The organism is Aequorivita antarctica, from assembly GCF_007997155.1.
Lineage (GTDB): Bacteria > Bacteroidota > Bacteroidia > Flavobacteriales > Flavobacteriaceae > Aequorivita > Aequorivita antarctica.
This window is the reverse complement of the sequence record NZ_VORT01000009.1, coordinates 57,672-115,342: the sequence shown is the minus strand read 5'-3', so window position 1 is coordinate 115,342 and position 57,671 is coordinate 57,672. Positions and strand designations below refer to the sequence as shown.

Genomic DNA, 57,671 nt, shown 5'->3' with positions numbered 1-57,671 from the left:
AAGATTATTATGTGCAGTTAATAGACGACTTGAAAAGCGATATTAAATTTTCAAAAGACTACCTTGAAGAATCTAGCGCTTACTTAAAAGAATATGAGAGTTATACAGATGGGTATCATAAAGATGTATTAACACCAAATCAAGTTTATGAACAGATCTCTAAACTCGATTTGGAAACGACACCATTAACATTTAATACAAGTACTATAGAATCACTTCAGAGCACTGGTGATATTGGATTAATTCCTTCTAATATAAGAAATAGATTAGTCGATCTAAAACGTCTTCAAGCCCTTACTATAAAGCGTTTTGAAGATACAGACAATGGAAAGAGTGACATTACTCAAAATTTAAGCCTTTTGCTAGGGTCAACAACGCTACCTAAAAGGCTATTGAATCAACCTAAACTAAAGGATTTTTTAAATATTGACGAAAATTTAAAGAAGCTGATTTTGGTTTACGAAGGAATACATCGTTGGAAAAGTATATCTCTAAACGAAACCAAAGAGAGATTAGAAGAAATGCAAAAGGAAATAAATACTATTATGGAACTAATTAATACAGAATTAAAGACATAACGAAAGCACAATACTTTATAATATTAACTGCTAACCTAAATGATAAAACTCTTCAGAAACATTAGACAAAACATGCTCGCAGAAGGCAAAACCACAAAATATCTCAAATACGCCATTGGCGAAATAATCCTCGTGGTCATTGGCATTTTGATTGCTTTGGCAATAAACAATTGGAATCAAAACCGAATAAAAAATTTACAAGAAAGAGATGACTTACAAAATTTAAAAGAAGAACTCCAAAGCAACATTTCAGACTTTACAAAGCTAGATTCACTTTACGCAACCTTTGAGCGAAGTACTGCCGATGGTTTAAAATTATTCAATAATAATCCTAAAGTTGAAGATTTTAGACAAATTGATACGCTTATTGTTACCCGTTTGAAGGTATTTCCATTAACAAGAAGCACCTATGATGAAATGCTGAATACAGGTAAATTTTATAATCTTAAAAATAAAACACTCAAAACAAAAATAACCCAGTTTTATTCTCAAGCAGACAACTACTCGTTAGCATTTCTTGAAATCAATAAAGAAGTTTTAAAAATGATGAATCATCCCGATTTATATCAATATGAACTACTTATAGATAAGCTAAAAACGAAACTGATAAACATAAAAAATATTGACACAACGTGGGTGCACAACCTAAACACACCAACATATTTGGCATTTTATAAAAAAGCAAATTACATTCAAGAATATAGCAATACAGCAAGACGTGATTTAATGGCAACACAGATTTTTGTTTGTAAAGAACTCGTTGTTTCAATTGATACTGAATTAGAAAACAGAAAATAATGAATTAATTCTAAGTAACTTTCAATATAACATCACTAGCTAACCTTTCAAAATCAGCACACTAAATGAAAACAAAACTATTAATTTTATTAAGTATCGCAACCTTTCAATTAAATGCGCAGTCCATACTTCCACCCATACAAGAATGGCACGGAAAAAGTGAATTACTCATTGCAAATGCTTCAAATAAGTGGATAACAACTGCAGAAACATCAGCTTTCACCAAAACCCCAACCTATGACGAAACGATGAGTTGGTTTAAAAAACTAGCTGACGCTTCGCCATTCATTACTATGACTTCTATTGGCAAAAGCCCGGAAGGAAGAATTATTTATATGGTGATTGCTTCCACAGAAAAAACAGTGACTGCCGCATCATTAAAAAAATCAGGAAAACCAATATTATTGGCGCAAGCTGGAATCCATTCTGGGGAAATTGACGGAAAAGATGCGGGAATGATGCTTCTTCGTGATATTGCTTTTGGAAATAAGAAGTCATTGATAGAAAATGTGAATTTTTTATTTATTCCCATCCTAAATGTAGATGGACATGAGCGAAGTTCATCATTTAACAGACCCAATCAGCGAGGACCGCAAAATATGGGATGGCGTACCAATGCCCAAAATTTAAACCTGAATAGAGATTATGCCAAAATAGACACCAAAGAAGTGCAATCCGTAATAAATGTGATCAATGAATATGACCCGTTACTTTACATGGATCTTCACGTTACCGACGGTGCTGATTATCAATACGACATTACATTTGGTGGTTTGGATGGACAAGGGTATTCAAAATCTATTTCCAATTGGCTAGACAAAACCTACAAAACACAGGCGGATAAAGACCTAATTGCCAATGGACACATTCCCGGACAATTATTGTTTGCTTTAAACGATCGTGACTTTTCTGAAGGAAATATACTTGCATCAGGAGAACCTCGATTTTCAGATGCTTATGGAGATGCGCGGCATACTGCTAGCGTTCTTGTTGAAAATCATTCTTTAAAGCCATTCAAACAACGGGTTTTAGGAACATATGTATTATTAGAAAGCACTTTAAAAATACTAGCAACAGAGGGAAATTCACTAAAAGAAAGCACGATAACCGATAGGGCAAAAAGAGAATCCCCGCTTCCTATGAAGTTTAAAGTGCCACAAATGGATGATAAAGTAAATTTTGAAAATTTATCCATCGCGAAGTTGAAAGAGGATGTGGTTGCGGCTCCCGATAGTCTAAAACTTTTAGGAATTGAATCAAAAATTGTAAAATCCAAAGTAACCAATACGGATTATGTGGAATGGACAGGCAAACCGGTAACCATGACCATTGCCAATTTTAAAGCCACAGAACCTATGGATTTGGTGGTTCGCCCAAAAGGATATTATGTGCCAATATGGTGTTCTGAAGTCATTGAAAGGCTAAAGCTACATGGTATTCAAATGGAAATTTTAAAAGAACCAAAAGAAGTAGCTGTAGAAATGTACCGCATTCAAGACGCAAAATTTCAGGATGACTCAGGCAACGTTTTACCCTATGAAGGCCATATGCAAGTAAAAGGTATACCCGTTCCAGAAATCCGAAAAGAAGTCTTTCCAGCAGGTTCAGTATATATTTCAACCGACCAACCTTTAGGAGATTTAACGATGTTTTTATTGGAACCCAAATCACCCGATTCTTTTTTGAGTTGGGGATTTTTCAATGCGATTTTTCAACGTACTGAATATATTGAAGCCTATGTTATGGAACCAACCATCACAAAAATGCTTGCGGATTCCCCCGAATTACTAAAAGAATTTGAAGATAAAAAAGCATCGGATACTATTTTTGCGAACGACCCAAATACCATATACACTTGGTTTTATAGCAAAACAAAATTCTATGATGAGCGCTATTTATTATACCCAATTGGAAGAAATTTATAAAATATTATGAAATGAGCATAACCAATAATTGGTAGCAAAAACCAATAATGATATGAGACCCGAGAGCTTTGCACGAATTGGCGAAGCAATTACATATAACCGGTAAAAAACAATAAACATCAACATATGAAAACAAAACTATTTATTTTATTAGGAATTGCAACGCTTCAATTAAGCGCCCAGAATTATCAAAAAATTCACAGCAAAGCCATTCTTGTGGACACTCACAACGATTTTCTTACCCAAACAATGGAGAAGAATTTAGTATTCGACACCGATTTAAAAGGCAAAACCCACAGCGACCTCAACAGGATGAAGGAAGGTGGCTTAGATGTTCAATTCTTTTCTGTTTGGAGCGATGGCGAAAGGGTAAATCCGTATGCCTTTGCCAACCGCCAAATAGATAGTTTGGATGCTGTAATAAAACGGAATCCTGATAAAATCGTAAAAGTCGCCAATTCAAAAGAACTTTTAAAAGCGGTAAAAAATGGCAAAATTGCGGCTTTAGTAGGTTTGGAAGGCGGCCATCAGTTTGAGAATGATTTGGGCAAGCTTGAAGCGCTTTATAATCGCGGTACTCGCTACATCACGTTAACTTGGAATAACTCTACACCATGGGCAACCAGCGCTGCCGACGAAACCAATCCGGAAGGCGCAAAAAATTCCGAAGGAAAAAATGGGCTTACCGCTTTTGGCAAACAAGTAGTCCAAAAAATGAACCGCTTGGGAATGTTAATAGATATTTCGCACGTGGGTGAACAAACGTTTTATGATGTAATCGCCACAACTTCAAAACCTGTTATCGCTTCACATAGTTCAGTTTATACACTTTGTCCACATCCTCGAAATCTGAAAGATGATCAAATAAAAGCGATTGCAAAAAATGGTGGCGTAATTCAAATAAACTTTAATTCAGGATTTATTGATCCAACTGTTGATAAACGGGAAAGTGTCTTTCTTAAAAAATACAAAGCAGAAATAGATTCATTAACGCAGGCTGGGATGAATCCATTTATCGCTCAAGAAAGTATCTACATAAAATATGCAGATGAATCCCAACAATTTCGCGCACCTTTTGAACTGGTAATTAAACATATAGAATACGTCATCAATTTGGTAGGTGTGGATTATGTAGGTATCGGTTCCGATTTTGACGGAATTTTTCTGCCACCAAAACAATTGGATGATGTTACCGATTATATAAAAATTACAAAAGCCTTGGTTGAAAAAGGCTACAGCGAAAAAGATATTGATAAAATCCTTGGCGGAAATCTGCTTCGAGTTTTAAAAGCCAATGAAACCAATTAACATAAAACCAACACTTATGAAAAATACAATTTACTTTCTCATAATTTCCGCAGTGCTACTTTTAAGCTGTGCCGAAAAAAAAGAAACCGCAAAGTCTGAAACCGACTGTAAATCCAATTATTTCGACTATTCAAATAGCGATGATCAAATAACGGGCGGCATCAAAATGATTCCGATTACTACTCCAAAAGGCACTTTTAATGTGTGGACAAAACGCATGGGCAACAACCCAAAAATGAAGGTTTTACTACTTCACGGTGGTCCCGGTGGTACCCACGAATTTTTTGAAAATTTTGACGGCTATCTTCCCAATGAAGAAATAGAATACATCTATTACGATCAACTGGACAGTTATTACAGCGACAAGCCCAACGATTCCACACTTTGGACCACAGAACATTTTGTGGAAGAAGTGGAGCAAGTGCGCAAGGCTTTAAATTTAGATAAAGACAATTTCTATCTTCTTGGTCAATCGTGGGGCGGAATTTTGGCAATGGAATACGCACTGAAATATCAAAACAATTTAAAAGGTTTGATTATTTCAAATATGATGGCCAGCATTCCTGAGTATGAAAAATATGCTGAAGTATTGGGAGCTCAACTTCCTCCAGAAATTTATAAAGAAATCAAGGAATTGGAGGCAAAGGAAGATTTCTCAAATCCCAGATACGCCGAGTTGGTGATGAATAATTATTACACAGAACACATCCTTCGCAAACCTTTGGATGAATGGCCCGAGTTTATCAATCGCGGTTTTTCGCACCTCAACCCAAACATTTATATCTATATGCAGGGTTATAGTGAATTTGGTGTAACTGGAAATGCAACATTGAAAGGCTGGGATGTTTCCGATAGATTAAAGGAATTGACTGTTCCAACTTTAATGATTGGTGGAAAATACGACACTATGGACCCAAAATATATGGAATGGATGAGCACCCAAGTGCAACACGGAAGAAGTTTGACAGTCAATGCAGGACACGTTTCACAATATGATGACCCAGAAACTTATTTTCCAGGATTGATAAAATTTATTAAAGATGTAAATACAGGAGAATTCAAATAAGGTTGGTGTAAAATCAGCTAATTAACAACCAATGATACCAAAAACCAACCGAATTGAATCCATTGATGTCCTACGTGGCGTTGTGATGGTCATCATGGCCTTGGACCATGTGCGGGATTACTTCCATTATGGTGCTTTTTTTTCTGACCCCAGCAATCTGGAGACTACTACACCAATGCTGTTTTTTACACGCTTTATTACACACTATTGTGCCCCGGTATTTGTGTTTTTAGCAGGAACCTCAGCATTTCTGTATGGAAGCAGAAAAACAAAACCAGAACTTTTTAAATTTCTGTTTACCCGTGGTATTTGGCTCATTTTTTTGGAAATCGCTGTCAATAATCTTATCTGGACATTTGATTTAACATATAGCCTTAATATTTTTCAAGTTATCTGGGCCATCGGATGCAGTATGGTCTGCCTTTCCTTTCTTATCTATTTACCGAAAAAAATTATTCTTATAATAGGAATTGCTCTGATTGCCGGACATAATTTATTGGACGACTTTGTGATGCAAGGCAAAAGCTTTGAGGCCATCATTTGGTATATTTTACACCAGGAAAACGGTTTGGTTTTCGGGCCAAATTCTTTGGTTATATTACATTATCCGTTAATTCCATGGATAGGACTGATGGCTTTGGGCTATTTGTTCGGCACATTTTATCAAAAGGATTTTAATGCAATGATTCGTGGAAAATGGCTACTGTTATTAGGCTTTGGCGCGCTTTTTCTATTTTTTGTTTTAAGGGGAGTGAACGTTTATGGCGACCTAGTGCCGTGGACAATTCAAGATACCGCATCCAAAACTATTCTTTCAATATTTAACGTAACCAAATATCCGCCTTCTTTATTATATCTGTGCATTACAATGGGGCCAGCATTTATATTCCTATACATATTTGAAAACACAAAAAACAAGCTCACGGATTTCTTTTTGGTTTTTGGAAGGGTTCCACTGTTTTATTATTTCCTCCACGTTTTTGTAATCCACGTTTTTGCAATTGTTGGCATGATGATTTTTGGTGGAGATTGGCATTCTATGATTTTGACCGCGGAAAATTTCAGTAATGCAAGTCTTATAACCTATGGCTATTCCCTATTTGTTGTTTATCTGGTTTGGATTGGCGTAGTGCTTCTACTCTACCCTTTCTGCAAAAAATACATGATCTATAAAGCTAACAATAAGGATAAATGGTGGTTGAGTTATTTATAATTAGAAAATAATATTATGATTCAAAAAGACGAAGGATTAAAAAGAAGAGTTGGCGCACTGGGTTTATCGGCTAACATCATTAATATTATTATTGGCTCTGGTATTTTTGTACTACCTGCAATTGTAGCTAGTTATATGGGAGCATCCAGCATTGTTGCTTATTTGTTTTGCGGACTGTTAATGGCAATGATAATGCTTTGTTTTGCAGAAGCTGGAAGTAAAGTAACAAACACCGGCGGACCCTACACCTATATTGAAACAGCTTTTGGCGATTATCCTGGCTTTGTTGCTGGTGTTTTTGCTGTTGGAAGTAATTTGTTTGCAGATGCCGCTGTCTCTAATGCGCTAGTAAATGTTGTTGCCTCGGCATATCCCATATTTGAAAATGGATGGCCTCGATTTTTGTTTTTATTTATTCTTTTTTACGGTCTAGTTTACGTAAATGTAATTGGCTTAAAACAAGGGATGGGTTTAGTGAAGTTTAATACCATCGTTAAGCTAATACCTTTGCTTTTACTGATTTTCATCGGCATTAAGGATGTTTCCTTAAGCAATTTGTATTTTCAACATTTTCCGAGTGTTAAAACTTTAGGCGAAACATCCCTTATTTTATTTTTTGCTTTTCAAGGCTGCGAAACGGGTATTATTGTTGGCGGAGAGGTTATTAATCCAAAACGTACAATCCCTAGAGCTATTTTAATAAGTATTACAACAGTCGCGATTGTTTATATCTTAATTCAAACAGTTTCTCAAGGTGTTATGGGCGATGCTTTACCAAATTTTAAAGCAGCTCCACTTGCTGAAACCGCCCGTGTTGTTTTTGGCCCTTTTGGATATATGCTTTTAATTGTTGGCGCCGTTATTTCCATGTTTGGTTATATGAGCGGGACCATTCTGAATAGTCCGAGAATAGTTTATGCGCTTGCCAGAGATAAGGTAATCCCGATAAATGCATTATCCAGAATTCACAAATCATTTGCTACACCACACATAGCCATTATTTTATATGCAACTATCGGTTTTATCTTAGCTGTTACTGGCAGTTTTGAACAATTAGTGATTATTGCCAGTAGCGCAATGTTGATTCTTTATTTGGGAGTAGCACTTTCTGTAATTAAGTTGCGCAATTCTAAAGAACAATATACTGGAGGATTTAAAATTCCAGGAGGTTGGACTGTCCCCATTTTAGCTATTGCCATAATCCTATACTTTTTATCAAGCCTTTCGGCAAATGAGATGATTGGTACAGGAATAGTCATAGTTGTATTAACGCTTGTTTTTTTCGCTATTAAGTTTTTAAAAAAGAAAGTTGTATGATAAAACTCTTTAGAAACATCCACAAAAACCTTCTCAATGAAGGGAAAACCAGTAAATATCTTAAATACGCTATTGGTGAAATAATCCTTGTGGTTATTGGTATTTTAATTGCGTTGAGCATTAATAATTGGAATGAACTTCAAAAAAATTCCATTGAAGAAAAAGCAATATTGGAAAGTCTTGATGAAAATTTCATTTTAGCCAAAATACAATCAGAATTAAAAAACAAATAGCCAATAAATCATCATAATAATAGTCATATATATTTAACTAACCCATTTTAAAAATGGGTCTATATTGTTACTAACCAAAATATTATATTATGAAAACATTTTATTTTCTTATCATTTCCATTCTTATTTGTGCAAATAGCATTGCTCAAAACTCTAAAAAATTGGAACTTTTAGATGTTTTTAATATGGAATATGTTTCCGAACCTATAATCTCTCCTGATGGCAACCACATTATCTACGTCCGAAATTTCAAGGATGTTATGACAGACAGAAACTTATCTAATCTTTGGATGGTAAATGTTGATGGCAGCCAAAACAGACCCATTACTACAGGAAACCAAAACGATTTTGCACCAAGTTGGTCGCACGATGGAACAAAAATAGTGTTCAAATCGAATATGAAAGATGATAAAATAAAGCTCTATATGATGTGGATGGATTCCAAAGATGTTTTAGCCCTTACCAACACTACAGAAAGTGCTGGTTCAGTATCTTGGTCTTGGGATGATACACAATTGGCATTTTCTATGTTTGTACCTGCTACCAAAACATCTCCTATCACCTTACCCCAAAAACCTGAAGGCGCTAAATGGAATGCACCTCCAATTTATATTGACCAAATGAAATACAGAGGTGATGGTCAAGGCTACCTTAAAGGTGGCAACGACCAATTATTTATAATTTCAACAGATGGCGGTACCCCAAGACAGCTAAGTTTTACTGCTAACGATCACGGAAATCCTATATGGTCTAAAGATGGAAGATCGCTTTATTTTGGCGCCAATCTTCACGAAGACCATGAAATGGAACCTGTAGATAGCGAAATTTATCAGCTCTCTATAAGCACAGGAGCCATTAAAGCACTCACTACTCGAAAAGGTCCAGATGATGGTGCAGTTGTGTCGCCTGATGGAAGTAAAATAGCCTATACAGGTTTTGATGATACCTATCAAGGCTATACAGTTACCAAACTTTATGTTATGAATGCCGATGGTTCTGACAGCAAAATTATAACCGCAGATTTAGACAGAGATATTTCAAACCCAATTTGGGAAGATAACGGCAAAGGTCTTTATTTTCAGTATGATGAAAAAGGCGATACCAAAATTGGCCATGTAGCACTCACTGGAAAAATAAGAACTATTACAGACCATCTTGGTGGGCTATCATTAGGTCGTCCCTACAACGCAGCTTCCTATTCAGAAGCAAAAAACAGGCTTGCTTATACACTTGGCGGAACTGACCATCCTGCAGATTTAGCAGTTTGGAATGGTGGTGAAACCAAACGCATTACCAATTTAAACGAAGATCTATTTGCTGGCAAACAACTTGGCAATGTAAAAGAAATGTGGTGGAAGTCTTCTTATGACAATAGAGACATTCAAGGTTGGCTTGTAACACCTCCAAACTTTGATGCTACTAAAAAATATCCTTTTATCCTCGAAATACATGGAGGTCCTTTTGCCAGTTATGGTTCTGTGTTTTCAGCTGAAATTCAAATGTATGCCGCTGCAGGTTATGTGGTTTTATATTCCAATCCTAGAGGAAGTACAAGCTATGGACAGGAGTTTGGAAATTTGATTCACCATGATTATCCTAATCACGATTATGAAGATCTTATGTCTGGTGTTGATGCTGTTATAAAAATGGGCAATGTAGATGCTGCAAATCTTTTTGTTACTGGTGGTTCAGGTGGAGGCGTATTAACTGCTTGGATTGTTGGCAAAACCAACAGGTTTAAAGCTGCTGTGGTGGCTAAACCAGTTATTAACTGGTACAGTTTTGTACTTTATGCAGATAGCCCTGCATTTTTCTACAAATATTGGTTTGGAGACAAACCTTGGGATAATCCTGAAGCTTATTTCAAAAGGTCGCCATTGTCTTATGTTGGCAATGTTACCACACCAACCATGTTACTAGGTGGTGAAGACGATTTTAGAACACCTATTAGCGAACAGGAGCAGTTTTATGCAGCCCTCAAAATTCAAAATGTAGAAACTGCTATGGTAAGAATTCCGGGAGCTTCGCATGGCATTGCTAACAAACCAAGTAATCTGATTGCCAAAGTTGCAAGTATATTGGCCTGGTTTGATAAATATAAGAGCAAAGACTAATCTTCAATGATAAAACTCTTTAGAAACATCCGCCAAAACCTGCTCGCAGAAGGCAAAACAAGTAAATATCTCAAATTTCAACCGCTTCGGAAAGTTTTAAAATGCCTTTGTCCTAAAGAGATAACTTTTTATAGCTAAATTTCTTAACTTTAACAATCTCCCCAAAATAATCATTCCTAAAAACTTGAAAGCAAACAGATTATGTAAATTCAACCGATTTCAAAAAACAGCATTATGGAAGAACAAGAAAAACAACCCCTACCGCCAATTAAAAATAAGCATACTGATGATTTAGTAGATCACTATTGGGGTAGCATTAATTACGTTGCTGGCTTAATAAAAGCTTCCGAACTGAAGGCTGGACTTATTCTTTCCTTTTATGGAATTTTACTGAATTTTATTTATCAAGGTGCGGCTATGGCGGTAAAAAATGTGCCAAATGAAATGATATTGTACATTCTTTTAGGGCTTTGGCTTTGTAGTACGGTGGCGTCCATTTATTTTGCTATTCGCTGCTTTATTCCTAGAATCGAGGCAAAATATGACAAAAATATATTCTTCTTCCGCGACGTAATTTCAAAGTTTGGGACCATTAATGAATTCTCCAAAACCTTCCACCGAATAAGTAAAGACGAAGATCAACTTTTTGATCATTTGGGACAACAAGTGTTTATCATTTCAAAAATTGCGACAATAAAGTTTAAAAATGTGCAGCGATCGCTTAAATTTTTGGCATTGGGTTTAGTGTTAGTTCTGATTACTATTATTTATTATGTGATTACTACCCTGTAAAAGTCCCAGTCAAATGGCTTAAACGACGAATAGCCAAATCGCAAATGGTTCAAATTAAAATTGAACTGAAATTGTTACCTTTAGACCATTCTATAAATTATTTATTATGAGACTTTTAGCTTCTTTCTTTATATTATTTTTTATCTTTTCTTGCAAGCAACAGGAAACAAAAAAAAATTATCTAGGCGTTGTAAACATTACGATCAGCGGAAAGGAAAGTGCCCAGCCTCATTTTGAAAAGGGATTATTGTTTTTGCATTCCTTTGAGTATGAAGATGCTCGAGAAGCTTTTCAAGAAGCACAAAAGGAAGACCCAAAAATGCCCATGGCCTATTGGGGCGAGGCGATGACCTATAACCACAGCTTGTGGCACGAACAAGATTATGAAGCTGCAGCAGCTGTTTTAGAAAAGCTTGACAGCATTGATATAGCAAAAAATACAACAGAAATTGAACAGGATTTAATTGAATCTGTACACATATTATATCAGCCAAAAACAGAAAAAAAGCAACGAGATCTTGAGTATTCAAATTTTATGGAAGGTTTATACCAAAAATATCCTGTCAATCAAGAAGTGGCCGCTTTTTATGCTTTGTCATTATTAGGTTCAGTACCTGAAGGAAGGGATGATAATATTTATGGGAAAGGAGCAAAAATTGCTCAAGGTATTTTAAAAGAAAATCCAAACCATCCCGGTGCACTTCATTATTTAATACATTCCTATGATGATCCGGATCACGCTACCCTTGCTTTGGATGCCGCCAATGCATATTCAAAAGTAGCTCCAGATGCCAGCCATGCGCTGCATATGCCTTCCCATATATATGTTGCAATGGGTATGTGGGATAATGTAATTTCTTCCAATATTGCTTCATACCAAGCGAGTATCAATAGAATGGAAGAGAAAAATCTAAACAATGATGCCCGCGGATATCACGCTTTCCATTGGCTGGAATATGGCTATCTTCAAAAAGGAAATTATAAAGAAGCAAAAAAAATGGTGCTTGATATGAAAAAATATGCTGCCGAAAACTTATCAAAAAATGCACGGGTATATTTGGTGTTTTTAAAAGGAACCTATTTAATCGAGACCGATGAATGGGAAGATGAAGTAGCTAATATTCCTGTAAACATAACAGATTTGAACATTTCCGTCCGCTCCAAATATCACTTTCTGGAAGGGATGAAAGCTTTTAAAACAGGCAACACACAAAAACTTGACAGTATACTCAATGTTATGGACCAAGACCACAAAAGGGAATCGTTTGTTGTTTCAGAAGGCAGTTCAAAACTTTGTTCAGGGGTTACCCGCGATGAAGCTACAAAAATGGATTTAAAGGAAGCTGAAATTAGGCAAAACCAATTATTGGCACTTCGTGCTGAACTGGATAATAATACAAAATTTGCAGAAGAATATTTTATAAAGTCTATTGATATTGAAAACAGTATAAGTTACAGTTATGGACCACCGTCCATCCAAAAGCCTACGCATGAGCTTTACGCAGATTGGCTGCTCACCCAAACAAGAAAAGAAGAGGCCGCAAAACAGTATGAGCTTGCCCTAAAAATTGGCCCTGGTAGGTTGCGTGTTTTAAAAGGAATAGAAAAAACAAAACAAGTAATTTGAGTTTACAAACTTCAAAAAGTATAGTACTTAAATTTTCAATTTCCACTTTGTGGGCAAAAAGGCTTTTACTTATCTTTAAATTCTGAAAAAAACTTCAGAAAAAACCATGAATATCGATCAAATTTTCAAAAACAATGAAGCCTGGGTAAACGAAAAATTAGGCACAGATCCTGATTATTTCAAAAATCTTTCCGAAGGCCAAAATCCCGACGTGCTTTACATTGGGTGCAGTGACAGCCGCGTTACTGCCGAAGAAATTATGGGTGCTAAACCAGGAGAGGCTTTCGTGATGCGAAATATTGCAAATATGGTTTCAAACTTAGACCTCAGTGCGATGAGCGTAGTCAATTATGCGGTGAGCCATTTGAAAGTAAGCCATATAATTGTTTGTGGCCATTACGGTTGCGGCGGTGTAAAAGCCGCAATGCAAAGTCAGGATTTGGGGATTTTAAATCCTTGGTTACGAAACATTCGCGATGTTTATAGATTGCACAATCAAGAACTCAACCAATTAAAAACCGAAGAAGAAAAATACCGTCGGCTTGTAGAACTGAATGTACAGGAACAGTGCGTTAACGTTATTAAAACCGCAGATGTACAAATAGCTTATCGAAACCGAAACCTAACAGTACACGGCTGGGTAATGGATATGGAAACAGGAAAATTGATAGATTTAAAAATTGATTTTGATACAGTGCTGAAAGGGATAATGGAAATTTATCATTTAGATTAATTTAGATAAGTCTCTAAATAAAAATGCCGCTTTCCTGAATTGGAAAACGGCATTTCATCTACAAAGCAATTATTACAATTGGGGAAGAAGTACTTTATCAATTACATGAACAACGCCATTAGCGGCTTGAACGTTCACTACTATAATATTACTAACGCGTCCGTTAGGATCTGTTATGGTTGCATTTCCAGCATCAATAACCAAATCATCACCTAAAGTACTTACAGTACCATTTACCAAATCTTCAGCACGAACATTAGCACCTGCAATCACGTGGGTATTTAAGGCCGCTGTTAATACAGGCCCATCAATATCATTTAATCCACTCGCGCCAAGTTCAGCCAATAGTGCCACAAAAGCATCATTGGTTGGAGCAAAAACTGTAAATGGCGCAGGGCTAGTTCCCGCAGGGGTTGATAGTACGGCCACATAATCGGGTTGATCATAACGCGTTAAAGCCGCTACCAAAGTGGTGAAAGTTGGATCTGCTGTAGCAAAAGTAACTACTGTTGGCAAGCCAATTACTGAATTAACAGCGTGAATTACTCCATTGTCAACAGCAACATCTGCAGTTGTTACAGTGGAAATTCCATTTAATTTTACACCAGATGTAGTGTTTACATACATACTCAAGTTTTCTCCTGAAGATGCTTCGGTTGCCAAAGAGTTAATGTAGCCAGTACTCAAATCAGCCGCCATTACTTTACCACTTAAAACGTGGTTTAACAACACATTTTTAAGTAAATCTGTTGGAACATCATCCAAAGAAGCAAATCCATTTGCAGTTAAAAATGCAGCAAAGGCAGCATTGTTAGGGGCAAAAACGGTAAAATCTCCTTGTCCTGCCAGCGTTGCTGTAAGGCCAGCTTTATCTAATGCTGCTTCCAAAGAAGAATAATCATCATTTGATGCTACAAAATCTGCGATTGTGTTTGTTGGAGGGTTCGGATTGTTATCGTCATCATCACTACAAGAAGTTATTCCTATTGCGATGAAAACAATCATAGAAATTTTTAATAAGTTTTTCATTGTTATATAGTTAAGGTTTTTATGAGCAGCAAATCTATTGAATGCGTTTCCTTGTAAAAAGAACTTTAACTTTTGTTTATCTTTTTTAGTTAAAAGTTAAACAAAATTTTAATAAAATAAATTTATAGTTTCAATACAAAACTTATCTTTATAGCAAGTTTTAACCAATTCTCAAATTAAATTATGAAATACATCTTTATATTTTTTTCGATTATATTATGCACAAGCACTCTATTCTCTCAATCTGAAAAAGAAAAAGTAGAAAGCACCGTAACTAAAAACAAAATTGAAGGGCATATCTATTTTCTTGCGGACGATCTTTTAAAAGGCCGCGCCACGGGCACACCCGAAAATAAGGTTGCAGCTTCCTATCTTGCCAATACCCTTAGAGGCTATGGTGTAATACCAGTTACACAAAATGTCTTAAAAGGTTCAAGTACAGAAAGCTATTTTCAAGAAGTAAAATTGAACCAAATAACCCCCATAAAACGTCTGCTTTTGGCTATAGATGGCAAAGAGTTAAAGAAAAAAGTAGCTATAAAGCCAAACAAAATGGAGTTTACGGGAGAGGCCGTGTATTTAGGTTATGGTCTTGAAAGTGATTATAAGGGAAAAGATGTCTCTGAAAAAATTGTAATTGTAAGGTCAGGTGGGCCAAAAGTTACTGATACTCGTGCCGCCTTTGGCTTGATTGAACAAAAAGAGCAATTGGCAAAAGAACATGGCGCGGTTGCAGTAATTGAACTTGTGGACACAAACGAAATAATTTGGGAATATATCGACCACAGTTTTAATGGTGACCGTCTTGAAATTGCTGATGACAAAAATAGCAAAGAAAAAGGACTCGCATATCTTTGGGTACACGATGAAAATAATATTCTGGCGAATGCACTTGGAACTAAGGACAAATTGAGTGCAAAACTTATGATGGAAGGTGAAGAGAAAAAAACTATTATTTCTCAAAATGTAATTGGGATGGTTGAAGGAACAGATCCACAATTAAAAAATGAATTTATTATTTATTCCGCACATTACGATCATGTGGGTATTGGTAAACCCGATGAAACTGGTGATGTAATTTACAATGGTGCGAGGGACAATGCTGTGGGAACAACAACGGTTTTAAGTATGGCCGAAAACATTGCAAAATACCCAGCAAAACGTTCGGCATTATTTATTCTTTTCACAGGAGAAGAAAAAGGATTACTGGGAAGCGAATATTATGTTGAAAACCCTGTACTTCCTCTAAACAAAATGGTTTATTGTTTTAATAGTGATAATGCGGGTTATAACGATACTTCAGTAATTTCGGTAATTGGATTGCCAAGAACAACAGCGTCTGAAAACATAAAAGAAGCCGCCACAACTTTTGGCCTAACAGCAATTGATGATGCCGCTCCGGATCAAAATCTTTTTGATCGCAGTGATAATGTAATGTTTGCTAAAAAAGGCATCCCAGCCCCTACTTTTTCATTGGGATTTAAATCTTTTGACGGCGATGTTACTAAATATTATCATCAAGCTGGGGATGAGGCAGACACTTTGGATTACGACTATTTATTGAAATTTTTTCAGAGCTACGTTTTGGCTGGCCGTTTAATTGCAAATGATACTAAGACCCCTACTTGGACTAAGGGGGATAAATATGAAGAAGCAGGAAAGGTTTTATATAAGAATTAACATTTTTAAACCTATTTCACTAAAACAAAAAAGCCACGGGAAACCGTGGCTTAATCGTAGGGATTAAAAAAACAATTATAGTTTTTGAAAAGTTAAGTAATCAGTACCACCGTTGCCTCCACTAACATCAAAGAGTTCAACTCTGGTGTTTGTATATGTAACAACATCCCAATCGTCATTAAATTCGTCAAAAGGCATAGCGGTTCCAAAATCTAATATTACGTCAAGACCATTGCTGCTGTTAACAACACTCCAAGTTCCGTTAATTGTATTGTTGCTGTTTTCTGCACTCACGTTCCCATCAGGTTTAAAAGTCAGTGCGTAACCATTGTAATCGTTGGTTTCGTCATTGCCATCGTCTATATAGCTTTGCACATACCATTGTCCATCCATTAGAATATTGGTCAGCTCTGTGGTGTTTCCTCCTCCATTACAATCTCCGTAAGGGTTTCTTCCAAAATTCAGATAATCTGTTCCACCGTTACCTCCGCTAACATCAATTAATTTTATGATTTGGGCGTCAAAACTGGTTACGTCCCAATCATCATTTAAATCTTCAAAAGGATCATTGCTTCCGGATATCTCGAAGTTCAGAATAAGATCTATCCCACTACTGCTATTAGTAACTGTCCAGATACCGTTAACCGTGTTGTTCGTGCTTATTGCAGTAACTGTTTCATTTGCGTTGAATTTGAATTCATAAGCTACATAATCACAAGTCTTATTATTTCCGTTATCTTCCAATAGGTTTACATACCATACATTATTTGTCAAATTATCCGTAAATTCAGAAGTGTTTCCGCCGCCGCCGCCGTTCGGTGTTCGTTCGTAAGTTAAAAAGTCTACACTGCCGTCGCCACCACTAATGTGTTTCAATTTAATGATATCTTGGGTTGCTTCAATAATGTCCCAATCTTCATCAAGTTCATCAAAAGGAGCATTGGTTCCAAAGAAAAAATTTAGATCCGGGGTATTGCTATTTGTCAAGCTCCAAGTGCCATCAACTGTATTGGAAGTACTTACGGCTTGTGCGGTATTGTCTGTAGCGAATGTAAATTCATAACCAGCAAAATCGCTCGTTTCATCTGTGTCATCGAAATAATATGTGACAAACCAAGAACCTGTGGTCAATATGGTTTCAAAATCTGAAGGAAAACCTCCTCCATTAGATGAGCAATCCGAAATTAATGTTACTAATTCTGCATTGCTATTTACTTGAACCGTAGTGCCATCCTGCAATACAACACTTATTGGAAATTGCAAGGCAATATAAGTTCCCGGATCTAAGGAAAGCAATAAGGCAAGTAGTTCACCATCGTTGCCCACCGTCTGCGTTCCGGTTTGCTGCTGATTTGAATTGTAGATAAAGAAGGTAAGCGGATAAACAAGATCAATACAATCTATTGAAGAATTATTGTTGCCGTCCGTAGTGCGAAGCAATAAATTTCCGAGTTCGGAATCTACGGCTACAATATCTGTGTTCGAATCATCAAAAGGCTGTGAATCTTCTGTTGTACAAGAGCTTACTAAAAAAATTAATAAGAAAGCTGAAAATGTGAGTTTGATTAATTTATTCATGGTTGTTTATTTTTATGTTTTATATAATTAAGACAGACAACCTAAAGAAAACCCTACCATACATTTATAATTTTTATTTGAAACAGAGAAATTCACTGAAAAAAAGGGAATAAAAAAACCATCCGAAAATAGGATGGTTTTTTTTAGAAGATGAAAGTGATTTTTAGATTCTTTCAAATGTTAAAAAGTCCGTACCTCCATTGCCGCCGCTTACATCGGTTAATTCAATTTTTGAATTGCTCACCGAAATAATATCCCAATCATCAGAAAGGTCTTCAAAATCTGGAGGCGAAGCAAAGAAAATATTAAAATCGGCACCACTTGAACCTCCATCATCGTCACTAGAATTACTATCCGTTACAGACCAAGTTCCTGTAATTGTCGTACTTCCTTTTATAGCTGCCAAGGAACCATTTTCATTGAAAGTAAAAGCATAACCAGTAAAATGATCAGTTTCATCCTGATCAGAGTCAAAAAAGTAAGTGACTTTCCAAGTGCCGCTTTGTACAGTATTTATGGTTTGTTCAACGGTTGTATTTTGCTGTTGATTGTTGTCATCATCTTTATTACAAGACATTGCGAGGCCAGTGTAAATAAAAATTACAAGAATTGCATTTAAAAGGGTTTTCATTGTTTATTATATTTTGCGATTAGTATTTGATTAAAATATTGTTGTTTAATTTTTTTTGAAAATCAAAGTATCTTCAATTTCACCTTGGCTATTTCGGGTGATAAAGGTTACTGAGGTTGGTGAATATTGCAATGCTTTATATTCATCATTATCCGCACCATTTATGGGACTGTCCATATTAAATTCAAAATTTAATTCTTGGCCGGTCAATGTTACGATCCATATTCCATCCACATTTTGCGATCCATTTGTAGCCAAAATATTCTGATTGGCAAAGAAGGTAAAATCATAGCCAGAATAATCTGAAGTTTCATCATCGCCATCGTCTAAATACTTTTCAATATACCAAGTGCCCGATTGAAGAATATCACGAAGTTCCTGCGGATCTGGACCACCTCCTCCACCGCCATTTGGTTCCCGGCCGAAAGTAAGACGATCTGTTCTACCCCCGCCACCACTCACGTCAGAAAGACGAATAATGGTTTGTGTGGCTTCCAAAACATCCCAATCGTCGTTCAGTTCACCGAAATTGCCGTTAGTGCCTGTTTCAAAATTTAGAATGAAATCTAAATTGCCACTATCTATTGCAGCAGTCCAAAAACCATTGATTGTATTGTTGTTGCTCACGGCAATAGCAGAACCATTTCTTAAGAACGCAAATTCATATTCATTGAAATTTGCAGTGTGGTCGGTTCCATTTTCCTCCAGCAAATTCACGAACCAACTTCCTGTACTCAGGTTCTCTATGAAAAGATTTAGTTCAGTATTGTTTCCGCCGGTATTAGGATTGCGGCCAAACGTTAAATAATCTACACTACCATCACTTCCACTAATGTGTTTCAGCTTAATGATTTCTGAGGTTGCTTCAAGTATTTCCCAATCTTCGTCAAACTCATTCAACGGCGCATTTGTTCCGAAGAAAAGATCGAATTTAAAATCGTTCACGAGCGCCCAAGTTCCAGATATGGTAGTTCCAGATTTTACCGCTTGAGCCGTTCCATCTAAAGCAAAGTTAAATTCATATCCGGCATAATTATCAGTTTCGTCATAATCATTAAAATAGTATTCAACATACCAATTCCCAGTTGTTAAATCTTCTTCAAATTGCGAAATATCTATGGGATTGTTATTTGTATTTGCCACACAATCTGCAATCAAGGTTTGTAATTGTTGGTTGCTGTTCACTTCTGATGTTGAACCATCAACAAGGATTACCGAAATTGGAAAATCCAAACTAATAAAATCATTCGGGCCCAATCCTTGCAGAAAGCTGAAAAGCTCTAAATCATTATTCACAAACACAGAACCTGTTTGCTGTTGATCTGAATTGTAGGTGAAAAAAGAAATAGGATATACAAAATCCAAACATCCAATTTCAACATCATTTACACCACAAGTGGCGGCAAGAGCGTCCAACTCAGCTTGAGTGTTTACTTCTAACTGTGTAAAATCAAAAAGCTCGAGGGTAATTGGGAACGCTATTTCTAGAGTATCCGTATCGTTTGGAAACTGATTGAAGATTTGTTGAATCAATAAAACATCATCGGGAATATTGATTGTTAGCTGTTGTCCGTTTGCAACAACCGTAATGGGGAGCACTACAGAAGCACAACCATTTCCATCAATTATATCATCGTAACTGCCTGGATTCTGTGAGGTGCGCAATAACAGACCAGTTAATGGAGAGCCTGCAGTTATGGTATCCGCAGGAGTTTCATCAATATATTCCTTTTCCTCTTTCTGGCATGAAAAAAATACAATGCCAATAAAAAGCAGAAGGAAAAAACGGAGGATGTATATTTTTTTCACACTAGCTGTGTTAAGTGGTTTATATTAATAACAAATAAATTAAAATTTACCCTACCCTCCAACTTGAAAAACTTTTAAATATATTTGAAGCCAACCAACCACCTTTATGAAAGAGCCTGAAAATGTTTGTAATGAAAATACATTCAACCGTCTTTATGAAACTCATGGAAAGCCGGTTTGGCGTTTTATCTATTTCAAATGTGGTGATGGGGCGCAAGCTGATGATTTGGTGCAGGAGGCTTTCATAAAATTGTGGCAAAACTGCGCTAAGATAACGAAAGAAAAAGCAAAATCATTTTTATACACCGTTTGCAACAATGCTTTTTTAAATGAAATGGCTCACAAAAAAGTGGTTTTAAAACACGCCAAAAGTCAAAACGACCACACAAATTTCCAGTCCCCTGAGTTTTTGATGGAAGAAGCCCAATTTCATGAGAAACTTAAAACCTCACTTGAAAATCTTACCGAAGCCCAGCGCACTGCTTTTCTGTTAAATAGAATAGAAGGAAAAAAATATGCTGAAATTGCAGAAATGTTGAATATTTCAGAGAAAGCAGTGGAAAAACGCATGAGCCAAGCTTTGGCAACACTTCGGAAAGAAATAGGAAATATTTAAAATTTTAAGGTAGGGTAACAAGCACTTCGGCTGTTTCACTTATGAATACAAAGAAAATGGAGAAAGATTACTTATTACACAAATGGCTGAACAACGAAGCCACTCCCGAGGAACTGGAACAGTTAAAAGCCGATCCAGAATATGCTTCGTATGTTCAAATTGCAACTGCCAGTTCTAATTTTGGAGTACCTAAAATGGACAGTGAAGCAAACTTTGAAGCCATTTCAAACCAGCTAAAACCTGTTCACCAACTTCATAAGCCGAACATATTTTCAATTGTTTGGAAAGTTGCCGCGGTCTTTGCAGTTTTGCTGAGCAGCTATTATTACATTTCTATGTTAGACACTTCGGTGAAAACTGAAATCGCTCAGACCAAAACTTTTGCATTGCCAGATAATTCTGAAGTTGTGCTAAACGCAGGTTCACAAATCACATACAACAAAAAAAACTGGTCCGATTCTCGCGAGCTCTCTTTGGATGGGGAAGCTTACTTCAAAGTGAAAAAAGGAAATAAATTCAGCGTAAAAACCGTTGAAGGTATTGTAAGTGTTTTAGGAACGCAGTTCAATGTTTTTGCGAGAGATGGATTTTTTGAGGTTTCCTGTTACGAAGGTTTGGTTAGTGTAGCTTTCAATGATACACTTGTAAAGGTGCCCGCAGGAAGCAAAATACAAATTGAAAACGGAAAGTTAGCAATTAATGAAGCTACTGAAAACGCTTCACCTATATGGCTTGCCAACGAAAGCAATTTTGAAAACGCACCACTGCCAATTGTTCTGAAAGAAGTTGAAAGACAATACCCTGTTAAGGTTAATTTAGAAGATATTGATTCTGAAAAAAGATTTACCGGAAGCTTCACCCACGAAAACCTTGATCTTGCATTAAAAGCCATTTGTGAGCCCCTTCAACTGAACTATAAAATAAATAAAAACGGAGTCGTAAGCATTCATGCCAAAAATAGCAAGTAGCTACAAAATCCTTGTTTTCTTCTTAGTTTTCTTTGCTTTCGGAGCCAAATCCGTAGCACAGGAATCTGATGATACTACCCTCTTGACCTATTTGAAATCTTTGGAAGAGGAGTACAATGTTCGGTTTTCCTACGTTCGGGAAGAAGTAGAACAAATTACACTGAAGCCACTTTCAAAGGATAACAATTCCTTAGAAAATGTGCTTTCCCACCTTCGGAAGAACACGCCTTTAATTTACCACCGCATCAACGAACGCTATATCAGTATTACTTCCAAAGAAAATGACGGCAGTCTTTGCGGTCGGATTATAGATTTTGAAACCCAATTGCCATTAGAAGGTGCGACGATTATTTCAGAAAATAACTCGTTCAATACAATTTCAAACGCCGAAGGCTTTTTCTATATTCCCATGCAAAACAAAAATGTAAACTATACGGTTTCGTTTGTTGGCTATACTTCAATTAAAAAAAGCACTTCCAGCTTATCCAATGATTGTTCTGCCCTGCTTTTAGTTCCTTCGGTTTCTGAATTGGAGGCAGTGATGGTCCAAAATATTTTCACTAAAGGAATCGATAAAAACCAGGATGGTTCCATCATAATTTCTACTCAAAATTTCGGTCTCTTACCGGGACAAGTAGAAAACGATGTGTTGCAGATTGCGCAAGCCCTACCAGGCGTGGAAAGTGTGGATGAAACTATTTCAAACATCAACATTCGCGGCGGAACGCATGATGAAAACCTAATGCTTTGGGATGATATAAAAATGTATCAAAGCGGACATTTTTTTGGCCTCATTTCGGCTGTAAACCCAGATATCACCAAAAACGTAACAGTATATAAAAATGGAACCAACATTCGTTTTGGCGAAGGAGTTTCGAGTGTAATCGATATGCATTCAAAAAATACCATTTCCTCAGAAACTGAAGCTGGAATTGGTTTCAATTTGATAAACGGAAACGGATTTTTGGATATTCCCATTTCAGAAAAACTCGGTATTCAAGTTGCCGCTCGAAAATCAATCAACCATCTTTGGGAATCGCCCATTTATAAAAATTATACCAAACGTATTTTTCAGGACAGTGAAGTTTCGAATATTGAAAACACGGAGAATAATGTCGCAATCGCTACTGATGAAAATTTCAGTTTTTACGATTTCAGCACCAAATTGTTGTGGGATATTTCAGAAAAAGATAAAGTGCGTATCAACTTTTTGACAATTGATAATTCACTGGATTTCACTGAAACTTTGGAAACCAATTCCCAATCCAAAACCAGTGAATTGGACCAACGCAGCTTGTTGGGAGGTGTTTCATGGAACCGTAGGTGGAATGATAAAATTGAAACTACTGCTTTGCTTTACGGCACTTATTATCTGCTAGATGCTACCAATAAAGATATTTTCACTACCCAAGAACAAATACAAAAAAACGAAGTTTTGGAAACTGGCGTTAAACTAGACGCAAACATCTGGCTTTCGCAAACTTTAAAATTGCAAACGGGCTATAATTTTTCCGAAATAGGTATTGCTAACACCCAAGATGTAAATCTACCGCGGTTTCGCAATTACGAAAAAAATGTTTTGCGAACACACGCGCTTTTTGCGGGATTGAATTATATGTCCACCAATCAAAAAACCTCCATTTTTGGAGGAGTGAGAGGGAATTATTTTTCGAAGTTTGAAGAAATTTTGATAGAACCTCGATTGAGTTTGCATCAAAAATTGGCGAAGGGTTTTGCCGTTGAGGTTTTGGGTGAATTCAAAAGTCAAAGCACTACGCAACGAATCGATTTTGAAAGTGATTTTCTCGGTATTGAAAAAAGAAGATGGATTTTGGCTGACGAAGAAAACACACCTATTATTAAAAGTAAACAAGCTTCTGCTGGGCTTGTTTACAGCAAGAAGGGACTTTTTATGAATGTGGAAGGGTTCTATAAAATAGTGGATGATATAAATAGTGCAAATCAAGGACTACAGAATCAGTTTCAATTTTCTAGAGCCATTGGAAATTATACCGTAAAAGGCGCCGAAATTGTGGTAAATAAAAAAACAAAATCATTCAGCACTTGGCTGAGTTATATGTATAGTAAAAACGATTATGAATTTGAAGGTCTCGAACCATCAACGTTTCCAAACAATCTGGATATTCAGCATTCCGCTACACTTGCAGGAACTTATTCATGGAATGCTTTGAAAGTTGCTTTAGGACTGAATTGGCACAGCGGAAAACCCTATACAATTCCGTTGCAAAATTTTGAAACAACCACAGAAGGTGGGATAACAACTATTCAATTTGATATTCCAAATAATGAGCGATTACCAGACTATTTTCGTACAGATATTTCTGCGGAATATCTTTGGAAACTATCTCCTTCCATTGATGCCAAAATAAACATTGCGCTTTTAAACTTGTTGAATACCGAAAACACTATTAACATCCGCTATGCCTTGGCACGGGATGAAAACAATGAGATAACCGTAAATCAAATTGAGGAAATTTCTTTGGGAATTACACCAAACTTTTCGTTTCAGGTTTTGTTTTAAAAATTACATGCGCTCCGGAACCTCGATACCTAAAAGCGCAAAAGCACTTTTAATAATCTCACCAACAGCTCTTGAAATCTTCACACGGAACGCTTTTTCAGTTTCGTTATCCGTTGCCAAAATAGGCACATTTTGGTAGAAACTGTTGAATTCCTTCACCAAATCATAAGTATAGTTAGCAATTAAAGCAGGGCTATAATTTTCCGCAGCAAATTGAATTGTTTCGGGATATTGCTGAATCATTTTTATAAGCTCTTTTTCCTTTGGATGCATTTCAAAAGCTGTCAGGTCGAGCCTTTCGTCTCCGCTCAAGACAGGCTCCGTCGAGACCTCCCCAGCTTTTCTTAAAATAGACTGAATTCGCGCATAAGTATATTGTATAAAAGGCCCCGTATTTCCTTGAAAATCTACGCTTTCTTCGGGGTTGAAAAGAATTCGTTTTTTTGGATCTACTTTTAGAATATAATATTTCAAAGCGCCCAACCCGATCATTTTGTAAAGCTGCTCTTTTTCTTCTTTTGAAAAATCGTCAATTTTTCCAAGTTCTTCAGAAATAGTTCGGGCAGTTTCAGTCATTTGTGCAATCAAATCGTCAGCATCAACAACTGTTCCTTCGCGACTTTTCATTTTTCCCGAGGGCAAATCCACCATTCCATAACTTAAATGAAACAAGTTTTTGGACCAACTGTAACCCAATTTTTTCAGAATTAAAAACAATACTTTAAAATGGTAATCTTGCTCGTTGCCCACGGTGTAAATCATTCCACCAACATCAGGGTGGTCTTTTACACGCTGCACGGCAGTACCAATATCTTGCGTCATATAGACGGCGGTGCCATCACTTCGTAACACAAGCTTTTCATCTAACCCATCTTCCGTTAAATCGCACCAAACGGAACCATCGTCTTTCATAAAAAAGACGTCTTTTTTTATACCTTCCTCTATAATATCCTTTCCTAAAAGATAGGTATCACTTTCGTAATAATAAAAGTCAAAATCTACGCCGATAGACTTATAAGTTTCCTCAAAACCTTTATAAACCCAGCCGTTCATTTTGTTCCAAAGCGCTACTGTTTCTTTATCGCCAGCTTCCCATTTAAGAAGCATTTGCTGTGCTTCCTTTAAAAGCGGGGCTTGTACCTTGGCTTCTTCTTCGGTTTTACCATCTTGCTTTAAAACTTCAATTTGTTTCTTATATTCTTTGTCAAATTTTACATAATAATTACCAACGAGCTTATCGCCTTTCAAATCTGCAGAATCAGGTGTTTCGCCATTTCCGAATTTTTCCCAAGCAAGCATACTTTTACAAATATGAATTCCGCGATCGTTGATGATTTGTGTTTTATAGACTTTTTTTCCTGCTGCCTTTTCAATTTCGGCAACTGAATATCCTAACAAAACATTTCGAACGTGACCCAAATGCAAAGGTTTGTTGGTGTTTGGAGAAGAATATTCTACCATCATAGCTTCATTACCCTGTGGAACTTTTCCGAAGGAGGAAAAATCATCAACTGAATTAAAGAAATTCAAATAATACGCATCACTCAAAACAATATTCAAAAAACCCTGAACCACGTTGAATTTTTCAATCTCTGCAACATTTTCAACCAAATAGTTGCCAATTGCCTCTCCAATCTGTACTGGATTTCCTTTAACAACTCTCAACATCGGGAAAACAACAGCAGTAATATCACCCTCAAAATCCTTGCGGGTGGCCTGCAATTCTACAGATTCAAGAGTTGCTCCGTACAGTTTTTCTACTGCAGTTTTAATTTGGGTTTCCAATGTTTGTTGAAGTGTCATACTAAAATTTTAAAGTGCAAAGATACTTTTTTGAACTCTTAATTCTGTTTTCAATTTTCCGAATTTTTCGAAGCTATCAAATAACCTTCATTTAAAGTTTTGGTAAACTTCAAATTCTAAAAGCTAGCGTCCTTTGCCGAAAAAACTATGGACATTTTTTTATATGTTTTCGCTGCACTTTTTTCGGTGATAAACCCATTGGGAACGGTACCCGTATTTGTAGGATTAACTAGTGATGAGAGTACACAAGAGCGAAATAGAACCTCACTTTTAACCACCGTAAATGTGATTGCTATTTTAATTATTTCCTTCTTCGCAGGAACTTATTTGTTGGCTTTTTTCGGAATAAGTTTGAACGCGCTGCGCATTGCGGGCGGGATGATAATAGTTACTTCCGGTTTCGCACTTTTAACCGGCACATTTTCAAAGCACAAAGGGATGAAAAACAAACGGGTTCAAAAAGATTTGGACAAACGCGAGAAATTTTCGCTTACACCCTTAGCTATACCAATGCTTGCAGGACCGGGATCCATTTCCTTATTAATAACTTTTAATCAGAAATACCAAGAATCGAGCGATATATTATTGGTTGTTTTGGCAGTGTTGGCAGTTGGTTTGGCAACTTATATTATTTTGAGAAGCTCTCACTACATCAGTAAATTTTTGGGAGCTTCAGGCATCAACGCTATTTCAAGAATTGTTGGATTTATAGTAATTTCCATCGGCGTAGAGTATATCAGTGCCGCAGTGATTTCTATTTTTAAAACAATAAATATTTAAAAATTAGCGGCGATTTTTTAGTAACGCACCAGCAATCAACGCTAAAACCCCGATACCAATCATTCCCAAGGTTTGATTGGTCAATCCTTCCTTGGCATTCACTTCCAGCGGTCCAATATCCAGAACTTGCTGTGGAACAAATGCATTATACAATCCAAAGACGATCAAAACTACGCCTACTATCAGCAATACAATTTTTAGGATTTTCATAAAGTTTGGTTTTTTTTTGGTTGAAGTTTTAAAGATACCATTTTGATAAATATGCTAGCCCATAACTTAACGGGTTTTTAACTACCGTTTATTTATTATCAACTATCTTTAAACAAAATCTCCAAAATTGAAAATTCTACTCACAGGTGCTAATGGATATATTGGAATGCGTTTGCTTCCCCAACTTTTAGAAAACGGACATGAAATAATCTGTGCGGTTCGCGATAAGAACCGACTTCCACTGGATCCAGAAACCACAAAAAAAGTAACCGTATTTGAAGTTGATTTTGCCGAAGAAGTAAACCTTGAATCCTTTCCGAAAGATATAGATGCCGCGTATTATTTAATCCATTCCATGAGCGGTGCTGATAGCAATTTTGACCAAATTGAAGCTAAATCTGCTGAAAATTTCAATAAATACATGGCTGTAACTTCTGTGAAGCAGGTTATTTATTTAAGTGGAATTATAAACGAAGAACAACTTTCCAAACATCTTTCTTCGCGTAAAAAAGTAGAAGAAATTTTATACGAAGGTAATTATCATCTCACCGTCTTACGCGCAGGAATTGTGGTGGGAAGTGGTAGTTCTTCGTTTGAAATAATCAGGGATTTATGTGAAAAACTACCCGTAATGGTTGCACCAAAATGGTTGAAAACCAAAATCCAACCCATCGCAATTCGAGATGTAATTGCATTTCTTTATGGCGTCTTGAACAATGAAAAATGTTTTGACCAGTCTTTCGACATTGGTGGACCCGATGTTTTGACCTATAAAGAAATGCTGCTGAAATATTCTAAAATCCGCGGCCTGAAACTCTGGATAATTTCTGTTCCAATAATGTCTCCGCGCTTGTCTTCTTATTGGTTGTATTTCGTCACTTCAACATCTTATAAACTTGCAGTAAACCTTGTGGACAGTATGAAAATGGAAGTTGTTGCAAGAGACAATAAACTACAGGAAATTTTAAATATCCAACCCATTTCTTATGAAGAAGCCATCAAAAATGCCTTTATAAAAATTGAACAAAATCTCGTGATTTCAAGTTGGAAAGATTCGTTGGTGTCAGGCAGGATTTCGAATTTAAAAGAATACATACAAGTGCCAACATTCGGATGTTTAAAAGACAGAAAAGTGTTGAAAATTGACAATCCCGAAAAGGTTTTGGACAACATTTGGACTATTGGTGGAAATCGTGGTTGGTATTACGGAAATTCACTTTGGAAAATCCGGGGCTTTATGGATAAAATTTTTGGCGGGGTTGGTTTACGTCGCGGCAGAACACATCCTGATCAAATTTATACGGGTGATGTTTTGGATTTTTGGCGCGTACTTTATGCAGACAGGGAAAGTAAAAGGCTCTTACTTTTCGCTGAAATGAAATTACCTGGAGAAGCTTGGCTGGAATTCTGCATTAACGATAAAAATGAATTGATACAAACCGCCACGTTCCGGCCGAAAGGCTTGTGGGGAAGGCTTTACTGGTATTTAATGCTTCCGTTTCACTACTTCATATTTGGCGGAATGATTAAGAATATTACCAAAAAAGAAGCTTTGGTCTAAACTTATTCCTTCGGAAGAAATACTTCTGCCATCATACAGCGTGCGCTTCCGCCGCCGCAAGTTTCAATAGTCGTAAGATCGCTGCTCAAAATTTCACAATGTTTTTCGATTGCCGCAATTTGTTCCTTATTTAAACTTGTATGGGCCGCAGTGCTCATTACCAAATACTTTCTATCCTTGCCCTGAAGTTGAAGCATATTACCAGCAAAATGATGCATTTGCGCTTCGGTTATCTTGATGATTTCCTTCCCGTCTTTTTTTAAATGCTGTACAACATTTTTCTTTTCAGCGGCATTGTCTATTGAGTCCAAGCAAATTACGCAGAATTTTTCCGCAAGACACATCATTACATTGGTGTGGTAGATTGGTACACGCTTGCCACCAACTGTTTGGTTTGCGGTAAAGATTACGGGCAAGTATTCAAAATCTTCGCAGAATTCAATTAACAGGTCTTCATCGGCACGAGCAGAAAGCGCACAATAAGCCTTATGATTTACGCGGTCAAGCAATAGGCTTCCAGTACCTTCCAGAAAAACCCCTTCGTCTTCCGCTGGAGTATAATCGTAAACATTATTAATGACGAAACCTTCGCTTTCCAAACGGATTAAAACATCTTCACGTCTTTCGCGGCGTCGATTTTCGGCAAACATCGGGTAAAGGCCAATATCCCCATTTTCGTGAAAACTGATCCAGTTATTTGGAAAAATGGAATCTGGTGTATCCATCCTTAAATCATCGTTTTCAACAATCACATTTACACCCACGTTGCGAAGTTTTTGTACGAAGTCATCAAATTCAGCCTGTGCTTGGGCATTAATTTCAGCATTTTTAAGCGCTATGTCTTCCTGAAAAAAATTATTGACCGCTGTTTGCTCGTTCATACGGAACGCAACTGGGCGAATCATTACGATTGTATCTGTGATTTGTTTTGCCAATTGAAGAAATTTTAGGCTACAAATTTACAGGAATTTAAAATTGAAAAAATGGTTTTGAAGATGTAAGTTTATTAAAAATATATTGACTAAAGCCCAATATATTTTAGACTACTACGTTTTTAAAAAATATTTAACTCCCCAATGAAGAAAATAATTTTATCATTTGCTGCTATTGTATTCTCAATAACAGTCTCCGCCCAAGAATGGCAAACCGATTTTGAAACCGCAAAACAAATTTCTTCCGAAGAAAATCGTCCCATCATATTAGTTTTTCAGGGAAGTGATTGGTGCGCACCGTGTATAAAACTAGATCGGGAAATATGGAGTGCCGATGAATTCAAGGCATATGCAAAAGAAAATTTTGTTATGTTGCAAGCAGATTTTCCTAGGAAAAAGATAAATGCCCTGCCCGATGAACAACAGCAAAAAAATAATCAACTTGCCGAAAAATACAACAAACAAGGCTACTTTCCATTCGTAGTGGTTCTTGACAAAGAAGGGAATGTTTTGGGAGAAACAGGTTACGAAAAAACTTCGCCAAAAACTTATATAGAAAAACTTAAATCGTTTGTAAAATAGTTTGAAAAAAATAGCCCTTTTATGCATTGCACTACTTTGTGTGAATTCAATTTTTGCACAGGAAATTTTCAAACGCACCCTAAAATTGATGGGCAGCCGTTTTGAAATTACAGTCATTGCAAAAGATTTAACAGAAGCAAACAGTTATATTGATATTGCAGTTGGGGAAATAACTCGAATTGAAAAACTAATTTCCTCTTGGGATCCAGCTTCGCAAACTTCAGAAATAAATAGAAATGCCGGAATAAAACCCATAAAGGTTGATGAAGAACTCTACAATTTAATAGGGCGTTCCGTTGAGATTTCTAAATTGACCGAAGGCGCATTTGACATCAGTTTTGCTTCCATGGATAAAATCTGGAAATTCGACGGCAGCATGACCCAAATGCCTTCCGAAGAAGCTATAAAACAATCCGTTGCAAAAATTGGGTATCAAAATATTATTCTCGACCCTGAAAACTTTACTGTTTTTCTGAAGTTGGAAGGAATGAAAATAGGTTTTGGCGGCATTGGAAAAGGATATGCGGCCGACAAAGCCAAAAAACTTTTAATGGAAAAAGGTGTTAGTGCAGGAATAATAAATGCTTCAGGAGATATGAACACCTGGGGAAAACAACCCGATGGGGAGTTTTGGAAAGTGGCCATCACCAACCCAATGGATAAAAATAAAGCCTTTGCACTATTGCCATTAAAAGATAATGCTGTGGTTACCTCCGGCAATTACGAGAAATACGTTACATTTAACGGTGTTCGCTATACCCACATTATTGATCCACGCACAGGGTATCCCGCCACCGGAATTATAAGCGCCACAGTATTTGCTCCAAAAGCCGAAATTGCCGATGCTCTGGCCACTTCTATCTTTGTAATGGGAAAGGATGTTGGGATTGATTTTATAAATCAATTACCAAAAATAGAATGCATTGTTATTGATGAAAAAGGTGAGATTTTCACTTCAAAAAATATAGAAATTGAAACTTTAAAAAACTAGAAAGCCTAAAAAAATATGAAAAAGCTATTACTGCTTTCAGCAATCATAACATTGGGAACTTTGAATTCTTGTACAGTTGTAAAAGAATACGAAAAAGTGAAACTCAATGATCCCGATATGGTTTTGGGAGACAAACCCGCGGACAGGTTCGAGATTAACGCACAGGCATATCGTGAAGCTGCCTCAGGTGCTAACGGAGGTAAAACTGGTGGCGGTTGCGGCTGTAATTAAAGAATTTATGAAATACACAATTAGTTTATTTATCATTCTGTTTTCAGCAACAGTCTTTGCGCAGGATTCCACTTCTACTTATAAAAAACGAGTACTCGAAGCCAGCGAAGTAGATTTTCTAACAAGCTTCTACAGTCAAGATGGCAATAATGCCGCAGTAAGTGGTGGTATAGGTTCAGAAAAACTTACAGATTTTACCCCTACAATAGTGGTTGCAATTCCTTTAAATGACGACGATGTATTAACAATTGACGCTGGTGTTTCCGCATACACATCAGCCTCATCAAGTAATATCGACCCATTTGATGGTAATAGCCCTGCAGATCCTTATGTATCGTCTTCAGGGGCTTCAGCTAGCGATCTTTGGGCGGGTGGCAATTTTAGCTATTCACACAGGAGCGATGATAGAAATGATATTGTAAGCGCTAAAGTTTCCGTTTCTTCAGAGTTTGATTATTTTTCATTCGGTTTTGGCGGAAACTACACAAAGCTTTTCAATGAAAAGAATACAGAGTTAAGTGTGCACGCAAATGTTTATTTAGACACTTGGAAACTACTATACCCAATAGAACTTCGACAGTCTTCAACTTTTAATGGTTTAGACAAGAAAAACAGAAATTCCTATTCTATAGGTTTTGGTTTTTCACAGATACTTTCAAAAAGTTTACAGGGATCCCTTTCACTGGATTTAGTACAACAGCAAGGTTTACTGTCCACACCTTTTCAAAGGGTATATTTTAGCGACCTTCCAGATCGTTTTCGTGAAAACTTTCAGTTGGCGGATGATATTGAAAGATTGCCTGATACGCGTTTCAAAACAGCAATTGGTGGAAGGTTAAATTATTTTATAAATGAAATGTTTGTAGTAAGAACCTATTATCGCTACTATTCTGATGATTGGGGGATTAATTCGCACACGGCGAGCATTGAAGTTCCTATAAAAATCACAGATAAATTTACTTTGTATCCAAGTTATCGTTTTTACAATCAGACCGCAGCAGATTACTTTTACCCCTATGAAGTAGCGTTATCAACAGATGAATTTTACACTTCAGATTATGATTTATCTAAATTCTCAGCAAACCAATACGGTTTTGGAATTGGCTATACAGATATTTTCACAAAGTTTAGATTGCTGAAATTTGGACTGAAAAGTATAGATTTAAAATACGATTATTACAAACGGGACAGCGGTTTGAACTATAGCCTTATTTCGGCAGGGTTTAAGTTTATTGGAAATTAATTTAAGCACTTAAAGAATCCCCTTCATCAATGGGATTATGTCCAAATTTCAATAGTAATCTTTCGTAGAAATCATTCTGAAGTTGTCCTTCTTCAAGACACCCCATTAGCGTTTCCTCCAAGTCTGAATATGTAACTTTAGCGGCAACTGCTTCATTTAAATCAAAAAGTCTAACGGGGTTTGCGGGCAGGGGTTTGGTATTCCAAATGGAAATTATTTTAGTTTTGTAGTCAATATTGACATCAACTATATTGAAGAAATAGATCAAAAAGGTTCGGTGGAACTTATAGAATTCCCCCGAGGGTCGTTTGTTAAAACGACAGCTCAACGCAATAAGATTTCGCATTTCCCTATACAGTATTTCCTCCTCGTTTTCCATAGCACTATTGAAGTTACGAAGAGATTGCATTGAAATGCTCACACAGGAAGTACTTTGGCGCTAGTTTAACTACCGAAGACTCACTACGTTAAAAAATTAAGAAGGAAATTTAGTTTTTATTTTGAAGTCCGTCGGCTTCCCAATGCAAGAAACCACCTTTCATATCATAAATTTCCTTAAAGCCAACGTCTTTTAAAATCAAAGCAGCTTTGGCGCTTCTTTTTCCACTTCGGCAATAAAGATAAATTGGTTCATCTAAATTTAACTTTTCAGCTTCTGTGATAAAATCGGTCTCTGAAATATTTATATTCAGCGCGTTTTCAAGGTGTCCTTCTGCAAATTCTTCAGGAGTACGAACGTCAACCAACTGAACATCCTTCTTGCCTGCAATTGCATCGTGAAATTCCTTGGGAGTTAAAACTTGGATTTCCTGCGCAACACTTTTGTCTTTACAGGCTGTAAAAAAAAGAATAAAAGTAAGTCCAAAAAGGATAGCTATATTTTTCATAATTATTTAGATTAATTGTTTATTTCACCTTTCCACTCAATAATTCCGCCTTTTAAATTGTATGCGTTTTTCACTCCTATGGAATTTAGTAACATACAGGCCTGACCACTTCTGCCGCCAGAACGGCAATAAACGTAATAGTTTTTTTCAGGATCTAATGCTTTTGCGCGTTTAAGAAATTCTGCCCCATTAAAAATATCAATCTGCAATGCACCCGGAATGTAGCCTTCATCAAATTCGGCATCTGTTCGAACGTCTAAAATTACTGCATTATCGTCCTTCTCACATTGTTCACTCCACTGCTGTTGAGTTAAGTCTGCCATTTTATAAAATTTTTGGTAAAAATAATAAATGCGAAGGGTTTATTCATATAAAAACCGAAAACAAATTAGTCTGGGATTTCAATGATTAACTTCTTGTTAATAGTACTGTCTTTAAAAGAAAAGTTTCTCATAATTTCTATTTAAAATTTTCCATCATTTAATAGTAAACTAAGATTAGAATCTTAAAGTTTTCAGTATAATAATAATGTCTTCCAAAAAAAATATATCTTTGAACCCGAAACAATGAAAACATTTACAACAAATACTTGGTGGTGGTCTACTTTACGAAAAACGTCGTGAACTGAACACCTATGGTATTAAAAATATACGAAAAGGCTTGTCAATCACGACAAGCCTTTTTTTTATTGCATAAATTGAAATTTTAAAATGAAATACAACTTAAAAACACATTCAAAAAAACTATTGGCAGATACCCTCACGCCCGTTTCCGTGTATTTGCGGTTGCGCGACAAATTTCCGAATAGCCTTTTGCTGGAAAGTAGCGACTATCACGCTAACGACAATAGTTTCAGCTATATCTGTTTGAATCCGATTGCTTCCATAAAAGTTGAAAATGAAACCATATTTCAGCATTTTCCGGATGGAAAAAGTCTTGAAACCAGAATTACTGAAAGCACAAATGTCCCAAAAGTTTTAGATGAATTTGCTTCTTCTTTTTCTTCGGTTCTGTCTTCCGAAGCTTTAGCGAAGGGAGAAGCAAGCAATTTCAAGTTCATCAACAATGGTCTTTTCGGCTTTATGGCTTTTGATGCAGTGCGGTATTTTGAAGATATTGAACTTCATAAAAAAGAAGAGAATCTAGAAATGCCCGATCTGTATTATGCAGTTTATCAAAATATAATCGCAATAAACCATTTCAACAACGAAGCCTATATTTTTGCGCACTGTTTTGATTCTGAAAACAACATTCCGCAGATTGAACAAATCTTAAAGTCGAAGAGTTTCGCGGAATATCCTTTTAAAATAAACGGAGATAGAACTACAAATTTAAATGACGAAGATTTTAAAGCTTTGGTTCGAAAATGTAAGGGACACTGCCAGCGTGGCGATGTGTTCCAAATTGTTCCAAGCAAACGATTTTCCCAAAAATTCACAGGTGATGAATTTAATGTTTACAGAGCTTTGCGAAGCGTAAATCCTTCGCCCTACCTTTTCTATTTTGATTACGGAAATTTTAAAATCTTTGGAAGTTCTCCCGAAGCGCAATTAATTGTAAAAGGAAATCGGGCCGAAATTCATCCAATAGCCGGAACTTTCAAACGCACCGGAAATGACGAACAGGATGCGGAACTAGCCAAAAGACTTTCCGAAGACAAAAAAGAAAATAGCGAACACGTTATGCTGGTTGACTTGGCACGAAACGATTTAAGTCGCCACGGAACAAATGTGAAAGTAGAAACGTATCGTGAGGTTCAATTTTTTTCACACGTTATTCATTTGGTGAGCAAGGTTACGGCAACAAAAAATCCAGAAACTATAACAATGCAGATAGTTGCGGACACGTTTCCCGCAGGAACCTTGAGCGGTGCGCCAAAACACAAAGCGCTGCAATTGCTGGAAAAATATGAAAATAGAAGTCGCGAATTTTACGGTGGCGCCATTGGTTTTATGGATTTCAGCGGCAATTTTAATCACGCAATTATCATTCGTTCTTTTGTGAGTAAAAACCATACTTTACATTATCAAGCTGGAGCTGGAGTGGTTTCAGAAAGCAACGAAGAAAATGAATTACAGGAAGTTTATAACAAATTGGGCGCACTCACAAAGGCGCTGGAATTAGCTGAAAGTATATAATTATGAAAATATTGGTAATAGATAATTACGACAGTTTTGTGTACAATTTGGTTCATTATTTAGAAGAATTGGATTGCGAAGTAACCGTAAGACGAAACGATAAGTTTTATTTGGAAGAAGCTGAAGATTACGACAAAATTCTTCTTTCACCAGGTCCAGGAATTCCAGATGAAGCTGGATTGCTAAAAGCAGTGATTCAAAAATACGCAACTTCAAAACCTATTTTGGGTGTGTGTTTGGGGCAACAGGCAATCGGTGAGGTTTTTGGCGGCACCCTTGAAAATTTAAGCAAAGTCTTTCACGGTGTTTCTACCAAAGCAATCATTATTTCAGAGGAAGAACCGCTTTTTAAAGGACTTGAGAAAGAAATTGAAATTGGCCGATATCACAGTTGGGTGGTCTCAAAGGAAGGCTTCCCGGAAATTCTGGAAATTACTTCCGTAGATGAAAACGGACAAATTATGTCGCTTCGGCATAAGCTATACGATGTTTGTGGCGTACAATTTCACCCCGAAAGTGTGCTGACGCCAATGGGGAAACAGATTATTAAAAATTGGATTGAAAGCTGAAAAAAGTATTCAGTGTTCAGTGGCAGTGGGCAGCACTTTTAAATAGACTTTAAGCCTAAACTATAAACATATAGACTCATCGACTTATAAAAATGAAACAGATTTTAAACAGATTAATAAATCACGAACAGCTTTCAAAAGAAGAAGCAAGAACTGTTTTGGTGAATATTTCCGAAGGAAAATACAACCAAAACCAAATAGCTGCTTTTTTGACGGTTTTTATGATGCGAAACGTAAGTTTGGAAGAATTGGAAGGTTTTCGCGATGCTTTGCTAGACCTGTGTTTAGCGGTAGATTTCAGTGAATACAACACCATTGATTTATGCGGAACTGGCGGAGACGGAAAAAACACCTTTAATATTTCAACCTTGGCATCTTTCGTTACAGCTGGCGTAGGTTTGAAGGTTACAAAACACGGCAACTACGGCGTTTCTTCTGTTAGCGGAAGTAGCAACGTGATGGAAGCTTTGGGCATAAAATTCAGTAACAAAGAAGATTTTTTAAAACGCTGTTTGGATGAAGCAGGAATTTGTGTTTTGCACGCACCGCTCTTCCACCCCGCAATGAAAAACGTGGCGCCAATCCGAAAAGAATTAGGCGTAAAAACCTTCTTCAATATGCTTGGGCCGATGGTGAACCCAGCATTTCCAAAAAACCAATTAGTTGGAGTTTTCGATTTGGAATTAGCCAGAATGTATGGCTATCTCTATCAAAAAAGCGAAAAAAATTACGCAGTCCTGCACGCAGTTGACGGATATGACGAAATATCGCTGACTGGTCCCGTGAAAGTGATTACAAAAAATTCAGAAAATATTTTGAATGCGGAAGATTTTGGTGTGAAACAAATCGAGGAATCTGAAATATTTGGTGGGGAAACGGTAAAAGAATCCGCCGTAATATTTATGGATATTTTAAACGGAAAAGGTACAGAAGCCCAAAACAACGTAGTCTGCGCAAATGCTGGAATGGCAATTTCAGTAGTGGAGAATTGCAAAATAAAAGAAGGTTTTGAAAAAGCGCAAGAATCGTTGCAATCCGGAAAAGCATTGAATTCCTTAAAACAATTACAAAAACTGAGAAAATGACAATTTTAGATAACATAACTGCTTATAAACTCAAAGAAGTTGCAGCAAAAAAAGAAGCAATTCCAGTACGCTTGCTTGAAAAGTTTCCGCTGTTTGCGAAAGAAACAAAATCTTTGGCGGAAGCGTTGCGCATTTCAACTACGGGCATCATTGCTGAACACAAACGTCGCTCGCCCAGCAAATCCGTAATCAATGATAAGGTTTTGTTGCACGAAGTGGTTTCGGGCTATGAACTTGCCGGCGCCAAAGGAATTTCGGTATTAACAGATTCCAATTTTTTTGGCGGCTCGCTGGACGATTTATTGGTGGCAGAGAAAACGGTTTCCATCCCCATTCTTCGGAAGGAATTTATAATTGACCCCTACCAAATTTATGAGGCAAAAGCCTATGGTGCAGATGCCATTTTATTGATTGCCGCCTGCCTTTCTGCTGAAGAGTTAAAGCAGTTTTCGCATTTAGCAAAAAATTTAAAACTGGATGTTTTGCTGGAAGTTCATAATTCTGAAGAGCTTCAAAAATCATTGTTACCGAATGTAGATATGATTGGCGTGAACAATCGGAATCTGAAAAACTTCAAAGTGAATATTGAAACCAGTAGAAAGCTTTCAAAAGAAATTCCAACCGATTTTGTAAAAATATCTGAAAGCGGAATCAGTGATGTTGAAACTATAAAAGAATTAAGAACATACGGTTTCGAAGGTTTTTTAATTGGTGAAAACTTTATGAAAACCGAAAATCCCGGCGAGACTGCAAAGCAATTTATTGAAAAATTAAGATGAAAACATTGCTAAAAATCTGTGGAATGAAACACAATGTAGCAGAAGTGGCAGCAATTCAGCCAGATTATATGGGTTTTATTTTTTATGAAAAAAGTCCGAGGTTTTTTGACGGCGAAGTCATTCCTAAGTTGCCGGCTGGAATTAAAAAAGTTGGGGTTTTTGTGGATGCTTCTGTGGAAGAAATTTTAGAGAAAGTCAGAAAATATAATTTGAATATAATTCAATTGCACGGGGATGAAAGTGTGGATTTCTGTAAAAAATTAAAAGAAGGTCTCGATGGCGCTCGATCAGACAAAAGTGATACTATCGAGATTTGGAAAGTTTTTTCAATAAGAGATAAATTCGATTTCGAAATTTTAAAATCCTACGAAAGCATTGTAGATAAATTCCTTTTCGACACTAAAGGAAAAGAAAAAGGCGGAAATGGTTTCACTTTTAATTGGGAGATTCTCAAAAATTATCCTTCTAAAAAACCCTTTATTTTAAGCGGCGGAATTGGTTTGGAAGAAATTGAGTCCTTGAAAAATTTACTAAAAACAGACCTTCCCATTCACGCGATTGACGTAAACAGTAAGTTTGAAACTGCCCCGGGAATGAAAGATGTTTCGGCATTAAAATCATTCACCGAAGTTTTGAAGCACTACTTAAAAGAACCACCAGCCAAGACATAAAAATCAAGAGCCAAGAGACAAGAACCAATACTCAATACTCAATACTCAATACTCAATACTGAAAATATGAATTATAACGTAAACGAAAAAGGCTATTACGGCGAGTTTGGCGGAGCGTATATTCCCGAAATGCTTTATCCAAATGTGGAGGAGCTTCGGCAGAATTATTTAAAAGTAATGGCGGAAGAATCCTTCCAAAAAGAGTTTCGTGAATTACTGAAAGATTATGTGGGACGACCGACTCCCCTATATTTTGCGAAACGACTCTCAGAAAAATACAACACCAAAATCTATTTAAAACGGGAAGATCTTTGTCACACAGGCGCACATAAAGTAAATAACACCATTGGTCAGATTTTAATGGCAAAACGTTTGGGCAAAACCCGAATTATTGCTGAAACAGGCGCTGGACAACACGGTGTTGCAACCGCCACCGTATGCGCCTTAATGGGTTTGGAATGTATTGTTTTTATGGGGGAAGTCGATATAAAACGCCAAGCTCCAAATGTGGCTCGAATGAAAATGCTGGGTGCAAAAGTGGTTCCGGCTAAGAGCGGCAGCAAAACCTTGAAAGACGCCACCAATGAAGCCATTCGCGATTGGATAAACAATCCGGTGGATACACATTATATTATAGGTAGTGTGGTAGGACCACATCCCTACCCTGATATGGTTGCGCGATTTCAAAGTGTAATTTCTGAAGAAATAAAAACCCAGCTCAAAGAAAAGGAAAGTCGTGAAAATCCGGATTTTGTGGTAGCTTGTGTTGGTGGCGGCAGTAACGCCGCTGGAGCTTTTTATCATTATTTGGAAACTCCGGAAGTTGGGATTATCGCCGTTGAAGCTGCTGGAAAGGGAATTGACAGTGGCGAGAGCGCTGCAACTTCAGCTTTGGGAAAAGTGGGGATTATACACGGAAGTAAAACACTGTTGATGCAAACTGCCGACGGACAAATTACCGAACCCCACTCCATTTCGGCAGGATTGGATTATCCGGGTGTTGGGCCTATGCATGCTAATCTTTTTGCAAGCGGACGCGGGGAATTTATTTCAATAACCGATGATGAAGCTATGGAAGCTGGACTTGAACTCTGCAAACTGGAAGGCATTATTCCCGCCATTGAAAGCAGTCACGCGCTCGCAATTTTTGAAACGAGAAAATTTAAAAAGGATGATGTTATTGTGGTGAATTTGAGTGGACGGGGCGATAAAGATCTTGATACTTATATAAAATATTTTAATCTATAAATGAGACCTAACAGGTTTTAGAAACCTGTTAGGTCTAATCTTATGTTATGAATAGAATAAAAAATACACTTTCAGAAAACAAAAAACTGCTTTCCATTTATTTCACAGCAGGCTATCCAAAATTGGATGATACTATTGAAATACTTCAGCAATTGGAAAAAAGCGGAGTCGATTTGATTGAAATTGGTTTGCCTTTTAGCGATCCCTTAGCCGATGGCCCCACTATTCAAGCGAGTTCACAAGAATCTCTAGAAAATGGCATGACAACCGATTTACTTTTTCAGCAATTAAAAGACGTGCGAAACACTGTTTCCATTCCATTGATAATTATGGGTTATTTTAATCCCGTTCTTCAATTTGGCGTAGAAAATTTTTGTAAAAAATGTGCCGAAGTTGGCATTGATGGCCTGATCCTTCCTGACCTCCCTTTGGCTGAATATGAAGAACATTATGCTAAAATTTTTAAAAAATATGGTTTGTTGAATATCTTTTTAATCACGCCCCAAACTTCCAAAGAAAGAATTAGACAGATTGATACTGCTTCCAAAGGCTTTATTTATATGGTGAGCAGTGCCAGCGTTACTGGCAGCTCCGACGGTTTTGGCAAGGAACAGGAAAATTATTTTGAACGAATCGCTTCTCTGAAACTAAATAATCCCCTAATTGTGGGATTTGGGATTCAGGATTCGAAAACTTTCAGCCAAGCCACGTTGCACACCAACGGAGCAATTATTGGTAGTGCTTTTATAAAAATGCTTTCGGAAAAAGGATTTGCAGGAATTTCATCTTTCATCAAATCAATTAGATAACTTTTTCTATTCTTAAATGATTCTGAAGAAACTACAACGAAACACTATCTTTGCACTTTAACTTTATTTATTTACATGAACCAACCCGTTTCTGGATTTTCAAAAAAATCAAAGGATGAAAAAATTGAATGGCTTGCAGAAAATTATCTGCAAAACAATCCTGATTCCGTTCAAATTCTAAAAAAGTACTGGAATGAAGATACTTCCTTACAGCAACTACACGATGATTTTATTGAAAACACCCTATCCAATTATTATATGCCTTTCGGCATTGCGCCCAACTTTTTGATAAACGGAAAGTTGTTTGCCCTTCCAATGGTTACCGAAGAAAGTTCCGTTGTAGCTGCCGCGAGTAATGCTGCCAAATTTTGGCTGGAACGCGGTGGATTTAAAGCCGAAGTGATTTCCACAGAAAAAAATGGTCAGGTTCATTTCAATTTCTATGGAAGTGAAAAGGATATCGAAAATTTCTTTGAAGAAGTAAAACCGAAACTTCGCCTTAGCATCCAATCCCTCGAAAAAAACATGAAAGCCCGTGGCGGAGGTCTTGTAAAGCTTTCGCTTATTGACAAATCGCACATTTTGGACGGCTATTATTACATTCACGCCACTTTTGAAACTTTGGATGCTATGGGCGCCAATTTTATAAACAGTTGTTTGGAGCAGATAGCACACACTTTTGAAGACGAAGCTAGAAATTATGAAAGCTTCCAGAAAAAAGATAGCTATCCCGAAGTAGTAATGAGCATCCTTTCCAACTACGTTCCCGAGTGTTTAGTACATGCCGAAGTGAGCTGTAATGTGGAAGAACTTACCACAAAACATAACGACGGAAAGCAGTTTGCCCAAAAGTTTGTGCGCGCCATTGAAATCGCCAAAACCGAATCGCGACGCGCTGTAACCCACAACAAAGGTATTATGAACGGGGTAGACGCGGTAGTTTTAGCAACTGGCAACGATTTTCGAGCTGTGGAAGCTGGCGTGCACGCTTATGCCGCCCGAAACAGTTATTACGGAAGTTTAACACACGCTAAAATAGAAGATGATATTTTCACTTTTTGGATTGAATTGCCTCTAGCTGTTGGCACAGTTGGCGGATTGACTTCACTTCACCCATTGACAAAACTTGCTTTTGAGATTCTTCAAAAACCCAATGCAAAAGAATTGATGAAAATTCTGGCCGTTGCCGGTTTAGCCCAAAACTTTGCGGCAGTGCGATCTTTGGTTACCACGGGAATTCAAAAGGGACATATGAAAATGCACTTGATGAATATTCTAAACCAACTGCACGCTTCCAAAGAAGAAAAGGAAAAGGCTATGGAATATTTTATAACAAACCCTGTTTCGCATAGTTCGGCGGATGATTTTTTAAAAAAATTGAGAGGTTGATATATTTAGAAACAAATTGAAGAAAACTTTTTATAGCAACGGAAAATTATTGCTCACGGGAGAATATGTGGTTCTTGACGGCGCTATTGCTTTGGCCATTCCAACTAAATATGGGCAATCTTTAGAAGTATCCACTTCCGAAAAAGAAGGAATTCACTGGAAAAGTTTTGATGAAAAAGAAACAGTTTGGTTTGAAGAAGTTTTTAGTTTGAAAGATTTAAAAGCTTTAAACCCAGAGAATACCTTTTCAATAACCTTATCAAAAATACTTCGGGAAGCAAAAAACCTAAACCCTGCTTTTCTTAATAAACCCAAAGGTCTTACTGTTTCAACAAAATTGGATTTTCCTCGCGATTGGGGCTTGGGAACTTCCTCAACATTAATAAATAACATTGCACAATGGGCAAAGGTGGATGCTTTTGAGCTATTGAAAACCAGTTTCGGCGGAAGTGGTTATGATATTGCTATCGCAAAAAGTAGTGCTCCTATATTATATGAATTAAAAGATAAAATCCCTGAATTTAAAAAAGCACATCTTTCATGGGACTTTACAGACCGTTTGTTTTTTGTTCACTTAAATCAAAAGCAGGATAGCAAAGAAGGGATTTTGAGATATAGAAACACTTCAGTGGATCAAAAATCAATTCAAAGAATTTCAGACATCAGCAATAAGTTATTGTTATGTTATTCCCTTTCAGATTTTGAAAAATTGATGAATGCACACGAAGAAATTATTTCAAAAATTATAAAGCTTCCAACAATAAAAGAACAACTTTTTAGGGATTATCCACACACCATCAAAAGTTTGGGCGCTTGGGGCGGGGATTTTGTTTTGGTTACTGGCGATAATACCGATATGGATTACTTCAGGAAAAAAGGGTTTGAAAGTATTGTTCCTTTCGAAGAAATGTTGCTCTAAAGCCTGAAAAACAAGTAGTTTAAAACAAAAAACCCGAAACAATTGTTTCGGGTTTTTAAGTGGTGCCTCCAAGAATCGAACTAGGGACACATGGATTTTCAGTCCATTGCTCTACCAACTGAGCTAAGGCACCATTATTGAGTCGGCAAATATAAAGCTATTTTCTTTTTCTCAAAACATTAATTCAAAAAATAAAAAAAAGATAATCTTTAACCAATTTAATAAGGCCTTAACAATTACTTGCGACCTCAAGTTGTATTTTTATCACCTCAATTAAAAAAATGAATCTCACAATAGATGTAGGGAACACACTGATAAAGCTTGGAGTGTTCGATTCTGGAAAACTCAAGCTAAAAAAAACGTGCATTAAAAAAGATCTTTTGCATACACTTGCCGAAATTTCCGAAGCTTTACCCGCAATTCAGAAATGCATTATTTCATCCGTAGCAAATCTATCAGGACACCAATTATTGAAATTAGAGCAACTATTTGATGTTTTGATTTTAAACCATCAAACTAAAATCCCATTCACTAATAAATACGAAACACCACAAACATTGGGAATAGATCGCATTGCCTTAGTAAGCGCGGCCGCCGAGCAGTATTCAGGTGAAAATGTTTTAGTAATCGATGCGGGAACTTGTATTACTTATGATTTTTTAAATTCTGAAAATGAATACTTGGGTGGGGCTATTTCTCCAGGTATTTCGCTTCGCTATAAAGCTTTGCATACGTTTACCGAAAAATTACCGTTACTTGAAGCAACCAATCCAAATTTATACATAGGAAACAATACTACAGCCTCCATACATTCAGGGGTGATAAACGGCGTTTTGTACGAAATAGATGGCTATATAAGTGAGTATCATGAAAATTACCACAATTTAACAGTTATTTTAACAGGAGGAGACGTACATTTTTTGCGAGATAGTATAAAAAATGACATCTTTGCCAACTCAAATTTTTTATTGGAGGGATTGAACCATATTTTAGAATTTAACAAACATTGATGTTTAGAAAAATAGTAATTGGTTTATTTTTATTTATAACCAGTATCGCCCTTGCTCAGGAAGGAACCACCTCACCTTATTCTTTTTATGGTATTGGGTCGCTAACATTTCGCGGTACTGCTGAAAACAGATCTATGGGAGGTTTGGGTGTTTTCTCTGACAGCATTCACTTAAATCTTCAAAACCCTGCTGGTTATGCAGGACTGCGATTGATTAATTTTTCCGTGGGGGGCAGCCATCAGTCTATATCACAAAAGACCAGCACTGAAAGCCAAAACACTTCCACTACAACGCTAGATTACTTGGCAATGGGTATTCCTATGGGTAAATTCGGAATGGGTTTTGGACTTATTCCTTATACTTCAGTGGGCTATGATTTTTATTCTGAAATACCTGACGGCATTACACAATACACTGGAAACGGTGGCTTAAACAAAGCATTCCTTGCTCTTGGATATCAAGTTACTCCTGAATTTAGCCTTGGTGTGGATGCCAGTTATAATTTTGGTAAAATTGAGAACACTGCAGTTACTCAAAAATCAGAGCTTCAATACGGAACCCGTGTTATTAATAGGTCAAACCTATCAGGTTTTACTTTTAATATTGGAGCATTGTATAAAAGAATGGTTACCGAAAACTTAGAACTTACTGGTTCTTTGAGTTTTATACCAGGAACAAATTTTAACTCAGAAAATCTTAGAACAACAGGAAGTATATCTATACTTCCTTCGGGTATATATGATATTGATGTAAGAGAAGTATCTGTGCCTAACACAGAGTTTACCTTTCCTTCACAATTTACATTTGGGGTAGGCATAAGCAAACCAAAAAATTGGGGCCTTGGATTGGAATACGTAAACCAAAAAACAAGTAATTTTACAAACCGCTCATTCACCATTGAAAATGTAACCTATAAAAATGCTTCCAAATTTAACGTGGGAGGTTTTTATATTCCCAATTATAATTCTTTCGGAGATTACTACAAGAGAGTCGTTTACAGAGCTGGAGCAAGGTTTGAGCAAACAGGCCTGAGTGTGAGCGGACACGACATTAATGAGTTTGGCATATCTTTTGGAGTAGGATTACCCATCGGACGATTATTCTCTAATATGAATTTAGGTTTTGAATATGGAAGTCGGGGAACAACAGACTTTGGTTTAATAAAAGAAACCTTTTTCAATACATATTTAAGTTTCTCATTAAACGACCGTTGGTTCGAAAAAAGATTATACGATTAAGATTAATACTACTAATAGCAATACCATGAAAACGAAATTCATTTTATTATTTACCATTGCACTGCTTTCTGTTTCTGCAAAATCTTTTGCACAGGCACCGGATGACTGTACAATTTTAATGTCTTATTTTACAGAACAAGCCAAAATAAAAAATTACGAGGCAGCACTTCCTCATTACGAAAACCTAATAAAAGATTGTCCAAATTATAATCTTGCTATTTACCAATATGGTATTAAAATGTTTGAATATTTTGTTGAAGAAAAAGGTGATAAAAGCAAAATAAACAATCTTATTCAAGCATATCAATTAAGACTTCAAAACTTTCCAGAGCAAACTAAGGAAGGTGATGTTCTTTCAACCATTGCCCAAATAAAATTTGACAACAACATTGGCTCAAAAGCTGAGCAATTCAAAGCTTATGACGAAGCCTTCAAGAAGGATCCAGAAAATTTTACAAGCGGAAAAAGTCTTTATGCCTATTTCTCATTAGCTGTTGACCTTTTTAACGACGGTCAGAAAGACATCCAAGAAATCTTTGATCTATATGATATTGTTATAAGCAAAATAGACACTGAAAAAAACAGTCTCGCTTCAAAACTTACACCTTTAATGGATAAAGAAGAAGCAGGAACGGCCCTTAGTGATAAAGAACAACGCGCTAAAGATGTTTATGAAAACAACTTAGGTGTTTACGCAACTGTTGAAGAAAGCGTTAACGGAAAATTGGGGCAGTTGGCAGATTGTCCAAACCTTATCCCTCTTTATGAAAAAGACTACGAGCAGAAAAAGAACGATATAGATTGGTTAAAAGCTGCTAGTAACAGACTGGATGCTAAAGATTGCGAAAGCCCATTATCAAACAAACTGGCAGTGCGTCTTCACGAGTTAGAGCCAAGTTCTACTTCTGCCTACCTTTTGGGTAAACAAGCTGAAGCTGAAGGCAAAGCCTCAAAAGCTTTGGAATATTTCAACCAAGCTGCGGATCTAGAAAAGGATAATTCTAAAAAAGCACGTATATACTATAGCATTGCAGAAAACTATCGCAAAAAAGGAAGCCTTGGTACAGCAAGAAACTACTATAACAAAATGCTTGAAGCAAAACCTTCTGCTGGAATCGCTTACTATAAAATTGGCGCAATGTATTCAGATAGTGCCAACAACTGCGGAACTACTGTATTTGAAAAAAGAGCAATGTACTGGCTAGCTGCAGATATGATGGACAAAGCAGCCCGAGTTGATGGAACAATTGCTTCAAATGCAAGAGCAGCCGCAAGTAGCTACAGACAACGTGCTCCACAGGCAAGCGACATCTTTTCTGAAGGTATGGCTGGCAAAACAATTAAATTCAATTGTTGGGTTGGCGGAAGCGTAAGAGTTCCTAACTTATAAGAATGTACACCACTATAAATATGTTTAAAAGCGTGATGGCCTTGGTATTGGTCATCACGCTTTTTGCATGTGAAAGCAATTACCAAAACGTAAAAAAACTAAGTCTTTCTGACGGAGCACCCATTGCAGAAGGAAAAGGTATTAATTTTAAATATACAGATTCGGGGAAATTGGTGACCAATCTTTTGGCTGATAAATTGCTCGATTACTCAAATTTGGAATTTCCATATAAAGAATTTCCTGAGGGAATTGAAGTGCGCTTTTGGGACGAAGATGGAAAAAAAAACACCGTAACAGCAGATTATGCTATCCAATTTGACGGAACCGGCTTGGTCGATTTGCGCAAAAACGTAGTAGTGGTAACAGCAGATAGTGTTGTTTTAAAAGCCAACCAGCTCTATTGGGATCAAAAAAATAAATGGGTTTTCACAGACAAGCCCTATCAAATAAAATTTAAAGATGGTTCCTATAACGATGGCGCCGTAGGATTTGACAGTAGTGAAGATTTCACTACCTTTCTATCCAGAAAAAATCAAGGAGTTCAATTAGTTGACAAAACCAAAACAGAAGATGTTAAATAAAGTATATCGTTTTTTTGAATATGCATATCTTATAATTGCAGTATTTTTTGCTTATGAAGCAGTAAACAATTGGAATACTGAGCCAAACCGAGCCTATCTTTTCCTCTTTTTTGTGGTAGTTGCTATCTTTATGTTTTTCTTTAAAAGAAATTTCAGAAAGAAAATGGAAAACCGTTCCGAAGATTAATTTTAACATAAAAAAATCCTCCATTCAAATCTGTGCTGAGCGCAGTCTAATTAAGAGCTAGAGGAATGTTTCCTCTTTAAAACAAAAATTCAAATTGGATTACAGCATCATAATAATACTGACAATGCTCATCCTCTCCGCTTTTTTCTCGGGGATGGAAATTGCATACGTTTCTTCCAACAAAATCCACATAGAGATTGAAAAGAAACAAAACAACTTCTTGTCTGGAATCCTTAAAAAAATTACCAAACGTCCTTCAAAATTCATTGCTACGATGCTCGTGGGCAATAATATTGCCCTTGTTATATACGGTTTTTTTATGGGCGACCTGTTAATGGAATACATTCCACTGGCTGGTTTCGGGGGTTTATTGGTGCAAACTATTATTTCAACTTTAATAATTTTATTGACCGCAGAATTTCTTCCAAAGGTTTTCTTTCAAATCTACGCAAACAGTTTGGTTAAAGTTTTTGCCGTTCCCGCCTATTTTTTTTATGTTCTTTTTTCTTTTATTTCAGAATTCATCATTTGGATTTCAGATTTGGTGCTAAAACTTATTTTTAAGTCCGAAGGCGATACCGTGCAACTCACCTTCAGTAAATTGGAACTTGGAAATTATATTTCCGAACAAATGGATATTTCAGAGGCTAAAGAGGAAATGGATTCGGAAATTCAGATATTCCAAAACGCGCTGGATTTTTCTGAAGTAAAATCGCGCGAAGCCATGATTCCTCGAACAGAGGTTGTAGCGGTAGATATTGACACCTCGCCAAAAGAACTCGCCAAACTTTTTACCGAAACTGGTCTTTCAAAAATATTGGTTTACAATGAAAACATAGACGATATTTTAGGCTATATACATTCTTTCGAGCTTTTCAAAAAACCTGCAAACCTTAAAAAAGTATTGATGCCCGTGGTTTTTGTACCCGAAACCATGCTCGTTAAAGATGTGCTAGGCATCCTCAGCAAAAAAAGAAAAAGCCTTGCCGTTGTAATTGACGAATATGGTGGAACTAGCGGAATTATTACAGTTGAAGATATTATTGAAGAGCTTTTCGGCGAAATTGAAGACGAACACGACAGCATCGCACTTATTGAAGAAGAACTTGGCGAAGACCATTTTAAATTTTCCGCCCGTTTGGAAGTAGATTACCTCAACGAAAACTACAAACTTGATTTGGAAGAAAGTGAAAACTACGAAACCCTCGGCGGCCTTATCGTGAATCACACCGAAGAAATTCCAGAAAAAGGTGAAACCGTTGAAATCGATAAATTTACCTTCACAATTCTGGAAGTTTCCAACACAAAAATTGAACTTGTGGAATTAAAAATTATCCATGAAGATTAGATTTTGAACATTTCCACAATTTTTTCAATATACTTTTTTATTAATGCAGGGAAAATGGTATTTTCGCCACCTAAATAATCTAAAAAACAAGTCCTCTAAAACCTTGATTAACATTAAGGGATAAAAGGAATTCACAACCAAAGACCTTTTCATCTGGCAAACCGGATGTAATGGGAGATAAATTTGAACATCAAATGGCAATCTTAAACAGTATTAGAAAAAGAGGGATATTCCTTATCCTTATTATTGCATTGGCGCTTTTTGCCTTTATTTTAAGTGATGTGTTGACCAAAGGCAGCAGTGGCCCAAAGGGACAGGACACTATCGCTACCATTAACGGCGAAGACATTTCCAGACAAAGTTTTATGGAAGAAGTGGAAGCCACACAGCGAAACATGGGGCCAAACGGAAATACAACTCAAGCCATGAATATGGTTTGGGACCGCGAACTGCGTAAAGTCATTATGGACGAGCAGATTGAAAAAGCGGGACTTACTGTTGAAAAAGCCCAAATAGACGATGCTCTAAAAACGCAATTGGCCAGCAATCCAACTTTCTTGAACGATTCAGGACAAGTGGATCAAGGTAAAATCCAGGAATACATCGCAAGTATCAAAGCCTCTTCTCCAGAAATGTATAAGCAATGGCTTAAATTTGAAGAAGACATTGCGAACGGCGTGCTTCAAACCACCTATTACAATATGATAAAAGGCGGACTTCGCTCCACAGTTGCCGAAGGTGAGCAAGAATATCATTTTCAAAATGACAACTTAAACTTTCAGTATTTGTTGGTTCCCTACAGCAAAATTGCTGATGAAGATGTAAAGGTTTCTGACGAAGAAATTAAAAAATACGTTGCGGCACATCCCAATGACTTTCAAGTGGAGCCTCAAGCAGATATCCAATATGTGTTTTTCGCTGAGAAACCATCTGAAGCTGACACTGAGGAAGCAAAAACAACAATAGCCACTTTGTTAAAAGACAAAGTTGAGTTTAACCAAGACACAAAAGCAAACGATACTATTGCTGGCTTTAGAAACACAAAAAATTACGAAGAATACGTTAACGCAAATTCTGATGTTCCGTATTATGACCGTTGGATGTTCAAAAAGGACCTTCCACCGACCGTTGCTGATACACTTATCAATTTAAACAAGGGAGATATCTATGGTCCTTATAGTGTGGAAAGTGCACTTTATCTTTCCAAAGTTTTGGACACCAAAAAAATGCCTGACTCTGCAGAGTCAAAACATATCTTGATTCGTTACGTTGGTACTATGCGCGCTCCTGAAACTGTTACAAGAACTAAGGAAGAAGCTCAAAAATTGGCCGATAGCATTTTGAGTGTTGTGAAAAAAGACAAATCAAAATTTGCTGAGCTTGCTACAAAATTTTCTGACGACAGCTCCAAAGACAATGGCGGTGACCTAGGTAATTCTACTCCTGGAAGAATGGTGCCTCCTTTTGACAATTTTATCTTCAACAACTCAACAGGTACAATAGGTCTTGTTGAAACTGATTTTGGTTTTCACGTAGTTGAAGTTGGCAAGCAGTCTGGGGCAAAACCAGCCATTAAACTTGCAACAGTTGTAAAAAACATTGAACCTTCTGACAAAACCACAAACCAAGTATTTTCAGATGCTTCAAAATTTGAACTTGCTGTAAAAGATGCAGATTTTACAGAGTTGGCTAAAGCACAAAATCTTGAATTAAAACCCGTTAACAAAATGGGCAATATGGATTCTAACATTCCTGGTATAGGTGAAAACAGAACTATAGTTAACTGGGCGTTTAACGAAGAAACCAAAGTTGGTAACACCAAACGTTTCAGTGTACCGAACGGTTATGTTATAGCACAGCTTACTCGTAAAAATCCTAAAGGCCTTATGACAGCTACTGATGCTTCTGCAGCGGTAACACCTATTTTGCGCAACGAGAAAAAAGCTAAAAAAATACAAGAATCAATAAAAGGAGCAACCCTTGAAGAAGTTGCTGCAAGTCAAAACGTGGTAGTCCAAACCGCTACGGGAGTTAGTATGGCAAACCCTCTAATAGGGGCTACTAGCGAGCCGAAAGTAGCAGGTATGGCCTTTGGTACAAAACCTGGCGAAACAACTCCATTGATAGACGGCAAGAATGGCGTTTACAAAGTAAAAGTGACTGCGTTCAATCCAGCACCAAAAATGGAATCATATGTAAACTTTGCCAACCAAATGAGCACTAAAGAGGCTCCTGGCGCACCGACCCAAGTTTTCAACGCCCTTAAAAAGAAAGCCAATATTGAAGATAATCGCGCTAATTTTTATTAGTAGCACTTTAAAATTTATAAAAAAAAGCCTTGTTGCAAAATTTTGTAACAGGGCTTTTTCTTTAAAACTCATTTTAGAATATTTCAAAAAATAGAAAAATATCCCTTATTTTTAGAAACGTTTTAAAAAACCGCTTTCTTAAAAACCTCTTTTCAAAAAATAAAAGAATGGAAAACAACGAATTAATAAAAGCTATTGAAGAAAAATATAAGGCTCTTGGCGAAAATCCAGAGACATATCTAAAAGGGTTACTTCAGGCTAAACCTATTAATTATTGGGATTATATTCAAGTGGACACCTTGCTTTCACTTCAAAAAACACGAACTGATTTTAAGGATGAAGAAATATTCGTGATGTATCATCAAGTTACGGAACTGACCCTAAAAATGATGATTCACGAAATAAAGCAACTTTCTGAGGGCGAAAATCTTTCTGAAGAAATTTGGTTGACAAAATTAGACCGCTTAAAAAGATACACCCGGATGCTTATCACCTCTTTCGATATCATGAAAGACGGCATGAGCTATGACGACTATAATGTCTTCCGCTCTACACTTACACCCGCTAGTGGTTTTCAAAGTGCATCATTCCGTTATTTGGAACTCTACTGCACCAAACTTGAAAACCTTGTAAATAGCCAAGGACAGCAGCGCTTGCCACAAAATCCAACTATGGAGGATTACTTTGAGAACCTGTATTGGAAAGACGCCGGATACAACAGAAAAACGGGTAAAATAAGCTTAACACTTCTTCAGTTCATCGAAAAATACGAAGCCGATTTTAAAGTTTTAGTAGAAAAAACAAAAGGTAAAACCCTTGAAGAACGGGTAGCGCAGATGGAAAACCCTTCGGAAGAATTAAAAGATAAACTAAAACAGTTTGACCATTTTTATAACGTAGCGTGGCCATTGGTACATTTGGATACCGCACAACACTACCTAAACCGCAAAGGCGAAAGTAAAGCGGCCACAGGTGGCTCTGAATGGAAAAAATACTTGCATCCAAAATATCAGCAACGCAAATTCTTCCCGAAACTTTGGTCAAAAGAAGAAATAGCTAATTGGGGGGAATAAGTGATTCAGAATTTTCAATTTTGAAAAGTTATGGAAATCCAAATAAAAGAATTTATGAAGAGGCCTTAAAAAATGATGGTTTCAGAGTTTTAGTGGATAGAGTTTGGCCACGAGGAGTAAGCAAAGAAGACACAAAACTAGACGAGTGGGTGAAGGAGATCGCGCCTTCTACAGAACTTCGAAAGTGGTTTGACCATAAAGAAGAACGGTTTGATGAGTTTTCAAAAAAAATATAAAAAAGAGCTGGATAATCATTCAGCCTTAGTTGAAGAACTACTGAACAAAACCAAAGTAAAACGCCTCACTTTGCTCTATGGCGCCAAAGATGAAAATCACAACCAAGCCATTGTCTTAAAACAATTTCTAGAGAATCAATAACTGCTATATTAAAGCTTTTCATTATTTTTAAGGAACTAACAAAGCCTAAAAAAATAGAATGAAGTATATAATCACACTCTTTATTATCAGCTTCTCATTTACTGCAAAGTCGCAAATACTCAATGCCGAATCACTCCGGAAAGTAACAGACACATCTGGATTCTCTGGTTCCGCCAGCTTAAATTTTTCTTTAAAACGGGATGTGAATGACTATTTGGGAGCCAATTCTAGCATTCATCTTCAGTATAAAATGAAAAGGCATTTGGTTTTACTTAAAAGTGATATAGAATTTCAGAAAATAGAGGGTAACAAATTTGAAAATGCGGGGATTGCACACCTGCGCTACAATTACCGTTTTCATCCTCGAATTGCTTGGGAGATCTTCACGCAAACACAGTACAACAAAGTTTCAAAAATTGAATTTAGAGGCCTCTTGGGAACCGGCCCCCGGTTTAAATTGACAACTTCCGAAAAATATAAATTCTACTTAGGCACCCACATAATGTATGAGCAAGAAGAGTTAAGTGATGGGGTCACGCCTCTCCATAGAGATTTCAGAAGCTCTTCCTATTTTTCATTTAGTCTATACCCCACAAAAACCGTTACTTTCGTGAGTACATCTTATTTTCAGCCAAAGTTGAATGATTTTGGGGATTACCGCTTCACAAGTCAAGCTTCTTTAGTAATTGACTTGTTTAATAATTTCGCTTTCAATACAACCTATACTTTTGCCTACGATGAAACGCCAGCCGTTGGCATTCCAAACTCACAGTACAATTTGGAAAGCGGCTTTGTTTACTCTTTCGACTAAATTGTTAAACTTTCGTAAGCATTCTCTTTTTTGAAAGACTACTTGCCTATATTTACGATAATCGAAAAAACCAAAATCATTAAAATTTCGTAACTATAAATAAAGCACTCCTATGGCCTCACAAAATTATTATGACCCTGCTGACCTTAAAAAATTTGGAAAAATATCAGATTGGAGCAAAGAGCTCGGCGATAAGTTTTTTGATTATTACGGAAAGGTTTTTGAGGAAGGCGCACTCACTGCACGCGAAAAATCTCTTATTGCCCTTGCAGTTGCCCACACAGAAATGTGCCCTTATTGCATTGATGCCTATTCACAGGACGGGTTACAGCGCGGTATCACGAAAGAAGAAATGATGGAAGCCATACACGTGGGAGCAGCCATTAAAAGCGGTGCTACCTTAGTTCACGGAGTGATGATGATGAATAAAGTGAATAAATTGGAAATGTAGAAGTGCAAAATATTGCGTTTCTATAATAATAATTTTACAAACCAGAATCTATTAAAGTACAAGTTGAAAAATTATATGCTAAAAGAAAAAAAGCAACAACAACAATCCCTACATAAACGTCATAGTGAACTTGCCATGGCGAACAATCAACTAGAAAAACTCTCCAACGGTATTTTTGCCAATGGGGAACTTCCTACTTTTTCAGAAAAAATAAAAGAGTCGAACCAGTTTCCACTTCGCCCGAAAAAACTGGAAATTCTTCAAATAAACGTGGGCTATATGTGCAATCAGGTTTGTGAGCACTGCCACGTTGATGCCGGTCCAGACAGAAAGGAAATAATGACACGGGAAACGATGATGCAGTGTTTGGAAGTAATTCGAAACACCGGCGCACATACTTTAGACCTTACAGGCGGCGCTCCCGAAATGAACCCAGATTTTCGTTGGTTTGTAGATGAAGCAAGCAAAGCAGGGATTCAGGATTTTATTGTGCGAAGCAATTTAACTATCATTCGTGCCAACAAAAAATATTACGATTTGCCTGAATTCTTCAAAAACCACAATGTGCACGTAGTGAGCAGTATGCCCCACTGGACACGTGGAAAAACTGACAAACAAAGAGGCGAAGGCGTTTTTGACCTATCCATTAAAGCATTGCAAGAGTTAAACGCAGTTGGCTACGGAATGCCGGATAGCGATTTGCGATTGGATCTGGTTTACAATCCCAGTGGTGCCTTTTTACCAGGCGACCAAGCCAGTATGGAAAAAGATTTTAAAAAAGCACTACTCGACGATTTTGGAATACATTTCCACAGTCTTTTCGCTATTACGAATTTACCCATTTCACGGTTTTTGGATTATTTGATAGCCTCAGAAAACTATGAGGATTATATGTATTCATTAGTGGAAGCCTACAACCCAGCAGCAGTGAATAATGTAATGTGCCGAAATACCATTTCCGTGAGTTGGGATGGTTATTTGTACGATTGTGATTTCAACCAAATGCTTGAACTAAAAGTTGCAAGTAAGATTCAACACGTTTCAGAATACAATGAAGACATTTTGAACGATAGAAAAATAATAATTAGCCAACACTGTTATGGTTGTACTGCAGGCGCAGGAAGCAGTTGTCAAGGCGCAGTTACGGATTAGGAATTACGAAAAAAACATAGGCACTCTTATATCCGAATTTAAATATTGACAAAACAGTTTTGTATTATTTTATAAAGATGAAACACAAAGCAATCATTTTTTTTCTATTTTTTATAGCTGCAAACGGCTTCGCCCAGAAAAATTTGGATGAGTTGCTGCAAAAACATAACGTTCAAAGTATTCCTTACATTTTGGTGGAAGAATTGCAGATGTTTCAATTGAACGATACCGTGACAATTCTGGATGCCCGCGAACCTGAAGAATTTAATGTTAGCCACCTAAAATCTGCCATAAACGTTGGTTTCAACGATTTCTCTTCCGAAGAAAAACAACTTCAAAATATAAACAAAGACGCGCAGATAATTATTTATTGTTCTTTGGGAATTCGTTCTGAAAAAATTGGAGAAAAATTAGAAAAAGCTGGTTTTACCAACGTAAAAAATCTTTACGGCGGTATCTTTGAATGGAAAAAAAAAGGATATCCGGTCATCGATTCTATAGGAGAAGAAACTGAAAACGTACACGCATTTTCCAAACATTGGAGCAAATATTTGCAAGCCGGAAACCCTGTTTATTAAATAGAAAAGACTTGACTGGTTTTAAAAAAACTTTCATATCTCAACTGAATACTTACTGCAGAACACTAAATAATGGCGCTACTAACCTCAAACAACACAGGCGGTGATAATGAAATGGCTTTCGATTTTCATTTTCCCACTTCCAAAAAAGCACTGATCATTTTCACCCGAAACCCAGAATTAGGAAAAGTGAAGACCCGTTTAGCAAAATCGGTCGGTGATGAAAGCGCTTTGAATATCTATAAATTTCTATTAAAGCACACAGTAGCAATAACGGAAAAACTCAATGTTGACAAATACGTTTTTTATTCAGAAAATATTCATCGCGAGGATATTTGGAATTCAGATATATTCAGAAAAAAACTGCAAACAGGCAAAGATTTGGGTGAAAGAATGAATAACGCTTTTTCCGAAATCTTCGGAATGGGTTATGAAAAAGCAATTATCATTGGCAGCGATATGTTTGATTTAGAAAAAAAAGATTTGGAAACTGCTTTTGATGTGTTACAAACAAACCATTTTGTAATTGGCCCCGCAACCGACGGTGGTTATTATTTATTGGGAATGAAGGAACTTAATTCTGAAATATTTCAAAATAAAAACTGGGGTACAAGCACTGTCCTGAAAGAAACGCTTAAAGACCTAAAAGATGAAAAATATGTTTTGTTAGAAGAACGAAACGACGTAGATTATTATGAAGACATCAAAGAAGTTGATGCCTTTCAAAAATTCTTACCACCTTATTTAGACAAAAACTTTTTATAAAATTATGAGCTCTATAAAATATATTGAAGAAGCAGTAGCTTATCTTCAACAAAGAGGATTTGATAAACCCGAAGTTGGAATTATACTGGGCACTGGTCTTGGAAAAATAATTGAAAACGTGGAAATTGAAGTCGAAGTAAGTTACAACCACATCCCAAATTTCCCCACGGCAACAGTTGAATTTCATAAAGGAAAATTGATTTTCGGCACTTTGGAAGGAAAAAAAGTAGTGCTAATGCAAGGGCGTTTTCATGTTTATGAAGGGTATTCACTTCGCGACGTTACTTTTCCAGTGCGCGTAATGCACCTTTTGGGAATCAATTATTTGTTGGTTAGCAACGCTTCCGGAGCTATAAATGGCAACTTCAAAAAAGGCGAAATCATGCTGATTGACGACCACATTAATCTGCAAGGCGATTCACCCCTCGCCTTCCGCGGTGTGGAAAAAATGGGCGAACGTTTTGTAGATATGAGCGCGCCATACAATCCCGAAATGAACCATAAATTGGAACAAATTGCTTTGAAAAAAAATATTAAACTGCACAAAGGCGTTTACGCCAGCGTAGTGGGCCCACAATTGGAAACCCGCGCCGAATATAAATACCTAAAAATTATTGGCGCCGATGCCGTGGGAATGAGCACAGTGCCTGAGGTTATTGTTGCAAACCACTTGGGCTTATCTGTTTCGGCTGTTTCAATCCTAACCGATGAATGTGATCCAGACAATCTGCAACCCGTCAACATTGAAGAAATAATCGCGATGGCAGGCAAAGCGGAACCAGATATGATTACATTATTTACCAATTTGATCAAACAACTTTAAAATTTTTATGAGCTACCTAGATATTACAAACGACGTATACAAACAAGCGGCACTAACACCTGATGTTGGTCTTTGCTGCACGACAAACCCAATTTGGGAACTTCCCGGACTTAAAATTCCGAGAATTATGCAAGAGATGAATTACGGCTGTGGAAGCACCGTAAATGCACGCGATCTAACAAACAGCCCGAAA

57 protein-coding genes, 1 tRNA gene and 1 pseudogene (2 of these 59 cut by a window edge) are annotated in these 57,671 nt (G+C 36.8%); 48 read left to right on the top strand and 11 right to left on the bottom strand.

Going from position 1 to position 57,671, the window contains the following annotated elements; translation table 11 throughout:
* The 12 genes from ESU54_RS12980 to ESU54_RS12925 form a co-directional block, all read left to right on the top strand.
* Nucleotides 1–578, top strand: the 3' portion of a protein-coding gene (locus ESU54_RS12980) for a DUF6090 family protein (protein ID WP_170253284.1). The gene continues 133 nt to the left of window position 1, outside the view; only the last 578 of its 711 coding nucleotides appear in the window; its start codon lies beyond the left edge, outside the window; the stop codon is at nucleotides 576–578.
* Between the two features lie 39 nt (nucleotides 579–617).
* Nucleotides 618–1,376, top strand: coding sequence for a DUF6090 family protein (locus ESU54_RS12975; protein ID WP_111844088.1), 759 nt, complete (start codon nucleotides 618–620; stop codon nucleotides 1,374–1,376).
* Nucleotides 1,377–1,441: 65 nt separating this feature from the next.
* Nucleotides 1,442–3,301 (top strand): M14 family metallopeptidase, encoded by a 1,860-nt coding sequence (locus tag ESU54_RS12970; protein ID WP_111844087.1) that lies wholly within the window; start codon nucleotides 1,442–1,444, stop codon nucleotides 3,299–3,301.
* Between the two features lie 126 nt (nucleotides 3,302–3,427).
* Nucleotides 3,428–4,609 carry a dipeptidase gene (locus ESU54_RS12965; RefSeq protein WP_111844086.1) on the top strand — a complete coding sequence of 394 codons (1,182 nt, stop codon included), beginning with the start codon at nucleotides 3,428–3,430 and terminating at the stop codon, nucleotides 4,607–4,609.
* Nucleotides 4,610–4,625: 16 nt separating this feature from the next.
* The gene (locus ESU54_RS12960; protein WP_111844163.1) at nucleotides 4,626–5,675 is read left to right on the top strand and encodes a proline iminopeptidase-family hydrolase; all 1,050 of its coding nucleotides are present in this window, start codon (nucleotides 4,626–4,628) and stop codon (nucleotides 5,673–5,675) included.
* Nucleotides 5,676–5,706: 31 nt separating this feature from the next.
* On the top strand, nucleotides 5,707–6,888 hold the full coding sequence (locus tag ESU54_RS12955) for a DUF1624 domain-containing protein (RefSeq protein WP_111844085.1): 1,182 nt from the start codon (nucleotides 5,707–5,709) through the stop codon (nucleotides 6,886–6,888).
* A 15-nt stretch (nucleotides 6,889–6,903) separates the two neighbouring features.
* Nucleotides 6,904–8,205, top strand: coding sequence for an APC family permease (locus ESU54_RS12950; protein ID WP_111844084.1), 1,302 nt, complete (start codon nucleotides 6,904–6,906; stop codon nucleotides 8,203–8,205).
* Nucleotides 8,202–8,438 (top strand): DUF6090 family protein, encoded by a 237-nt coding sequence (locus ESU54_RS12945; RefSeq protein ID WP_317130408.1) that lies wholly within the window; start codon nucleotides 8,202–8,204, stop codon nucleotides 8,436–8,438. The genes ESU54_RS12950 and ESU54_RS12945 overlap by 4 nt, the downstream gene beginning before the upstream one ends.
* Nucleotides 8,439–8,527: 89 nt before the next feature.
* Nucleotides 8,528–10,552: a S9 family peptidase gene (locus ESU54_RS12940; protein WP_111844083.1), complete on the top strand. Its 2,025-nt coding sequence runs from the start codon at nucleotides 8,528–8,530 to the stop codon at nucleotides 10,550–10,552.
* 234 nt (nucleotides 10,553–10,786) lie between these two features.
* Nucleotides 10,787–11,344 (top strand): Pycsar system effector family protein, encoded by a 558-nt coding sequence (locus ESU54_RS12935; RefSeq protein WP_111844082.1) that lies wholly within the window; start codon nucleotides 10,787–10,789, stop codon nucleotides 11,342–11,344.
* 106 nt (nucleotides 11,345–11,450) lie between these two features.
* Complete coding sequence (locus ESU54_RS12930) at nucleotides 11,451–12,971, top strand: tetratricopeptide repeat protein (RefSeq protein WP_111844081.1); 1,521 nt, start codon at nucleotides 11,451–11,453, stop codon at nucleotides 12,969–12,971.
* Between the two features lie 106 nt (nucleotides 12,972–13,077).
* Entirely contained in the window at nucleotides 13,078–13,704 is a 627-nt protein-coding gene (locus tag ESU54_RS12925; RefSeq protein WP_111844080.1) for a carbonic anhydrase, read from the top strand.
* A gap of 72 nt (nucleotides 13,705–13,776) precedes the next feature.
* On the opposite strand, the gene ESU54_RS12920 is transcribed toward ESU54_RS12925, so the two are convergent.
* Nucleotides 13,777–14,733 (bottom strand): fasciclin domain-containing protein, encoded by a 957-nt coding sequence (locus ESU54_RS12920; protein WP_111844079.1) that lies wholly within the window; start codon nucleotides 14,731–14,733, stop codon nucleotides 13,777–13,779.
* A 183-nt stretch (nucleotides 14,734–14,916) separates the two neighbouring features.
* Here ESU54_RS12920 and ESU54_RS12915 point away from each other — a divergent pair, with 183 nt between their 5' ends.
* Nucleotides 14,917–16,413 (top strand): M28 family peptidase, encoded by a 1,497-nt coding sequence (locus ESU54_RS12915; protein WP_111844078.1) that lies wholly within the window; start codon nucleotides 14,917–14,919, stop codon nucleotides 16,411–16,413.
* Between the two features lie 75 nt (nucleotides 16,414–16,488).
* On the opposite strand, the gene ESU54_RS12910 is transcribed toward ESU54_RS12915, so the two are convergent.
* The 3 genes from ESU54_RS12910 to ESU54_RS12900 form a co-directional block, all read right to left on the bottom strand.
* Entirely contained in the window at nucleotides 16,489–17,991 is a 1,503-nt protein-coding gene (locus ESU54_RS12910) for a hypothetical protein (protein ID WP_111844077.1), read from the bottom strand.
* Nucleotides 17,992–18,154: 163 nt separating this feature from the next.
* Complete coding sequence (locus ESU54_RS12905) at nucleotides 18,155–18,622, bottom strand: hypothetical protein (RefSeq protein WP_235004561.1); 468 nt, start codon at nucleotides 18,620–18,622, stop codon at nucleotides 18,155–18,157.
* 45 nt (nucleotides 18,623–18,667) lie between these two features.
* Nucleotides 18,668–20,431: a hypothetical protein gene (locus ESU54_RS12900; RefSeq protein WP_111844076.1), complete on the bottom strand. Its 1,764-nt coding sequence runs from the start codon at nucleotides 20,429–20,431 to the stop codon at nucleotides 18,668–18,670.
* A 106-nt stretch (nucleotides 20,432–20,537) separates the two neighbouring features.
* Between ESU54_RS12900 and ESU54_RS12895 the strand changes: the two genes are divergently transcribed.
* The 3 genes from ESU54_RS12895 to ESU54_RS12885 are packed head-to-tail and all read left to right on the top strand — an operon-like array spanning nucleotide 20,538 to nucleotide 24,557.
* Nucleotides 20,538–21,047 carry an RNA polymerase sigma factor gene (locus ESU54_RS12895; RefSeq protein ID WP_111844075.1) on the top strand — a complete coding sequence of 170 codons (510 nt, stop codon included), beginning with the start codon at nucleotides 20,538–20,540 and terminating at the stop codon, nucleotides 21,045–21,047.
* A gap of 56 nt (nucleotides 21,048–21,103) precedes the next feature.
* Nucleotides 21,104–22,015: a FecR family protein gene (locus tag ESU54_RS12890; protein ID WP_160113265.1), complete on the top strand. Its 912-nt coding sequence runs from the start codon at nucleotides 21,104–21,106 to the stop codon at nucleotides 22,013–22,015.
* Nucleotides 21,996–24,557 carry a TonB-dependent receptor gene (locus ESU54_RS12885; RefSeq protein ID WP_111844073.1) on the top strand — a complete coding sequence of 854 codons (2,562 nt, stop codon included), beginning with the start codon at nucleotides 21,996–21,998 and terminating at the stop codon, nucleotides 24,555–24,557. Before ESU54_RS12890 ends, ESU54_RS12885 begins: the two co-directional genes overlap by 20 nt.
* 3 nt (nucleotides 24,558–24,560) lie before the next feature.
* Here the strand turns inward: ESU54_RS12885 and argS are convergent, their stop codons facing one another.
* Nucleotides 24,561–26,360, bottom strand: coding sequence for an arginine--tRNA ligase (gene argS / locus ESU54_RS12880; protein WP_111844072.1), 1,800 nt, complete (start codon nucleotides 26,358–26,360; stop codon nucleotides 24,561–24,563).
* 147 nt (nucleotides 26,361–26,507) lie between these two features.
* Here argS and ESU54_RS12875 point away from each other — a divergent pair, with 147 nt between their 5' ends.
* Nucleotides 26,508–27,140: a MarC family NAAT transporter gene (locus ESU54_RS12875; protein WP_111844071.1), complete on the top strand. Its 633-nt coding sequence runs from the start codon at nucleotides 26,508–26,510 to the stop codon at nucleotides 27,138–27,140.
* Between the two features lie 3 nt (nucleotides 27,141–27,143).
* Here the strand turns inward: ESU54_RS12875 and ESU54_RS12870 are convergent, their stop codons facing one another.
* Nucleotides 27,144–27,350: a hypothetical protein gene (locus ESU54_RS12870; RefSeq protein WP_111844070.1), complete on the bottom strand. Its 207-nt coding sequence runs from the start codon at nucleotides 27,348–27,350 to the stop codon at nucleotides 27,144–27,146.
* Nucleotides 27,351–27,477: 127 nt separating this feature from the next.
* Here ESU54_RS12870 and ESU54_RS12865 point away from each other — a divergent pair, with 127 nt between their 5' ends.
* Entirely contained in the window at nucleotides 27,478–28,911 is a 1,434-nt protein-coding gene (locus tag ESU54_RS12865) for an SDR family oxidoreductase (protein WP_111844069.1), read from the top strand.
* Nucleotides 28,912–28,913: 2 nt separating this feature from the next.
* Here ESU54_RS12865 and ctlX read toward each other — a convergent pair whose 3' ends face one another.
* On the bottom strand, nucleotides 28,914–29,846 hold the full coding sequence (ctlX, locus tag ESU54_RS12860; protein ID WP_235004560.1) for a citrulline utilization hydrolase CtlX: 933 nt from the start codon (nucleotides 29,844–29,846) through the stop codon (nucleotides 28,914–28,916).
* Nucleotides 29,847–29,987: 141 nt separating this feature from the next.
* Here ctlX and ESU54_RS12855 point away from each other — a divergent pair, with 141 nt between their 5' ends.
* From ESU54_RS12855 to ESU54_RS12840, 4 genes are read left to right on the top strand one after another with little or no spacing between them, the layout of a single operon-like run.
* Nucleotides 29,988–30,425, top strand: coding sequence for a thioredoxin family protein (locus ESU54_RS12855; RefSeq protein WP_111844067.1), 438 nt, complete (start codon nucleotides 29,988–29,990; stop codon nucleotides 30,423–30,425).
* A gap of 1 nt (nucleotide 30,426) precedes the next feature.
* Nucleotides 30,427–31,416, top strand: a complete 990-nt coding sequence (locus ESU54_RS12850; RefSeq protein WP_111844066.1) for an FAD:protein FMN transferase — start codon at nucleotides 30,427–30,429, stop codon at nucleotides 31,414–31,416.
* A gap of 15 nt (nucleotides 31,417–31,431) precedes the next feature.
* On the top strand, nucleotides 31,432–31,647 hold the full coding sequence (locus tag ESU54_RS12845; protein WP_111844065.1) for a DUF4266 domain-containing protein: 216 nt from the start codon (nucleotides 31,432–31,434) through the stop codon (nucleotides 31,645–31,647).
* A 7-nt stretch (nucleotides 31,648–31,654) separates the two neighbouring features.
* On the top strand, nucleotides 31,655–32,890 hold the full coding sequence (locus tag ESU54_RS12840) for a DUF3570 domain-containing protein (protein ID WP_111844064.1): 1,236 nt from the start codon (nucleotides 31,655–31,657) through the stop codon (nucleotides 32,888–32,890).
* Nucleotide 32,891: 1 nt separating this feature from the next.
* Here ESU54_RS12840 and ESU54_RS12835 read toward each other — a convergent pair whose 3' ends face one another.
* The 3 genes from ESU54_RS12835 to ESU54_RS12825 form a co-directional block, all read right to left on the bottom strand.
* Nucleotides 32,892–33,311, bottom strand: coding sequence for a hypothetical protein (locus tag ESU54_RS12835; RefSeq protein ID WP_146743981.1), 420 nt, complete (start codon nucleotides 33,309–33,311; stop codon nucleotides 32,892–32,894).
* A 67-nt stretch (nucleotides 33,312–33,378) separates the two neighbouring features.
* Complete coding sequence (locus ESU54_RS12830) at nucleotides 33,379–33,777, bottom strand: rhodanese-like domain-containing protein (protein WP_111844062.1); 399 nt, start codon at nucleotides 33,775–33,777, stop codon at nucleotides 33,379–33,381.
* Nucleotides 33,778–33,788: 11 nt separating this feature from the next.
* Complete coding sequence (locus ESU54_RS12825) at nucleotides 33,789–34,100, bottom strand: rhodanese-like domain-containing protein (RefSeq protein WP_111844061.1); 312 nt, start codon at nucleotides 34,098–34,100, stop codon at nucleotides 33,789–33,791.
* A 387-nt stretch (nucleotides 34,101–34,487) separates the two neighbouring features.
* Here ESU54_RS12825 and ESU54_RS12820 point away from each other — a divergent pair, with 387 nt between their 5' ends.
* The 9 genes and pseudogenes from ESU54_RS12820 (at nucleotide 34,488) to ESU54_RS12780 (ending at nucleotide 43,384) form a co-directional block, all read left to right on the top strand.
* Complete coding sequence (locus ESU54_RS12820; RefSeq protein ID WP_111844060.1) at nucleotides 34,488–35,915, top strand: anthranilate synthase component I family protein; 1,428 nt, start codon at nucleotides 34,488–34,490, stop codon at nucleotides 35,913–35,915.
* A gap of 2 nt (nucleotides 35,916–35,917) precedes the next feature.
* Nucleotides 35,918–36,484: an anthranilate synthase component II gene (locus tag ESU54_RS12815; RefSeq protein ID WP_111844059.1), complete on the top strand. Its 567-nt coding sequence runs from the start codon at nucleotides 35,918–35,920 to the stop codon at nucleotides 36,482–36,484.
* A 92-nt stretch (nucleotides 36,485–36,576) separates the two neighbouring features.
* Nucleotides 36,577–37,569: an anthranilate phosphoribosyltransferase gene (trpD, locus tag ESU54_RS12810; protein WP_111844058.1), complete on the top strand. Its 993-nt coding sequence runs from the start codon at nucleotides 36,577–36,579 to the stop codon at nucleotides 37,567–37,569.
* Nucleotides 37,566–38,348, top strand: coding sequence for an indole-3-glycerol phosphate synthase TrpC (trpC, locus tag ESU54_RS12805; protein ID WP_111844057.1), 783 nt, complete (start codon nucleotides 37,566–37,568; stop codon nucleotides 38,346–38,348). Before trpD ends, trpC begins: the two co-directional genes overlap by 4 nt.
* A 23-nt stretch (nucleotides 38,349–38,371) precedes the next feature.
* Nucleotides 38,372–39,019: a phosphoribosylanthranilate isomerase gene (locus ESU54_RS12800; protein ID WP_170253286.1), complete on the top strand. Its 648-nt coding sequence runs from the start codon at nucleotides 38,372–38,374 to the stop codon at nucleotides 39,017–39,019.
* A gap of 66 nt (nucleotides 39,020–39,085) precedes the next feature.
* Nucleotides 39,086–40,267, top strand: coding sequence for a tryptophan synthase subunit beta (gene trpB, locus ESU54_RS12795; protein WP_111844055.1), 1,182 nt, complete (start codon nucleotides 39,086–39,088; stop codon nucleotides 40,265–40,267).
* A gap of 47 nt (nucleotides 40,268–40,314) precedes the next feature.
* Nucleotides 40,315–41,076 (top strand): tryptophan synthase subunit alpha, encoded by a 762-nt coding sequence (gene trpA, locus ESU54_RS12790; RefSeq protein WP_111844054.1) that lies wholly within the window; start codon nucleotides 40,315–40,317, stop codon nucleotides 41,074–41,076.
* Between the two features lie 54 nt (nucleotides 41,077–41,130).
* Nucleotides 41,131–42,465, top strand: a pseudogene (locus tag ESU54_RS12785) (hydroxymethylglutaryl-CoA reductase, degradative); the annotation flags it as partial.
* 16 nt (nucleotides 42,466–42,481) lie between these two features.
* Entirely contained in the window at nucleotides 42,482–43,384 is a 903-nt protein-coding gene (locus tag ESU54_RS12780; RefSeq protein ID WP_111844052.1) for a GYDIA family GHMP kinase, read from the top strand.
* A 60-nt stretch (nucleotides 43,385–43,444) separates the two neighbouring features.
* Here ESU54_RS12780 and ESU54_RS12775 read toward each other — a convergent pair.
* Nucleotides 43,445–43,517 (bottom strand) — tRNA-Phe (locus tag ESU54_RS12775).
* Nucleotides 43,518–43,665: 148 nt separating this feature from the next.
* On the opposite strand from ESU54_RS12775, the gene ESU54_RS12770 reads away from it, so the two are divergent.
* The 17 genes from ESU54_RS12770 to arsM all read left to right on the top strand — a co-directional run.
* On the top strand, nucleotides 43,666–44,394 hold the full coding sequence (locus ESU54_RS12770) for a type III pantothenate kinase (RefSeq protein WP_111844051.1): 729 nt from the start codon (nucleotides 43,666–43,668) through the stop codon (nucleotides 44,392–44,394).
* Nucleotides 44,394–45,632 carry a hypothetical protein gene (locus tag ESU54_RS12765; protein ID WP_111844050.1) on the top strand — a complete coding sequence of 413 codons (1,239 nt, stop codon included), beginning with the start codon at nucleotides 44,394–44,396 and terminating at the stop codon, nucleotides 45,630–45,632. Before ESU54_RS12770 ends, ESU54_RS12765 begins: the two co-directional genes overlap by 1 nt.
* 25 nt (nucleotides 45,633–45,657) lie before the next feature.
* Nucleotides 45,658–47,022 (top strand): tetratricopeptide repeat protein, encoded by a 1,365-nt coding sequence (locus tag ESU54_RS12760; protein WP_111844049.1) that lies wholly within the window; start codon nucleotides 45,658–45,660, stop codon nucleotides 47,020–47,022.
* A 2-nt stretch (nucleotides 47,023–47,024) separates the two neighbouring features.
* Nucleotides 47,025–47,603 (top strand): LPS export ABC transporter periplasmic protein LptC, encoded by a 579-nt coding sequence (gene lptC / locus ESU54_RS12755; RefSeq protein ID WP_111844048.1) that lies wholly within the window; start codon nucleotides 47,025–47,027, stop codon nucleotides 47,601–47,603.
* Nucleotides 47,593–47,790: a hypothetical protein gene (locus tag ESU54_RS12750; protein ID WP_111844047.1), complete on the top strand. Its 198-nt coding sequence runs from the start codon at nucleotides 47,593–47,595 to the stop codon at nucleotides 47,788–47,790. The genes lptC and ESU54_RS12750 overlap by 11 nt, the downstream gene beginning before the upstream one ends.
* Nucleotides 47,791–47,914: 124 nt before the next feature.
* A complete protein-coding gene (locus ESU54_RS12745) occupies nucleotides 47,915–49,138 on the top strand; it encodes a hemolysin family protein (protein WP_111844046.1) in 1,224 nt (407 codons plus the stop codon).
* Between the two features lie 170 nt (nucleotides 49,139–49,308).
* On the top strand, nucleotides 49,309–51,447 hold the full coding sequence (locus ESU54_RS12740; RefSeq protein ID WP_111844045.1) for a peptidylprolyl isomerase: 2,139 nt from the start codon (nucleotides 49,309–49,311) through the stop codon (nucleotides 51,445–51,447).
* Nucleotides 51,448–51,614: 167 nt separating this feature from the next.
* Nucleotides 51,615–52,520 carry a tryptophan 2,3-dioxygenase family protein gene (locus tag ESU54_RS12735; RefSeq protein ID WP_111844044.1) on the top strand — a complete coding sequence of 302 codons (906 nt, stop codon included), beginning with the start codon at nucleotides 51,615–51,617 and terminating at the stop codon, nucleotides 52,518–52,520.
* Nucleotides 52,508–52,756 (top strand): DUF488 domain-containing protein, encoded by a 249-nt coding sequence (locus ESU54_RS18280; protein WP_394348873.1) that lies wholly within the window; start codon nucleotides 52,508–52,510, stop codon nucleotides 52,754–52,756. The genes ESU54_RS12735 and ESU54_RS18280 overlap by 13 nt, the downstream gene beginning before the upstream one ends.
* Nucleotides 52,734–52,898 (top strand): DUF488 domain-containing protein, encoded by a 165-nt coding sequence (locus ESU54_RS18275; protein WP_394348872.1) that lies wholly within the window; start codon nucleotides 52,734–52,736, stop codon nucleotides 52,896–52,898. Before ESU54_RS18280 ends, ESU54_RS18275 begins: the two co-directional genes overlap by 23 nt.
* Nucleotides 52,899–52,956: 58 nt before the next feature.
* Nucleotides 52,957–53,709 carry a DUF481 domain-containing protein gene (locus ESU54_RS12725; RefSeq protein ID WP_111844043.1) on the top strand — a complete coding sequence of 251 codons (753 nt, stop codon included), beginning with the start codon at nucleotides 52,957–52,959 and terminating at the stop codon, nucleotides 53,707–53,709.
* Between the two features lie 112 nt (nucleotides 53,710–53,821).
* Nucleotides 53,822–54,160: an arsenosugar biosynthesis-associated peroxidase-like protein gene (locus ESU54_RS12720; protein WP_111844042.1), complete on the top strand. Its 339-nt coding sequence runs from the start codon at nucleotides 53,822–53,824 to the stop codon at nucleotides 54,158–54,160.
* A 75-nt stretch (nucleotides 54,161–54,235) separates the two neighbouring features.
* Nucleotides 54,236–55,312 carry an arsenosugar biosynthesis radical SAM (seleno)protein ArsS gene (gene arsS / locus ESU54_RS12715; RefSeq protein WP_111844161.1) on the top strand — a complete coding sequence of 359 codons (1,077 nt, stop codon included), beginning with the start codon at nucleotides 54,236–54,238 and terminating at the stop codon, nucleotides 55,310–55,312.
* A 77-nt stretch (nucleotides 55,313–55,389) separates the two neighbouring features.
* On the top strand, nucleotides 55,390–55,890 hold the full coding sequence (locus ESU54_RS12710) for a rhodanese-like domain-containing protein (protein ID WP_111844041.1): 501 nt from the start codon (nucleotides 55,390–55,392) through the stop codon (nucleotides 55,888–55,890).
* Between the two features lie 72 nt (nucleotides 55,891–55,962).
* Nucleotides 55,963–56,655, top strand: coding sequence for a TIGR04282 family arsenosugar biosynthesis glycosyltransferase (locus tag ESU54_RS12705; protein WP_111844040.1), 693 nt, complete (start codon nucleotides 55,963–55,965; stop codon nucleotides 56,653–56,655).
* A gap of 4 nt (nucleotides 56,656–56,659) precedes the next feature.
* Entirely contained in the window at nucleotides 56,660–57,478 is an 819-nt protein-coding gene (locus tag ESU54_RS12700) for a purine-nucleoside phosphorylase (RefSeq protein WP_111844039.1), read from the top strand.
* Nucleotides 57,479–57,485: 7 nt separating this feature from the next.
* A protein-coding gene (gene arsM, locus ESU54_RS12695; protein ID WP_111844038.1) for an arsenosugar biosynthesis arsenite methyltransferase ArsM crosses the window boundary here: on the top strand, nucleotides 57,486–57,671 show its beginning. The gene runs 783 nt beyond the window's last position; the window shows 186 of its 969 coding nt (coding positions 1–186); it begins with the start codon at nucleotides 57,486–57,488; its stop codon lies beyond the right edge, outside the window.

Bases quoted from the DNA above. Each gene is read 5' to 3' on its own strand.
- trpD (WP_111844058.1), top strand. From the start codon at position 36,577: ATGAAACAGATTTTAAACAGATTAATAAATCACGAACAGCTTTCAAAA.
- ESU54_RS12825 (WP_111844061.1), bottom strand. From the start codon at position 34,100: ATGGCAGACTTAACTCAACAGCAGTGGAGTGAACAATGTGAGAAGGAC.
- arsS (WP_111844161.1), top strand. From the start codon at position 54,236: ATGCTAAAAGAAAAAAAGCAACAACAACAATCCCTACATAAACGTCAT.
- ESU54_RS12800 (WP_170253286.1), top strand. From the start codon at position 38,372: ATGAAACACAATGTAGCAGAAGTGGCAGCAATTCAGCCAGATTATATG.
- ESU54_RS12875 (WP_111844071.1), top strand. From the start codon at position 26,508: ATGGACATTTTTTTATATGTTTTCGCTGCACTTTTTTCGGTGATAAAC.
- ESU54_RS12940 (WP_111844083.1), top strand. From the start codon at position 8,528: ATGAAAACATTTTATTTTCTTATCATTTCCATTCTTATTTGTGCAAAT.
- ESU54_RS12915 (WP_111844078.1), top strand. From the start codon at position 14,917: ATGAAATACATCTTTATATTTTTTTCGATTATATTATGCACAAGCACT.
- ESU54_RS12945 (WP_317130408.1), top strand. From the start codon at position 8,202: ATGATAAAACTCTTTAGAAACATCCACAAAAACCTTCTCAATGAAGGG.
- ESU54_RS12770 (WP_111844051.1), top strand. From the start codon at position 43,666: ATGAATCTCACAATAGATGTAGGGAACACACTGATAAAGCTTGGAGTG.
- ESU54_RS12720 (WP_111844042.1), top strand. From the start codon at position 53,822: ATGGCCTCACAAAATTATTATGACCCTGCTGACCTTAAAAAATTTGGA.
- ESU54_RS12920 (WP_111844079.1), bottom strand. From the start codon at position 14,733: ATGAAAAACTTATTAAAAATTTCTATGATTGTTTTCATCGCAATAGGA.
- ESU54_RS12830 (WP_111844062.1), bottom strand. From the start codon at position 33,777: ATGAAAAATATAGCTATCCTTTTTGGACTTACTTTTATTCTTTTTTTT.
- ESU54_RS12960 (WP_111844163.1), top strand. From the start codon at position 4,626: ATGAAAAATACAATTTACTTTCTCATAATTTCCGCAGTGCTACTTTTA.
- ESU54_RS12710 (WP_111844041.1), top strand. From the start codon at position 55,390: ATGAAACACAAAGCAATCATTTTTTTTCTATTTTTTATAGCTGCAAAC.
- ESU54_RS12760 (WP_111844049.1), top strand. From the start codon at position 45,658: ATGAAAACGAAATTCATTTTATTATTTACCATTGCACTGCTTTCTGTT.
- ESU54_RS12725 (WP_111844043.1), top strand. From the start codon at position 52,957: ATGAAGTATATAATCACACTCTTTATTATCAGCTTCTCATTTACTGCA.
- ESU54_RS12855 (WP_111844067.1), top strand. From the start codon at position 29,988: ATGAAGAAAATAATTTTATCATTTGCTGCTATTGTATTCTCAATAACA.
- ESU54_RS12950 (WP_111844084.1), top strand. From the start codon at position 6,904: ATGATTCAAAAAGACGAAGGATTAAAAAGAAGAGTTGGCGCACTGGGT.
- ESU54_RS12935 (WP_111844082.1), top strand. From the start codon at position 10,787: ATGGAAGAACAAGAAAAACAACCCCTACCGCCAATTAAAAATAAGCAT.
- ESU54_RS12965 (WP_111844086.1), top strand. From the start codon at position 3,428: ATGAAAACAAAACTATTTATTTTATTAGGAATTGCAACGCTTCAATTA.
- ESU54_RS12840 (WP_111844064.1), top strand. From the start codon at position 31,655: ATGAAATACACAATTAGTTTATTTATCATTCTGTTTTCAGCAACAGTC.
- ESU54_RS12930 (WP_111844081.1), top strand. From the start codon at position 11,451: ATGAGACTTTTAGCTTCTTTCTTTATATTATTTTTTATCTTTTCTTGC.
- ESU54_RS12910 (WP_111844077.1), bottom strand. From the start codon at position 17,991: ATGAATAAATTAATCAAACTCACATTTTCAGCTTTCTTATTAATTTTT.
- ESU54_RS12895 (WP_111844075.1), top strand. From the start codon at position 20,538: ATGAAAGAGCCTGAAAATGTTTGTAATGAAAATACATTCAACCGTCTT.
- ESU54_RS12905 (WP_235004561.1), bottom strand. From the start codon at position 18,622: ATGAAAACCCTTTTAAATGCAATTCTTGTAATTTTTATTTACACTGGC.
- ESU54_RS12735 (WP_111844044.1), top strand. From the start codon at position 51,615: ATGGAAAACAACGAATTAATAAAAGCTATTGAAGAAAAATATAAGGCT.
- trpA (WP_111844054.1), top strand. From the start codon at position 40,315: ATGAATAGAATAAAAAATACACTTTCAGAAAACAAAAAACTGCTTTCC.
- ESU54_RS12815 (WP_111844059.1), top strand. From the start codon at position 35,918: ATGAAAATATTGGTAATAGATAATTACGACAGTTTTGTGTACAATTTG.
- lptC (WP_111844048.1), top strand. From the start codon at position 47,025: ATGTACACCACTATAAATATGTTTAAAAGCGTGATGGCCTTGGTATTG.
- ESU54_RS12845 (WP_111844065.1), top strand. From the start codon at position 31,432: ATGAAAAAGCTATTACTGCTTTCAGCAATCATAACATTGGGAACTTTG.
- ESU54_RS12925 (WP_111844080.1), top strand. From the start codon at position 13,078: ATGAATATCGATCAAATTTTCAAAAACAATGAAGCCTGGGTAAACGAA.
- ESU54_RS12885 (WP_111844073.1), top strand. From the start codon at position 21,996: ATGCCAAAAATAGCAAGTAGCTACAAAATCCTTGTTTTCTTCTTAGTT.
- ESU54_RS12890 (WP_160113265.1), top strand. From the start codon at position 21,104: ATGGAGAAAGATTACTTATTACACAAATGGCTGAACAACGAAGCCACT.
- trpB (WP_111844055.1), top strand. From the start codon at position 39,086: ATGAATTATAACGTAAACGAAAAAGGCTATTACGGCGAGTTTGGCGGA.
- ESU54_RS12955 (WP_111844085.1), top strand. From the start codon at position 5,707: ATGATACCAAAAACCAACCGAATTGAATCCATTGATGTCCTACGTGGC.
- trpC (WP_111844057.1), top strand. From the start codon at position 37,566: ATGACAATTTTAGATAACATAACTGCTTATAAACTCAAAGAAGTTGCA.
- ESU54_RS12765 (WP_111844050.1), top strand. From the start codon at position 44,394: ATGTTTAGAAAAATAGTAATTGGTTTATTTTTATTTATAACCAGTATC.
- ESU54_RS12700 (WP_111844039.1), top strand. From the start codon at position 56,660: ATGAGCTCTATAAAATATATTGAAGAAGCAGTAGCTTATCTTCAACAA.
- ESU54_RS12970 (WP_111844087.1), top strand. From the start codon at position 1,442: ATGAAAACAAAACTATTAATTTTATTAAGTATCGCAACCTTTCAATTA.
- ESU54_RS12975 (WP_111844088.1), top strand. From the start codon at position 618: ATGATAAAACTCTTCAGAAACATTAGACAAAACATGCTCGCAGAAGGC.
- ESU54_RS12750 (WP_111844047.1), top strand. From the start codon at position 47,593: ATGTTAAATAAAGTATATCGTTTTTTTGAATATGCATATCTTATAATT.
- ESU54_RS12820 (WP_111844060.1), top strand. From the start codon at position 34,488: ATGAAATACAACTTAAAAACACATTCAAAAAAACTATTGGCAGATACC.
- ESU54_RS12740 (WP_111844045.1), top strand. From the start codon at position 49,309: ATGGGAGATAAATTTGAACATCAAATGGCAATCTTAAACAGTATTAGA.
- ESU54_RS12745 (WP_111844046.1), top strand. From the start codon at position 47,915: ATGCTCATCCTCTCCGCTTTTTTCTCGGGGATGGAAATTGCATACGTT.
- ESU54_RS12870 (WP_111844070.1), bottom strand. From the start codon at position 27,350: ATGAAAATCCTAAAAATTGTATTGCTGATAGTAGGCGTAGTTTTGATC.
- ESU54_RS12705 (WP_111844040.1), top strand. From the start codon at position 55,963: ATGGCGCTACTAACCTCAAACAACACAGGCGGTGATAATGAAATGGCT.
- argS (WP_111844072.1), bottom strand. From the start codon at position 26,360: ATGACACTTCAACAAACATTGGAAACCCAAATTAAAACTGCAGTAGAA.
- ESU54_RS18275 (WP_394348872.1), top strand. From the start codon at position 52,734: ATGAGTTTTCAAAAAAAATATAAAAAAGAGCTGGATAATCATTCAGCC.